General features: G+C 70.7%; 33 protein-coding genes and 3 pseudogenes. 12 read left to right on the top strand and 24 right to left on the bottom strand.

From position 1 onward, the window contains the following. Nucleotides 1-224: hypothetical protein (locus ACFY3J_RS04485; RefSeq protein ID WP_390840206.1), on the top strand; the 224-nt coding region annotated here is incomplete at its 5' end. Nucleotides 225-383: 159 nt separating this feature from the next. On the opposite strand, the pseudogene ACFY3J_RS04480 reads toward ACFY3J_RS04485, so the two are convergent. After that, nucleotides 384-696, bottom strand: a pseudogene (locus ACFY3J_RS04480) (DNA-3-methyladenine glycosylase); the annotation flags it as partial. Nucleotides 697-704: 8 nt separating this feature from the next. On the opposite strand from ACFY3J_RS04480, the pseudogene ACFY3J_RS04475 reads away from it, so the two are divergent. Continuing rightward, nucleotides 705-875: pseudogene (locus ACFY3J_RS04475) on the top strand (recombinase family protein); the annotation flags it as partial. A gap of 95 nt (nt 876-970) precedes the next feature. Here ACFY3J_RS04475 and ACFY3J_RS04470 read toward each other — a convergent pair. Beyond that, nucleotides 971-1,261 (bottom strand): hypothetical protein, encoded by a 291-nt coding sequence (locus ACFY3J_RS04470; RefSeq protein ID WP_390840204.1) that lies wholly within the window; start codon nt 1,259-1,261, stop codon nt 971-973. Between the two features lie 122 nt (nt 1,262-1,383). Between ACFY3J_RS04470 and ACFY3J_RS04465 the strand changes: the two genes are divergently transcribed. Next, nucleotides 1,384-1,704, top strand: coding sequence for a hypothetical protein (locus ACFY3J_RS04465; protein ID WP_384183037.1), 321 nt, complete (start codon nt 1,384-1,386; stop codon nt 1,702-1,704). Nucleotides 1,705-2,106: 402 nt separating this feature from the next. Here ACFY3J_RS04465 and ACFY3J_RS04460 read toward each other — a convergent pair whose 3' ends face one another. Further along, complete coding sequence (locus ACFY3J_RS04460; RefSeq protein ID WP_384182632.1) at nt 2,107-2,718, bottom strand: DNA-3-methyladenine glycosylase; 612 nt, start codon at nt 2,716-2,718, stop codon at nt 2,107-2,109. A gap of 14 nt (nt 2,719-2,732) precedes the next feature. Further along, nucleotides 2,733-2,990: pseudogene (locus ACFY3J_RS04455) on the bottom strand (DNA-3-methyladenine glycosylase); the annotation flags it as partial. A 74-nt stretch (nt 2,991-3,064) separates the two neighbouring features. Here ACFY3J_RS04455 and ACFY3J_RS04450 point away from each other — a divergent pair. After that, nucleotides 3,065-3,604: a YbhB/YbcL family Raf kinase inhibitor-like protein gene (locus ACFY3J_RS04450; protein ID WP_384182635.1), complete on the top strand. Its 540-nt coding sequence runs from the start codon at nt 3,065-3,067 to the stop codon at nt 3,602-3,604. A 164-nt stretch (nt 3,605-3,768) separates the two neighbouring features. After that, a complete protein-coding gene (locus ACFY3J_RS04445; RefSeq protein WP_141362276.1) occupies nt 3,769-4,275 on the top strand; it encodes an HNH endonuclease in 507 nt (168 codons plus the stop codon). A 66-nt stretch (nt 4,276-4,341) separates the two neighbouring features. On the opposite strand, the gene ACFY3J_RS04440 is transcribed toward ACFY3J_RS04445, so the two are convergent. The 3 genes from ACFY3J_RS04440 to ACFY3J_RS04430 form a co-directional block, all read right to left on the bottom strand. Beyond that, complete coding sequence (locus ACFY3J_RS04440; protein WP_141362274.1) at nt 4,342-5,286, bottom strand: SPFH domain-containing protein; 945 nt, start codon at nt 5,284-5,286, stop codon at nt 4,342-4,344. Nucleotides 5,287-5,428: 142 nt separating this feature from the next. Beyond that, on the bottom strand, nt 5,429-5,860 hold the full coding sequence (locus tag ACFY3J_RS04435; protein ID WP_384182640.1) for an NfeD family protein: 432 nt from the start codon (nt 5,858-5,860) through the stop codon (nt 5,429-5,431). A gap of 51 nt (nt 5,861-5,911) precedes the next feature. Continuing rightward, nucleotides 5,912-6,709 (bottom strand): ABC transporter ATP-binding protein, encoded by a 798-nt coding sequence (locus ACFY3J_RS04430; RefSeq protein WP_141362270.1) that lies wholly within the window; start codon nt 6,707-6,709, stop codon nt 5,912-5,914. Nucleotides 6,710-6,861: 152 nt separating this feature from the next. Between ACFY3J_RS04430 and ACFY3J_RS04425 the strand changes: the two genes are divergently transcribed. Beyond that, the gene (locus tag ACFY3J_RS04425) at nt 6,862-7,650 is read left to right on the top strand and encodes a hypothetical protein (protein WP_390840201.1); all 789 of its coding nucleotides are present in this window, start codon (nt 6,862-6,864) and stop codon (nt 7,648-7,650) included. Nucleotides 7,651-7,747: 97 nt separating this feature from the next. On the opposite strand, the gene ACFY3J_RS04420 is transcribed toward ACFY3J_RS04425, so the two are convergent. The 3 genes from ACFY3J_RS04420 to ACFY3J_RS04410 all read right to left on the bottom strand — a co-directional run bounded on the left by ACFY3J_RS04420 (nt 7,748) and on the right by ACFY3J_RS04410 (nt 9,929). After that, nucleotides 7,748-7,993, bottom strand: coding sequence for a chaplin (locus tag ACFY3J_RS04420; RefSeq protein ID WP_384182646.1), 246 nt, complete (start codon nt 7,991-7,993; stop codon nt 7,748-7,750). 156 nt (nt 7,994-8,149) lie between these two features. Then, on the bottom strand, nt 8,150-8,791 hold the full coding sequence (locus ACFY3J_RS04415; RefSeq protein WP_365425345.1) for a response regulator transcription factor: 642 nt from the start codon (nt 8,789-8,791) through the stop codon (nt 8,150-8,152). Then, the gene (locus ACFY3J_RS04410) at nt 8,784-9,929 is read right to left on the bottom strand and encodes a GAF domain-containing sensor histidine kinase (protein ID WP_384182649.1); all 1,146 of its coding nucleotides are present in this window, start codon (nt 9,927-9,929) and stop codon (nt 8,784-8,786) included. Before ACFY3J_RS04410 ends, ACFY3J_RS04415 begins: the two co-directional genes overlap by 8 nt. A gap of 473 nt (nt 9,930-10,402) precedes the next feature. Between ACFY3J_RS04410 and ACFY3J_RS04405 the strand changes: the two genes are divergently transcribed. Then, nucleotides 10,403-11,122 (top strand): transglycosylase SLT domain-containing protein, encoded by a 720-nt coding sequence (locus ACFY3J_RS04405; RefSeq protein ID WP_390840199.1) that lies wholly within the window; start codon nt 10,403-10,405, stop codon nt 11,120-11,122. 82 nt (nt 11,123-11,204) lie between these two features. On the opposite strand, the gene ACFY3J_RS04400 is transcribed toward ACFY3J_RS04405, so the two are convergent. Next, nucleotides 11,205-13,727, bottom strand: coding sequence for an FHA domain-containing protein (locus tag ACFY3J_RS04400; RefSeq protein WP_390840213.1), 2,523 nt, complete (start codon nt 13,725-13,727; stop codon nt 11,205-11,207). Between the two features lie 242 nt (nt 13,728-13,969). Between ACFY3J_RS04400 and ACFY3J_RS04395 the strand changes: the two genes are divergently transcribed. Continuing rightward, the gene (locus ACFY3J_RS04395) at nt 13,970-16,120 is read left to right on the top strand and encodes a streptophobe family protein (RefSeq protein WP_390840197.1); all 2,151 of its coding nucleotides are present in this window, start codon (nt 13,970-13,972) and stop codon (nt 16,118-16,120) included. 108 nt (nt 16,121-16,228) lie between these two features. Then, complete coding sequence (gene serB, locus ACFY3J_RS04390; protein ID WP_390840195.1) at nt 16,229-17,437, top strand: phosphoserine phosphatase SerB; 1,209 nt, start codon at nt 16,229-16,231, stop codon at nt 17,435-17,437. A 37-nt stretch (nt 17,438-17,474) separates the two neighbouring features. On the opposite strand, the gene ACFY3J_RS04385 is transcribed toward serB, so the two are convergent. The 4 genes from ACFY3J_RS04385 to ACFY3J_RS04370 form a co-directional block, all read right to left on the bottom strand. Further along, nucleotides 17,475-17,993: a SixA phosphatase family protein gene (locus tag ACFY3J_RS04385; RefSeq protein ID WP_390840193.1), complete on the bottom strand. Its 519-nt coding sequence runs from the start codon at nt 17,991-17,993 to the stop codon at nt 17,475-17,477. A gap of 123 nt (nt 17,994-18,116) precedes the next feature. Next, nucleotides 18,117-18,326 (bottom strand): hypothetical protein, encoded by a 210-nt coding sequence (locus ACFY3J_RS04380; RefSeq protein ID WP_141362254.1) that lies wholly within the window; start codon nt 18,324-18,326, stop codon nt 18,117-18,119. 252 nt (nt 18,327-18,578) lie between these two features. Then, nucleotides 18,579-18,698 carry an SGM_5486 family transporter-associated protein gene (locus ACFY3J_RS04375; RefSeq protein ID WP_263637344.1) on the bottom strand — a complete coding sequence of 40 codons (120 nt, stop codon included), beginning with the start codon at nt 18,696-18,698 and terminating at the stop codon, nt 18,579-18,581. Between the two features lie 49 nt (nt 18,699-18,747). Continuing rightward, complete coding sequence (locus ACFY3J_RS04370; protein WP_384182667.1) at nt 18,748-20,103, bottom strand: CynX/NimT family MFS transporter; 1,356 nt, start codon at nt 20,101-20,103, stop codon at nt 18,748-18,750. A gap of 82 nt (nt 20,104-20,185) precedes the next feature. Here ACFY3J_RS04370 and ACFY3J_RS04365 point away from each other — a divergent pair, with 82 nt between their 5' ends. Continuing rightward, nucleotides 20,186-20,878 (top strand): FadR/GntR family transcriptional regulator, encoded by a 693-nt coding sequence (locus ACFY3J_RS04365; RefSeq protein ID WP_384182670.1) that lies wholly within the window; start codon nt 20,186-20,188, stop codon nt 20,876-20,878. Nucleotides 20,879-21,333: 455 nt separating this feature from the next. Here the strand turns inward: ACFY3J_RS04365 and fabI are convergent, their stop codons facing one another. The 6 genes from fabI to ACFY3J_RS04335 all read right to left on the bottom strand — a co-directional run bounded on the left by fabI (nt 21,334) and on the right by ACFY3J_RS04335 (nt 28,631). Next, the gene (fabI, locus tag ACFY3J_RS04360; protein ID WP_390840190.1) at nt 21,334-22,101 is read right to left on the bottom strand and encodes an enoyl-ACP reductase FabI; all 768 of its coding nucleotides are present in this window, start codon (nt 22,099-22,101) and stop codon (nt 21,334-21,336) included. Between the two features lie 5 nt (nt 22,102-22,106). Continuing rightward, the gene (gene fabG / locus ACFY3J_RS04355) at nt 22,107-22,826 is read right to left on the bottom strand and encodes a 3-oxoacyl-[acyl-carrier-protein] reductase (RefSeq protein WP_390840188.1); all 720 of its coding nucleotides are present in this window, start codon (nt 22,824-22,826) and stop codon (nt 22,107-22,109) included. A 370-nt stretch (nt 22,827-23,196) separates the two neighbouring features. Continuing rightward, nucleotides 23,197-24,456 (bottom strand): McrC family protein, encoded by a 1,260-nt coding sequence (locus ACFY3J_RS04350; RefSeq protein WP_390840186.1) that lies wholly within the window; start codon nt 24,454-24,456, stop codon nt 23,197-23,199. After that, nucleotides 24,453-26,663, bottom strand: a complete 2,211-nt coding sequence (locus ACFY3J_RS04345; protein WP_390840185.1) for an McrB family protein — start codon at nt 26,661-26,663, stop codon at nt 24,453-24,455. The genes ACFY3J_RS04350 and ACFY3J_RS04345 overlap by 4 nt, the downstream gene beginning before the upstream one ends. A gap of 50 nt (nt 26,664-26,713) precedes the next feature. Next, nucleotides 26,714-27,628: a helix-turn-helix transcriptional regulator gene (locus ACFY3J_RS04340; RefSeq protein WP_384182685.1), complete on the bottom strand. Its 915-nt coding sequence runs from the start codon at nt 27,626-27,628 to the stop codon at nt 26,714-26,716. Between the two features lie 529 nt (nt 27,629-28,157). Beyond that, a complete protein-coding gene (locus ACFY3J_RS04335) occupies nt 28,158-28,631 on the bottom strand; it encodes an ATP-binding protein (RefSeq protein WP_390840184.1) in 474 nt (157 codons plus the stop codon). A gap of 167 nt (nt 28,632-28,798) precedes the next feature. Between ACFY3J_RS04335 and ACFY3J_RS04330 the strand changes: the two genes are divergently transcribed. Next, nucleotides 28,799-29,659 carry a helix-turn-helix domain-containing protein gene (locus tag ACFY3J_RS04330; protein ID WP_384182690.1) on the top strand — a complete coding sequence of 287 codons (861 nt, stop codon included), beginning with the start codon at nt 28,799-28,801 and terminating at the stop codon, nt 29,657-29,659. Next, nucleotides 29,656-29,856 (top strand): DUF397 domain-containing protein, encoded by a 201-nt coding sequence (locus tag ACFY3J_RS04325; protein WP_384182693.1) that lies wholly within the window; start codon nt 29,656-29,658, stop codon nt 29,854-29,856. Before ACFY3J_RS04330 ends, ACFY3J_RS04325 begins: the two co-directional genes overlap by 4 nt. A 78-nt stretch (nt 29,857-29,934) precedes the next feature. On the opposite strand, the gene ACFY3J_RS04320 is transcribed toward ACFY3J_RS04325, so the two are convergent. The 3 genes from ACFY3J_RS04320 to ACFY3J_RS04310 are packed head-to-tail and all read right to left on the bottom strand — an operon-like array spanning nt 29,935 to nt 42,610. Further along, entirely contained in the window at nt 29,935-34,356 is a 4,422-nt protein-coding gene (locus ACFY3J_RS04320) for an Eco57I restriction-modification methylase domain-containing protein (protein WP_384182696.1), read from the bottom strand. Next, a complete protein-coding gene (locus ACFY3J_RS04315) occupies nt 34,353-37,367 on the bottom strand; it encodes a helicase-related protein (RefSeq protein WP_390840183.1) in 3,015 nt (1,004 codons plus the stop codon). Before ACFY3J_RS04315 ends, ACFY3J_RS04320 begins: the two co-directional genes overlap by 4 nt. Continuing rightward, nucleotides 37,364-42,610: a DEAD/DEAH box helicase gene (locus ACFY3J_RS04310; protein WP_390840182.1), complete on the bottom strand. Its 5,247-nt coding sequence runs from the start codon at nt 42,608-42,610 to the stop codon at nt 37,364-37,366. The genes ACFY3J_RS04315 and ACFY3J_RS04310 overlap by 4 nt, the downstream gene beginning before the upstream one ends. Nucleotides 42,611-42,645: the final 35 nt, after the last annotated feature.

Here is a 42,645-nt window from a genome sequence, read left to right as displayed (position 1 = left end):
TGGCGTTGATTTTTGGCACGCTGTTGAGTTCTCAAGGAACGGTCGCTTCCTTTGTACTCACCCTCTCGGGCTTTCCTCCGGGCTTCCCTTCGGTGTTTCCGACTCTATCAGATCTTTTTCTCGACCTGACCCCCAGTCAGCGGGGTCTGTCCTGGGCTTTAGGGCTTTCGCCTGTCGGCCTTTCGACATTCACTACGTTAGCTGATTTCCCCGGCGACTCATAATCGAGTCCTTGCGAGTTCGAATTCGGGTACGCGAGCGCACCGAAGACGACCCCGCTGAAGGGGTGATCGTTAAGGTAGTGGGTTGGCCGCTCCGGCTGCAGGCGATCGCCGTACCCGGTTCAGCGGCTTGGGCTACGTTACGCACCTTCCGCGGGCGAGTCAACTTCCCAGTCGACTTCGGCGGCGTCTCTGCATGCGGGCCCGGTACGGGCTCACCGTCGGGTCGCCGGCAACCCAGAAGCGCTACGGGTGGACGTCACCGTTGCCGCCCGCGCCGGCCACTCCCGTGCGCGGACCGTTGCGTACCTGGTCGGCGCGGACGGGTGTACCGGTGAGCATCCGTATAGGGGTGTCGCCGGCGGCGCAGGCGTCGGTGCCGTCGAGGGTCCGGCACGGCCAGGGCCAGGGCCAGACGGGCCGGACCTTTGGCCAGTTCCTTGTCGTTGCGGGCCGAGAGGCGGCGGGAACGGCTGGACGGTTGTGGAGGTCATCACGGAGAAGGACTCTTCGGCGTCGAAGTTCCGCGTCGTTGAGGGCCGCAAGGTGTCGGCTCGCGGTGAGGGCTGGAGGCGCGTGGTCGAGCTCGTTCGGACGGGTACGGCTGATGTCGTCGTAGCCAGGCACTACGACCGCCTCTACCGGACGACACGGGACCTGGTCGAGCTGGTGGACCTGGCCGAGGAGACCGGCGTTCATCTGGCCGCCGCACAGGCTCAGGGGATGCGAGTAGAGCGTCAGGTGCTCGGTCATGAGCGCCGCAGGGTGTCGGGCAGGCCCTTCTGGAGCACTCGCCCCTTCGGCTTTGAGCGCGACGGCACGCATCGCGACGAGGAGGCGGAAGCCCTGCGGCAGGCATACCGGGATGTCCTGGCCGCTGTCTCCCTGTGGTCCATCGCGAAGGACTGGAACGCCCCCGCGCCGTTCGGGTCGTACACACCCTGGAGGGGGCCGGACAGGAGTTCCAGTTGGATGCCGTCCGCTTGGAGGGTGGCAGACAGGGTCATCAACTCGGCAGCGTTACGGGCAAGACGCTTCACCTCCACCACGGTCAGGACGAGCGGTTGGCCGGGTGCCGCCGCCTTGAAGGCCGTCCACCACGCCCCGGTATTTCCGGCAGGACCGGCACAACCTGACAGCCCAACGACGAGTCACACCCTGCATGACCAGCATCGATCGACCAGGGCGAGCGGGCGACTACACGACAGCCATCGTCTTGTTCGTGTGTGAGCTCTTCGTCCTGCCCGTGCTCTTCGTTCTCTACGGATCAGGCATGTGGGACGTCGGTATTCACACCGGCATGCAGCATCCCGATCCAGCTACGCGTGTCGCCGCCAAGTGGGACTTCATCCGCCTTCTCGCCATCGGCACCGCCGTGATCGCTGGTCCGCTCTTGGTCTTTCGCCGATGGGTGTCGGGTGTCTCACAACTGGTGATTCTCGGAGGCTCCGCCATCGCCATGTGCTTCGTCCAGACGTACTGACTCCCGTCGCTCGACGGCGTAGGGGTGGGGGGTGAACCTGGATGATCTCAAGGCGCCCCTCTGTGAGCGAGCCGCCTTCCGAGTGCGTCAGCACTTCCCCGGCTGGGTTGCTGTCGAAGCGGTCGAGCAGCTTGTGCGCCTCATCCACGTCGAGAGAGCAGCTCCAGCTTTCCCCCGCCTGATCCGGGGGTTTGCTCCGGCATCGGGATGGTGCCCCGCATGGACGAACGGCCACCGGCTGATCTTCGAAGCCGACTCGAGCCGAACGGGTGGGGATGGCCCCTTCACGTCGGCAGTCACTCGATCGGCCAGGTAGGCGTCACGCGCCACGCTCGCCAGCGCCGATCACGCATCTTCGGGCCCAACTCTCACCGGCGAGCCGCGAGCGAGGCGCACAGCGGCTCAGGCTCCGGCGGACGGCTTGGCTCTCGGGCTCAGTCGGTACACCGAGACCGTTGGATCACCGGCGAGGTAGAAGCGGTGCTGCCAGTCGTGGGCTTTGCTCACGCCTACCCGAGGACCAGCCCGGACGAGTGCGGCGGGTACTGGCTCGCCCTCGGACAGTGCCACCGAGGCGCCTGTCAGCAGGTCTGTGCCGTTGTGCTCTGCCGTGATGCCGAGCGCTTGGCAGAAGTTGCCCGGACCCCGCGCGAGACGTGGACTCTCGACCTTGTCCCCTCGCCGCTTGCGTGCCAGGTCTTCCCCTTCGATGACCCTGCCGGCCCGGATGAGGACAGCTGTAGCGATACCGTCTGCCCCGGTGACGATGTTGGCGCACCAGTGGAGACCGTGAGATCGGTAGACGTACAGGTGTCCTGCGGGTCCGAACATGACGGCGTTTCGGGGTGTCCTGCCTCGGTAGGCGTGGGAGGCGGGGTCGGCCGCACCGGAGTACGCCTCGGTCTCCGTGATGGTGATGCTCACGGTTCCCTCGGGTGTCTCGTGGGTGAGGATGGCACCGAGCAGCCTGGGGGCGACTTCTTCAGCGGGGTGAGCGAGATTTTCAACGTTCATGCTGACCGACTTGACATGCCGTAGGTGAAGTGGACGTATACGTGTCCCGGGGGACCGGGCATCACGCCGTTGCGGGCCGTGCGGCCGCGACAGGCGTGGGAGCCGGGGTCGTCCGGGCCGTCGTAGGCCTCGACCTCCGTCAGGCGCAGGGCGATCGGGCCGTCGGGAGTCGTACGCACCAGGACGCGGCCCAGCAGGTCGGGGGCGACCTCCACGACGCGGCGGTCGAAGAACTCTCTGGGCAGCGGCGTACGGTCCGAGGGCGCGATCACGGCTCACGAGCGTAGTCCAGCCGGATGGGATCATGGATCGGGAATCATCCAGGAACTGATCAGGAGGTACCGAGGTGACCGAGCTCAAGCGGCGGCCGCTCCCCCACGACTTCCATCCGCCCGTGCCGTCCTTCACGGTCACGAGCGACGACGTCCGGGAGGGCGCGACACTCAAGGACGCTCAGGTCCACGCGGGCGGGAACACCTCCCCGCAGCTGCGCTGGGCGGGTTTTCCGCCGGAGACCAAGAGTTTCGCCGTGACCTGCTACGACCCGGACGCCCCGACGGGCAGCGGGTTCTGGCACTGGGTGGTGTTCGACATCCCGGCCTCGGTGACGGAGCTTCCCGCGGGTGCGGGCGGCGGCGCGTTCGAGGGGCTTCCCGAGGGTGCCGTGCACGCGCGCAACGACTACGGCACGAAGGACTTCGGCGGTGCCGCGCCGCCGCCCGGGGACGGACCTCACCGGTATGTGTTCACGGTGTACGCCGTGGACCAGGACAAGCTCGGTCCGGACTCGGACGCCTCGCCCGCGGTGGTGGGCTTCAACCTGCGCTTCCACACGCTGGCGCGCGCCCAGCTGATCGGTGGGTACGAGAATCCCGCCGAGGGCTGAGCCGCGCGGCGCGCAGGCCGCCGTTCACTGAACGTTTGCCCGCTTCTGGTCTTGGACGTGGCCGGGGGCGGGCATTTTTATTGCGTTGTCCATCCCGGCGAGCCCGGCCAGAGTTGATCCAGCCCGCCAGGGGGTGGGCCGGCGCTCTTGGGAGGTGGGCTGGGATGCGGGACACGCTGGTGCTGAACGCGAGCTTCGAGCCGCTGTCGACGGTGACGCTGAAGCGAGCGGTCGTGTTGGTGCTCCAGTCGAAGGCCGTGGTCGAGCAGGCCCATCCGGAGCTGCGGCTGCGTGGTGCGGAGGTCGACATCCCCGCGCCCCGGGTCATACGGCTGTGCCGGTATGTGAGGGTGCCGTTCCGAAGACAGGCTCCGTGGTCGAGGCGGGGTGTGCTGGTACGGGACCGGCACCGGTGCGCGTACTGCGGGCGGCGCGCGACGACCGTGGACCACGTGGTGCCGCGGTCGCGGGGCGGGCAGGACACCTGGCTGAACACGGTGGCCTCGTGCGCGGAGGACAACCACCGCAAGGCGGACCGGACTCCGGAGCAGGCCGGGATGCCGCTGCTGCGGGAGCCGTTCGAGCCGACGCCCGCGGACGCGATGCTTCTGGCGCTGGGGCAGGAGGAGTTGGAGGCGCTTCCCGCCTGGCTGGCCCGGTCGGCCGCATAGGCGTACGTCAGTGGGGCCCGCCTTCGTAGCGAAGGCGGGCCCCACTGACATGACGGACCGGGCGGGTCAGTCGATGGACGGCTTCTCGCGTCGTTCGGTGGCCGCGGGGGCGTTGCCGCCGCTCGGAGCGCCGCCCAGGGAACCGAAGTTGCCGATGGCTCCGGACAGGCCCTTGAGGGCGTCGCCGATCTCGCTGGGCACGATCCAGAGCTTGTTGGCGTCGCCCTCGGCGATCTTCGGGAGCATCTGGAGGTACTGGTAGGAGAGCAGCTTCTGGTCGGGGTCTCCGGCGTGGATGGACTCGAAGACGGTGCGGATGGCCTGGGCCTCGCCCTCGGCACGCAGGGCGGCGGCCTTGGCCTCACCCTCGGCGCGCAGGATCTGGGACTGCTTCTCGCCCTCGGCGGTGAGGATGGCGGCCTGGCGCGTACCTTCGGCGGTGAGGATCGCGGCGCGCTTGTCGCGGTCGGCGCGCATCTGCTTCTCCATCGAGTCCTGGATGGAGGTCGGCGGTTCGATGGCCTTCAGCTCGACGCGGTTGACGCGGATGCCCCATTTGCCGGTGGCCTCGTCGAGGACGCCGCGCAGGGCCGCGTTGATCTCCTCGCGGGAGGTCAGGGTGCGCTCCAGGTCCATGCCGCCGATGATGTTGCGCAGGGTGGTGACCGTGAGCTGCTCGATGGCCTGGATGTAGCTGGCGACCTCGTAGGTGGCGGCGCGGGCGTCGGTCACCTGGTAGTAGATGACGGTGTCGATGTTCACGACCAGGTTGTCCTGGGTGATCACCGGCTGCGGTGGGAACGGCACGACCTGTTCACGCAGGTCGATGCGGTTGCGGATGGTGTCGATGAACGGGACGACGATGTTGAGGCCCGCGTTCAGTGTCCGTGTGTAGCGGCCGAAGCGCTCGACGATGGCGGCGCTCGCCTGTGGGATGACCTGGATCGTCTTGATCAGGGCGATGAAGACCAACACCACCAGGATGATCAGAACGATGATGACCGGTGCCATCGTTGCTGCCCGTACCCTTCTCCGCCTCGGCTCTTTCGGAAGATCTTACGGTTGTCGAAGATCTTGCTGGTCGAGTCTGACAGACCGTTGTCCAACTCGCGGCCTGTTCGGTCCACTTGCAGTGGTCGCCTTTGGTGCGAGGTCACATGACGACGGCGGTGGCGCCCTCGATGTCCACGACGTCGACCTGTTCGCCGGCTTCGTAGACGTGGTCCGTGTCGAGCGCGCGTGCCGACCAGATCTCCCCGGCGAGCTTGATACGGCCGCCGGAGCCGTCGACGCGTTCCAGGACGAGGGCCTGCTTGCCCTTCAACGCGTCCACCCCCGTGGCCAGTTCGGGGCGCTGTTTGCCGTGCCGGGCCGCGATGGGCCGGACGACGGCGATGAGGGCGACCGAGACGACGACGAAGGTGAGCACCTGGATGACGACGCCGAAGCCGAAGCCCGCGACGGCCGCGGCGGCGACCGCCCCCACCGCGAACATGCCGAACTCCGGCATCGCGGTCACCACGAGCGGGATTCCGAGCGCCGCCGCGCCGACCAGCCACCACACCCATGCGTCGATGTTGTTCACATGGTCATGTTAGGCCGCGGGCGGTGACGGCGGACAGGGTGCGGAGTGGGTTCAGGACAGCGGCAGTCCCTGGGCGGTCCAGCGGTCACCGACCTGTTCGACGACGAGCGGGAGACCGAAGCACAGGGAGAGGTTGCGGGAGGTGAGTTCGAGCTCCAGCGGGCCGGCGGCGAGGACCTTGCCCTGGCGGATCATCAGGACGTGGGTGAAGCCGGGGGCGATCTCCTCGACATGGTGGGTGACCATGATCATCGAGGGGGCGATCGGGTCCCGGGCGAGCCGGCCGAGGCGGCGGACCAGGTCCTCGCGGCCGCCGAGGTCGAGACCGGCGGCGGGCTCGTCGAGCAGGAGCAGTTCGGGGTCGGTCATCAGGGCACGGGCGATCAGGGTGCGCTTGCGCTCGCCCTCGGAGAGGGTGCCGAACCTGCGGTCCAGGTAGTCGCTCATGCCGAGGCGGTCGAGGAAGGCGCGGGCGCGCTGCTCGTCGACGTCCTCGTACTCCTCCTGCCAGCCGGCGGTCATGCCGTAGGCGGCGGTCAGCACGGTCTGGAGCACGGTCTGACGCTTGGGGAGCTTCTCGGCCAGGGCGATGCCGGCCATGCCGACGCGGGGACGCAGCTCGAAGACGTCGGTGCCGGGCCTGCCGAGCGTCTCGCCGAGGACGGTGGCGGTGCCGCTGCTGGGGAAGAGGTAGGTGGAGGCGACGTTCAGCAGGGTGGTCTTGCCGGCGCCGTTGGGGCCGAGGATGACCCAGCGCTCACCCTCCTTGACCGACCAGGAGACCTGGTCCACGAGAGCCCGGCCCTCACGGACCACGGATACGTCCTGAAGCTCCAGAACATCGCTCATGAGCGCGTTGTCTCCCCTTGCAGTGTGCCGCCGGTCTCGGCTGTCGCGTACGCCTGTGGCTGGGTCCGCCGCGCCGGTGGGCGCAGCCCTCACCGAATCTACGCCACGAGCCGGGCGGGCCGTTCCATCGGTCCGGTCCTTAGGGTGGAGGCATGCTCTCGGAACCGCGCTCTGGACGCCTCGCCGCTTGGGGAAACTCCCTCTTGTCCGGATATGTCTCGCCGGACGACGCCGTGCTCGCCATCGTCGGGGACGACGCTGTCCATCGGCTGGAAGGGCTGCCCGGGGAGTCGGGGCCGGTCGGGCTCACGTTGGCGCTGGGGCGGCTGCGGCGGCTCGGGGTGGGCGCGCTGCGGGTGGCGCTGCCCGCGCCGGGGCATCCGCTGGGGCTGAGCGGGCCGCCGGAGTTCAACGCGCGGGCGCTGGAGGCCGGGGAGGCGGTGCTCTGCCACGGGGCCGCCTTCGGGCTGGTGCCCCAGGTGCACGAGGCGGGGCCCGAGGGCGATGTGCACGCGGAGGTGCTGTGGCACGTGCTGCCCGTGCGGGAGGCGCCGCCGGCCGACGTGCCGTCGCTGGGCGAGGCCGAGCGGGAACTGGCGGAGGCGCTGCGGGAGGCGACTTCGGTGCTGTCGCGGCTGGACGTGGCCGGATCGGGGCCGGTGGCGGAGGCGGCGATCGACGCGTACCGGGCGCGGGCCGAGCGGGGGCAGGAGGTTCTGGCGCCGGGGTACCCGCCTCGGGCGGTGCGGGTGCTGGAGCTGGCGCGGCGGGTGGCGCTGCTGGTCTCGCTGGCGTACGAGAACGGGCACGGGGGCGCGGTGAGCGCGTCCGAGATGGCGGCGCGGGGGGCCGCGCTGCGGCCGGTGGAGCGGACGGCTCGGCGGGCGCAGGTGGCGGCGTACAACTCGGTGGTGGAGGAGCGGGAAAAGGGGGCGCGCTGACGAGCGGCCCGACCGGCGTCGAGACTGCCCGCGGACGGCGAAAGGGAACGCGAAACGGCCTCCCGGGGGGAGCCGGGAGGCCGTCGGTCGAGGTGGCTCAGTGGTTGAGGCCGAGGTTGCCGAAGGCGGGGTTCAGGACGCCGACGACGTCGACGCTGTTCCCGACGGCGTTGACCGGGATGTGGATCGGGGCCTGGACCACGTTGCCCGAGACGATGCCCGGGGAGCCCTTGGCTGCGCCGCCGGCGCAGGCACCGTCGGTGGCGGAGGCCATCGAGGCGCCGGCGGCCACGAGCCCGCCGGCCACCATCGCCACGGCCGCTGCCTTCTTCAGGTTCTTCACTACCGACCCCCCCTGGTGATCGCCGCGGCAGTCGCCGCGGTACGCACTGGAGAACGGCCGGGCCGCACGGAGGTTGCGCCATCCGGGGGGCATTCCCACGACGGTATGAATCTCAGTCCGGAGCGGGACCCTCCGAATTGCCGTCCGCGGGTGGAGTCAGCCGCTCACGCCGTGACGTACGGCCCACAGCGCGGCCTGGGTGCGGTCCGCCAGGTCGAGCTTCATCAGGATGTTCGACACATGTGTCTTGACGGTCTTCTCGGAGAGCACCAGGGCCCGGGCGATCTCGCGGTTCGAGCGGCCGTCGGCTATCAGGCCGAGCACCTCCCGCTCCCGCTCCGTCAGTGACGTTCCGCGGCTCTGGCCGGAGTTGCTCTCCTCCTGGGACAACAGGGCGCCCGCGACCTCCGGTTGGAGGAGGATGTGCCCGGCGTGCACCGAGCGGATGGCGCCGGCGAGCGCGTCGGGGTCCACGTCCTTGTAGACGTACCCGGCGGCGCCCGCGCGCAGCGCCGGGACCACCGTGCGCTGCTCGGTGAAGCTGGTGACGATCAGCACGCGCGCGGGGTTGTCGAGTTCGCGGAGCCGGCGCAGCGCCTCAACCCCGTCCATGACGGGCATCTTGACGTCCATGAGGACGACGTCGGGCCTCAGTTCCTCGGCGCGGGCGACCCCCTCGGCGCCGTCCGCCGCCTCGCCCACGACCTCGATGTCGTCCTGCACCTCCAGAAAGGTGCGCAGGCCCCGGCGGACCACCTGGTGGTCGTCGACGAGCAGCACCTTGATTGCGTCAGCCACCGGGGACCTCCATCTCGATCGCGGTGCCCTTGCCGGGCTCCGATTCCACCGTCAGTCGTCCGCCGACCCCGCTCGCCCGGTCCCGCATGGAGACCAGGCCGAGATGGCGGCCCGCGCGGCGCACCGCCGTCGGGTCGAAGCCGGTGCCGTCGTCGGTGATCCGCAGGACGGCACCGCAGCCGCGCCGGTCCAGGGTGACGTCGACGTGGTCCGCCCACGCGTGCCGCAGCGCGTTGTGCAGCGCTTCCTGGGCGACGCGGAGCATGGCCTCCTCCTGCGCGGCCGGCAGGGCGCGGATGCCGCGGGTCGTGAAGGTGACGCGCGCGCTGTGGGCGCGGTCGAGGACCTGGATCTGGGTGCGGAGGGTGGCCACCAGACCGTCCTCGTCGAGGGCGGCGGGGCGCAGCTCCACGACAGCGGCGCGCAGTTCGTCGACGGCCTCGGCGGCGAGCGCGGCCACCTGCTGCAATTCGCCCTTGGCGCGCGCCGGGTCCCGGTCGACGAGAGCGGTGGCGGCCTGGGCGGTCAGGCGCAGGGAGAACAGCTTCTGGCTGACCGCGTCGTGCAGTTCGTGGGCGAGGCGGGAGCGCTCCTCGGCGATGGTCAGCTCGCGGCTGCGTTCGTAGAGGCGGGCGTTGGTGAGGGCGATCGCGGCGTGCTGGGCGAGGATGGCGAGCAGTTCCTCGTCCTCCTCGGTGAAGCCGCAGCCGCCCCGGGGCGTCTCGCGGTTCTTGTTCGCCAGGAACAGGGCGCCGATGACCTCGTCGCCGTCACGGATCGGCAGGCCCAGGAAGTCGGACATCTCCGGGTGCGCGGCGGGCCAGCCCTCGAAGCGCGGGTCCTCGCGCAGGTCCGCGAGGCGCTCGGCGCGGGCCTCGTGCAGCATCGCGGCGAGGATGCCGTGCTGGCGCGGGAGCGGGCCGATGGCCCGCCACTGCTCGTCGCTGACCCCGTCGACCACGAACTGGGCGAAGCCGCCGTGGTCGTCCGGTACGCCGAGGGCGGCGTACCGCGCGTCGAGCAGTTCGCGGGCCGAGGCGACGATCGTCTTCAGGACGTCGCGCACCTCCAGATGCCTGCTCATGGCCAGCAGCGCGGCGCTCACCGCGGCGAGGCCGGACCTGGGGCCTTGACTCATGTCCTCACGGTACCGGCGGGGGGTGACGGCGCGGATCGGCCCTGTGACGGCCGCGCCCCGGCCGCTGGACCTAGGTCCGGCGGCCCAGTACCGGACAGGCCGGGGGCGGCGGCGCGTACCGCGTCCTACGCGGAAAACCCGCTCACCCAGCGCGTTGCGGCGGCAACCAACGGTGAGAAAACCTCCCACCCGATGTGAGCGCACCCATAGGACGCAGATCACGTACGAACGGACATAGGAGACAGAGGGCCCCATCGCGAACGGGACAGACGACCCCGTCCGTCCCGTTTTATCCGTTCCGCTCCACTACCCGGCTTCGTACGTCACACCTTTGCCAGCGCATTTTGCGGCCGCTAAGAATTGCTCTCGTCGCTCAACGCCGCGGGTTTCCGCTCGCGGCGATTGTGTGGGACGGACCCCCTCCCGCAGTCCGGAGAGCGACCTCCGAGCTACTCGAAGAGGTCTATTTCGCCATGCTCGCAAACTTCCGTCGTCACAGTCGTGCCCTGGCCAAGCCCCGCAAGATCGCCGTCGCCGGCGTCGCCGTCCTCGGTGCGGCCGCAGTGGCCTTCTCGGCCGCACCCAGCCAGGCCGAACCGGCGAACAGCGTCGCCGCCGCCCCGGTGCAGCTCGGCTCCCAGCCGATCCAGGGCGTCAAGGCCAGCGTCACCGACCAGCTCGCGGGCGAGAGCGTGAAGATCCAGGCCATCGCGGCCAAGAAGCAGGCCGCCGTGAAGCAGCAGGCCCAGGCCGCCGCCCTGCACAAGACCAAGGCCGCGCACAAGGCCAAGGCCGCGCACGAGGCCAAGCAGACCGCGAGCCGGTCCGCCGAGCGCCCGCAGATGCAGACGGTCGCCGCCCACACCAGCTACGGCAACAACCTGGACGGCTGGATCCGGCAGGCGCTCGCCGTCATGAAGCAGCACAACATCCCCGGCTCCTACAACGGCCTGCACCGCAACATCATGCGCGAGTCCTCGGGCAACCCGAACGCCATCAACAACTGGGACATCAACGCGCGCAACGGCATCCCGTCCAAGGGTCTGCTCCAGGTCATCGGCCCGACCTTCAACGCGTACCACGTGCCCGGCACGTCCAAGAACATCTACGACCCCGTCGCCAACATCACCGCCGCCGCCAACTACGCGGCGCACCGGTACGGCTCCATCGACCACGTCAACAGCGCGTACTGAGGCCGGCGCGGACCTCTGGCAGCACGCCGAAGGGCGGCACCCCGCTGCGGGGTGCCGCCCTTCGTGCCGTGACGCGGCGCGGTTACCGGCGCATGACCTCCGGCTCGTGACGGCGCAGGAAGCGCGCCACCAGGAAGCCGCACACGACACCGAGCGCGATCAGCGCGACCATGTCGACGCCCCAGGCGGAGGCCGTGTGGTCCCACAGCGGGTCGGTGCTGGTCGGGTCGTCGGTGTTCGGGGCGATGTTGTTGAAGTCCAGCGTGGTACCGGCGGCGGCCACCGCCCAGCGCGACGGCATCAGGTACGAGAACTCGTTGACGCCGATGGTGCCGTTCAGCGTGAACAGGCAGCCGGTGAACACGACCTGGACGATGGCGAACATCACCAGCAGCGGCATGGTCTTCTCGGCGGTCTTCACCAGCGAGGAGATGACCAGGCCGAACATCATCGAGGTGAAGCCGAGCGCCATGATCGGCAGGCACAGCTCGAACAGTGTGGCGTTGCCCAGGATCAGGCCCTTCTCGGGGATCTCGCGGCTGGAGAAGCCGATCACGCCGACCATCAGGCCCTGGATCACGGTGACCGCGCCGAGCACGATCACCTTGGACATCAGGTACGCCGAGCGGGACAGGCCGGTGGCGCGTTCCCGCTCGTAGATGACCCGTTCCTTGATCAGCTCGCGGACGGAGTTCGCGGCGCCCGCGAAACAGGCGCCGACGGCGAGGATCAGCAGCACCGTGGTCGCCGTGCCGTTCGGGACGTGCAGCCCCGTCGTCCGGTTGATCTGCTCGTTGACCAGCAGACCGCGGTTGTGGTCGATGAGCAGGCTGACCGCGCCGAGCACCGCCGGCAGGATCAGCGACAGCGCCAGGAAGCCCTTGTCGGAGGCGATCACCGACACGTACCGGCGGATCAGGGTCATCAGCTGCGAGCCCCAGCCCTGCGGCTTGGGCGGCCTGATGGCCTGCGGCGGAGGCATGTGTACGGACTGCGGCTCGACGGCGTCGATGTCCGCGGCGTACATCTGGTAGTGGTGCGAGCCCTTCCAGCGGCCCGCCCAGTCGTAGTCGCGGTAGTTCTCGAAGGCGGAGAACACATCGGCCCAGGTGTCGTAGCCGAAGAAGTTCAGCGCCTCCTCCGGCGGGCCGAAGTAGGCCACGGCGCCGCCCGGCGCCATCACCAGCAGCTTGTCGCACAGGGCCAGCTCGGCCACCGAGTGGGTGACGACGAGGACCGTGCGGCCGTCGTCCGCGAGTCCGCGCAGCAGCTGCATGACATCGCGGTCCATGCCCGGGTCGAGACCGGACGTCGGCTCGTCCAGGAAGATCAGGGACGGCTTGGTGAGCAGCTCCAGAGCCACCGAGACGCGCTTGCGCTGGCCGCCCGAGAGGGAGGTGACCTTCTTGTCCTTGTGGACGTCCAGCTTCAGCTCGCGCAGCACCTCGTCTATGCGGGCCTCGCGCTCGGCGGCCGTCGTGTCGGCCGGGAAGCGCAGCTTGGCCGCGTATTTCAGGGCCTTCTTCACGGCCAGTTCCTTGTGCAGGATGTCGTCCTGCGGGACCAGGCCGATGCGCTGGCGCAGCTCGGCGAACTGCTTGTAGAGGTTGCGGTGGTCGTAGAGGACCTCGCCCTGGTCGGCGGGTCGGTAGCCGGTGAGTGCCTTCAGCAGGGTCGACTTGCCGGAACCGGACGGGCCGATGACTCCGACCAGCGACTTCTCCGGGAGGCCGAAGGAGACGTCCCTGAGGATCTGCTTGCCGCCGTCGACCGTCACAGTCAGGTGGCGGGCGGAGAAGGACACCTCGCCGGTGTCGACGAACTCCTCCAGCCGGTCGCCGACGATCCGGAACGTCGAGTGGCCGACGCCGACGATGTCGGTCGGACCGAGCTGCACCGAGCCGCCCTTGGGGACCGGGTGGCCGTTGACGTACGTGCCGTTGTGCGAGCCCAGGTCGCGGATCTCGAAGCGGCCGTCGGGCGTGGCGTGGAACTCCGCGTGGTTGCGGGAGACCTGGAGGTCGGAGACGACCAGGTCGTTCTCCAGGGCACGGCCGATGCGCATCACGCGGCCGAGCGAGAACTGGTGGAAGGTCGTCGGGCTGCGGTCGCCGTAGACCGGCGGCGCCCCCGCGCCGCTGCCGGGGCCCTGCTGCTGCGGGATCGACGGCGCCTGCTGCCCCTGCTGCGGTTCCTGCCAACCGGCCTGCGGGGACTGCTGCTGCGGCACCTGCTGCGCCCAGCCGGGGTTCGCCCCCTGGGCCGCGTACGGCTGCTGCTGCGGCTGGGCCTGCGGCGTCGCCGCCGGGGCCGCGGCGCCGGAAAGGCTCAGCAGCGGCCCGTCGGTCGCGTTGCCGAGATGGACGGCCGCGCCCGGCCCGAGTTCCAGCTGGTGGATCCGACGGCCCTGCGAGAAGGTGCCGTTGGTGCTGCCGTGGTCATCGATGACCCAACTGCGGCCGTTGAAGCTGACCGTGGCGTGACGCCAGGAGACCCTGGCGTCGTCGAACACGATGTCCCCCTGCGGATCGCGTCCCAGGGCGTAGGACCGGGACGGGTCGAGCGTCCAGGTCCGTCCATTGGTTTCCAGTACGAGTTCCGGCACTCCAAGCCCCACTGAGTTGTCCCCCGAGTTGCCCCCGTCGCGGGGAGTCTAGGGATGTCGAACATCGTGGGGAACTATTTCAGGCTCAGCCCACTGACCGAAAGCCGGGCCTTGTGAAGAGTGTGTACGTCCGCTTCGGCTGCTTTTTCGCCTACGGGGTTGAAACCCGGCCGGAGAGTGGTATTTGACGCGAGGGGGACATGCGCGGCGGCCGGGCCGCGCCGCGGATCGGGGGGTCTGCCATGAGCGCTGCCACGGACGTCGGAACCGCGAGGCACGATGCGCGCCTGCCGTGGCTCGACGTGCTGCTGTCCGCGATCGCCTCCGTGAGCTGGGCGTTGATCGGCATGGCGGGCACGGCCGCGCTCGGTCTGCATCTGCTGCGGGCCGACGCGTCGGGTTCGCTCGGGCCGATGACCGCCGCGGTGGTGGCACTTGGGGCGGGTGGTTCGGTCACGCCGTCCGGTGATGTGTCCGCGTTCGGCCTGAAAGGCGCCGAGGCGCACACCGCCCTCCAGATCACGCCACTCGGGGTGAGCCTGGTCGGTGCGCTGCTGCTGTCGTGGTTCTTCCTACGGTCCTTGCGCGCGGCGGGAGTTGTGATCGCCCCAGCCGAACTCCTGGCTCGGGCGGGCGCGGTGGTGGCGCTGTTCGTGGCGGTGCTGGGCGGGCTGGCCTGGGCCGGCCACGACGTCGTCACGATCGACGGGGGCGCGCTCGGGCTCGGCAGGCTGCCGGGCGGCGCGGGATCCGGCGGCGTGAGCATTCCGGGGCTCGGCGACCTGGGGAACATCGGCGGGCTCCTGCCCGACCGCATCGGCAGGCTCATCGACGCCAAGGCCTCGGTCGGCTTCACCGTCGACACGGGGCCGACCCTGCTGGGCGGGCTCGCCTGGTCGGCCGGGGTCCTGCTGATCGCGCTGCTCGCCTCGCGCCGCACGCCGCTGCCGCGCGGCTGGGAGGCCGTGCACCGGGTGGTGCGGCCCGCCGTGTCGGCGCTCGTCACGGTGCTGATGGTCGCCGTGGCGGCGGGTCTCGCGGCGGCCGCGTACGCGGCGGCCGGCGACGACCACCCCCGGCGCATCGCGGGCGCGGCGCTGCTCGGCACCCCCGACGGGGTGTGGCTCGGCATCACGATCGGCCTCTTCGTCCCCTGGGAGGGCAGGGCGACCGGCGAACTGACCGGGCTCCTGCCGGACCCGCTGGGCAGGCTGCTGACGGCGCACTCCGACCAGCCGGTCACGCTGTCCCGTCTGGCCGACCTGGACGGCCGGGTGTGGCTGCTGGGCGTCGCGGCGGCGCTGGCGATGCTGCTGGCGGGGGTGCTGACGGCGGTACGGACGCCGGTGGGGCCGGCGCCGGGCCGCGGCGCCCTCGGCTTCGCGGGGCGGTGCGCGCTGCGGCTGGGCGTCGCCACCGCCCTGGCGCTGCCGCTGCTCACGTGGCTGGCGGAGGTGTCGGTGGACGCGTCCTTGTCCGTCCTCGGCTTCGACGCGTTCGGCGCCGGGGTGGAACTGCGCGGGCATCCGGGCACGGCGCTGCTGCTCGGCGCCGTCTGGGGGGCCGGAGCGGGCGCCGTGGGCGCCCTGCTGGCGAGCGCGACCGGAGCCGCCGGCCGCCGCGCGGCGCCCTTGGCACGGGGTGACAAGGCCGTCGCGGAAGGGGACGCCTCGGCGGCCTGGGCCGCGGAGGAAGCCGGTCACCGGATACGGACCGCCACGAACGAGGCCGGACAGCCCGGCCGTACGGGCGGACCCGGCCCCTACGCATCGGGGACCCCCTACACACCCGGGACGCTGTACCGCCCACCGAACCCGTCCACCAACCCGTACCTGCGCCTGCCGGACGAAATGCGGGCCCCACAGGACGCCCGTCCTGAGGAGACCCGCCCACGGGACGCAGGCCTGCCGGACGGCCGAGCGCGGTACGGCGGGGCGGAGCCCACCGAGGCGGGTGAACGCGGCGGACGCGGCGGCGGGTGGGCTCGGCCGGGTCCGCAGGACGACCGAGGCCAGTCCGGCCGGGCAGAGTCCACCGAGCCGGAAGGGCCGGGCCGAGCAGGCCGGCCAGGCGGCAAGCGAGACCGGCCGGCGGCCTCGGGTGGACCGCGAGACCGGCAGGACGCCGATCCGGCGGGCCACCGTCCGCCCGACAGCCACAGGCAGTCCGGTTGGGCGAAGCCCGCCGAGCCGGGCGGGGCGGGCGGATCCGGCGGTGGGCAGGAACGGCCGGCGGGTTCGGGGGACGACGTGTACGGGGCGCCGACGGTGGTCGGGCCTGTGCGGCCCCTCCCGCCTCCGCGGCCGCCGAAGCGGCCCCCGGGCGCGCAGGACGACGAGGGGCCGCCGCCTCCGCCGCCTCCGCCCAGGCCGCCACGGTCTCCGAGGAAGTGAGCACCGGACGGTGGGGAGACCGTCGTCCGGTGGACACCTGTTGTTCGCTGTCCGTCAGGCGGACCTGAGGGGCAGCGGGCACTGGGTGCCGGATACGGTGGAAGCACCATGAGCGCTTCGCAGACCTCTGCCGATCCCACCCTTCTCGTCAAGATCTTCGGGAAGGACAGGCCGGGCATCACGGCCGGCCTCTTCGACACCCTCGCCGCCTACTCCGTCGACGTGGTCGACATCGAGCAGGTCGTCACCCGTGGCCGGATCGTGCTGTGCGCGCTCGTCACCCAGCCGCCCGCCGCGCTGGAGGGCGACCTGCGGGCCACCGTGCACAGCTGGGCCGAGTCGATGAAGATGCAGGCGGAGATCATCTCCGGCCACGGCGACAACCGGCCACGCGGCCTCGGGCGCTCCCTGGTCACCGTTCTCGGCCACCCGCTCACCGCGGAGGCGACCGCTCGGATCGCCGCGCGGATCACCCGGGCCGGCGGCAACATCGACCGTATCTTCCGGCTGGCCAAGTACCCGGTGACGGCGGTGGAGTTCGCGGTGTCCGGCGTGGAGACGGAGCCGCTGCGCACCGCTCTCGCGACGGAGGCCGCGGCACTCGGTGTCGATGTCGCGGTCGTCGGGGCGGGCCTGCACCGGCGAGCCCAGCGCCTGGTCGTCATGGACGTGGACTCCACGCTCATCCAGGACGAGGTGATCGAACTGTTCGCCGGGCACGCCGGCTGCGAGGACAAGGTCGCCGAGGTGACGGCGGCGGCGATGCGCGGCGAGCTGGACTTCGAGCAGTCGCTGCACGCCCGTGTGGCACTGCTGGAGGGGCTGGACGCCTCCGTGGTGGACAAGGTGCGCAGCGAGGTGCGCCTGACGCCGGGCGCGCGCACCCTGATCCGTACGCTCAAGCGGCTCGGTTACCAGGTCGGTGTCGTATCGGGCGGCTTCACTCAGGTCACGGACGACCTGAAGGAACGGCTCGGGCTGGACTTCGCGCAGGCCAACACCCTGGAGATCGTCGACGGGAAGCTGACCGGCCGGGTCACCGGCGAGATCGTCGACCGGGCGGGCAAGGCGCGGCTGCTGCGCCGGTTCGCCGCCGAGGCGGGCGTTCCGCTGTCGCAGACGGTCGCGATCGGTGACGGCGCGAACGACCTGGACATGCTCAACGCGGCCGGTCTCGGGGTCGCCTTCAACGCGAAGCCGGTGGTGCGGGAGGCGGCGCACACGGCGGTGAACGTGCCGTTCCTCGACACCGTCCTCTACCTGCTCGGGGTCACCCGCGAAGAGGTCGAGGCGGCGGACGCGCACGAGGAGAGCTGAGCGGTCCGCGCCGGCCGCCTCCCGCACCGCCGTCGGACTACTCCGACGGCGCCCAGTAGTCGAGCAGTGTGGCCACACCCGGCTCCAGGGCCTTCCAGGAGCCGTCGAAGGACACCACGGCGAACGCGGCGGCCGGGAATCCACGGCGGCTCATCCGTTCGCGGGCGTCGCCCTCGGCCGAACCGGACAGCACCTCGGTAAGGCCCCGGATGCCCGGGTTGTGGCCGATGAGGATCACGCTCCGCACATCGTCCGGCGTCTCGTTGAGCACGGTGATCAGCTCGCCGGGCGAGGCGTCGTAGACCCGCTCCTCGTAGACCGTCTTCGGCCGATGCGGCAACTCGTGGACGGCGAGCTTCCAGGTCTCGCGGGTTCGGGTCGCGGTCGAGCACAGGGCCAGGTCGAAGGGGACACCGGCGTCGGCCAGTTTACGGCCGGCGACTGCGGCGTCCTTGCGGCCCCGCTCGGCGAGTGGTCGTTCGTGGTCGGTCACCTGCGGCCAGTCGGCTTTCGCATGCCGGAAAAGGACAATCCTGCGGGGTTCTGCGACGCTCATGCGTCCCAGCTTCGCATGAAACAGGCCATGGGGCGCAGGGAGTTGACATGCGCCTTCTCGGGCGGAGCGGGCGGCCCGGGGGCCGTGAGCCGGGGACGGCGTCCGGGCCGCCTCCGTGGGGCGTCAACGGGCGAGCAGTTCCCGGGCGTGCCGGAACATCTGGGTGATCGCGGGGTCGCCGGAGGCCGCCTGTGCGTCCGCCGGGTTGCGTATCAGGAGGAGCAGCGCGACGAACGCCAGCACCGGCAGGGCCAGGGCCCACCACGGCAGCCGGGAGTCGACGCCGGCGCCCGTGGTCGCCGGGTGGGGCCGGGTGTGCGTACGCGCCGACATGATCGCCTCCGCTGGTCTCCGAGGTCCGTGGACCGCCTCTCGCGGTCACATCTCGAAGCTACGGAATCCGCGCTCCCCGGCCCATCCGGTGATCCACCCACTTGCCCCTGACCCTCACCCCCTAGGGGATGGGGGGTTAACCCCACCATCGACCCCGAGGACGAGCCTCACCGACGGGCGGACGTCACAGGACGCACATACTGCGCGGGAAAGGCGACCGCCGCCGCGGCGCGGGCCGCGGCGGCGGGTCGGTCACGGCGCCGCGAGGGTGGCGACGATGGCGATGATCACGAAGATGGCGAAGAACGTGCCGAGGACGAACAGCATCTTCCTCTGGCCGTCCTTCGGGTTCGGGTCGAGCACAGGCTGCATGCGCCCCAGTCTCGCACCCTTCGCCCGGAACGCGGCCCGCGGGGCCGCCTCAGCGCGCCGCCTCGTCCTCCACCGTGCGGTCGCGGCCCGCCACGTAGCCGACCACCATCTGCGGCACCATCAGTCCGGCCATGAGCGCGATGGGCAGCCCCCAGCCGCCGCTGCTCTGGTACAGCACGCCGACCAGCAGCGGACCCGGGATGGAGATCAGGTAGCCGGTGCTCTGCGCGAACGCGGACAGCTGGGCCACGCCCGGACCGGTCCTGGCCCGCATGCCGACCATGGTGAGCGCGAGCGGGAAGGCGCAGTTGGCGATGCCGAGGAGCAGGGCCCAGGCCCAGGAGCCGGTGGCGGGCGCGAGATAGAGACCGGCGTAGCCGACCAGGCCGCAGACGCCGAGCACCAGCACGATCGGGCCCTGGTGGGGCAGCCGGGTGGCCAGGCGCGGGATGACGAAGGCCAGCGGCACGCCCATCGCCATGGTGACGGCGAGGAGCAGTCCGGCCTTGCCGGCGGGGACGCCAGCGTCCCGGAAGATCTGTGCCATCCAGCCCATGGTGATGTAGGCGGCGGTGGCCTGGAGTCCGAAGAAGACGGCCAGGGCCCAGGCGGTACGGCTCCGGGCGATGCGCAGCGCCGGGGCCTGCGCCTCCCGCGCCCGGGCCGTTTCCCCGGACGCGGGTCCGGTGTGGGCCGGCGCCTGCGTGGTGGTACGGGACCGGTCCCGTACCACCGGCAGCCACGGCAGCACCGCCACCGCGGCGAGCAGGGCCCACACGGAGAGTCCGGACCGCCAGTTGCCGCCGAGCGCCCCGGTCAGCGGCACGGTCACCGCGGCGGCGGCCGAGGTGCCGAGGGCGAGGGCCATCGAGTACAGGCCGGTCATGGTGCCGACCCGGTCGGGGAACCAGCGCTTGACGATGACCGGCATCAGGACGTTGCTGACGGCGATGCCCATGAGGGCCAGCGCGCTGGCGGCGACGAATGCGGCCGTGCTGCCCACGTAGGGCCGTATCGCCAGTCCGGCGGCGATGGCGACCATGCCCGAGCACACCACGGCGGCTGGTCCGAAGCGGCGGGCCAGCCGGGGTGCCATGACGCCGAAGACGGCGAAGCAGAGCGGGGGCACGGAGGTGAGCACTCCGGCCACGCTGCCGCTCATGCCGAGCCCGTGGCGCACCTCCTCCAGGAGCGCGCCGAGGCTGGTGATGGCGGGGCGGAGGTTCAGCGCGGACAGGACGAGGCCGACGACGACCAGGCGCGTGGTCCACGCGCGCGTGGCGCCGCCACCGGACGCTCGCCGTCCGTGCGGTTCCGGCTCCGGGACGTCCCGGGAACCGGTGGTCGCGGCCGGGATGCGCTCGGTTGTCGGTGTCGTCGTGCGGGTCGTTTCCTCGCGTGGCATGGGAGCCATCATAGAATGATGGGATGATTGGTTGTCGACGTCTCGGGGCCCTGCCCCCGGGTCCCGCGTGCGAAGGTGTGCCATGCCACTGACCCATCCACGCCGGTCGGCGCTGTCCGAACAGGTCATCGCCGCCCTGCGCAGCCAGATCACCACGGGCGAGTGGCCGGTCGGCTCCCGCATCCCGACGGAGCCGGAGCTGGTGGAGCAGCTCGGTGTGGCCCGCAACACGGTCCGCGAGGCGGTCCGGGCGCTGGCCCACAACGGCCTGCTGGACATCCGCCAGGGTTCGGGCACGTACGTCGTGGCGACCAGCGAGCTGGCGGGCGTGATGCACCGCAGGTTCGCCGAGGCCGATCCGCGGCACATCGCCGAACTGCGTTCCGCGTTGGAGTCGGCCGCGGCCGGGCTGGCCGCAGAGCGGCGCACCGAGAAGGACCTCAAGCAGCTCCACGCGCAGTTCCTGCGCCGCGAGCAGGCCTGGGAGTCCGGTGACACGGAGGCGTTCGTGACCGCGGACGCCACGTTCCACCTGGCGGTGGTGGCCGCGTCCCACAACGACGTGATGACGGCGACGTACGCGGATCTGGGCGAGGTGCTGCGGGACTGGCTGCGCGCGGACGTCGGCGCGGAGCTGACGCCGGACACGTACATGGACCACACCCGGCTGCTCGACGCGATCCGCGAGGGCGACGCCGAGACGGCCGCCGCCGAGGCCGCGAGCTATCCGCTGCTGTGCCGTACGGGCCGGTTCACTTCTCCTGCCGGCGGGTGACCCGGCCCGAGCGCACACCTCCTTCCGGCAGCGGCCGGTCGTCCGGACGGCCCGCGCGGGCCCCGCGGCCACCGGTGAGGCCTCGCTGTCGAGGTTCCACCACCGGTCGCACTCGATGTGCGGGCCGAGGCGGTCGGTCCCGGGACACGGGGTGTGTCAGTAGGCGGTCACCTGGGAGCCGGAGACGGTGACGCGGCGGCCGGCGCCGGACGACTCCGGTGCCACGGGCGGACCGGCACGCACGCGCACACGTGCGCGGCGTCACCGCGACGACCACGGCCGTGGCGATCGGGACCAGCGGCACGCGCACGCGGCGACGGCCCGTACTGCGGCGGCGGCAGCGCGAGAGCGACGGCCACGGTCAGTGGGGCTGCACCGCGGACGCAGAATCGGCGGAGGGCCCGCACCCCCGGGGTGTGGGCCCTCGAACGTCGCTGAAGTTCAGCGGCGCGGCGTCACGCGCCGATGGCGTGCAGACCGCCGTCGACGTGGATGATCTCGCCGGTGGTCTTCGGGAACCAGTCGCTCAGCAGGGCCACGATGCCCCGGCCGGCCGGCTCGGGGTCCTTCAGGTCCCACTCCAGCGGGGCGCGGGTGTCCCACACCGAGGCCAGCTCGCTGAAGCCCGGGATGGACTTGGCGGCCATGGAACCGAGCGGGCCCGCGGAGATGAGGTTGCAGCGGATGTTCTGCTTGCCCAGGTCGCGCGCCATGTAGCGGCTGGTCGCCTCCAGGGCGGCCTTGGCCGGGCCCATCCAGTCGTACTGCGGCCAGGCGTACTGGGCGTCGAAGGTGAGGCCGACGACCGAGCCGCCGTTCTGCATCAGTGGCAGGCAGGCCATGGTCAGCGACTTCAGGGAGAACGCCGAGACGTGCATGGCGGTGGAGACCGACTCGAACGGCGTGTTGAGGAAGTTGCCGCCGAGCGCGTCCTGCGGCGCGAAGCCGATGGAGTGGACGACGCCGTCGAGGCCGCCGAGCTCCTCGCCGACGACGTCGGCCAGACGGCCCAGGTGCTCGTCGTTGGTGACGTCGAGCTCGATGACCTTGGCGGGCTTCGGCAGCTTCTTGGCGATGCGCTCGGTCAGCGTGGGCCGCGGGAAGGCGGTGAGGATGACCTCGGCGCCCTGCTCCTGGGCCAGCTTGGCGGCGTGGAAGGCGATGGAGGCCTCCGTCAGCACACCGGTGATCAGGATGCGCTTGCCCTCGAGAATTCCGCTCATGGTGATCAGTGACCCATTCCCAGTCCGCCGTCAACGGGAATGACGGCTCCAGTGATGTACGAGGCGTCGTCGGAGGCGAGGAACCGCACCGCCGCGGCGATCTCCTCGGGCTGCGCGTACCGGCCGAGCGGCACCTGCCCCATGATGTTCTCGCGCTGCTCGTCGGAGAGCGCCCGGGTCATGTCGGTGTCGACGAAACCGGGGGCGACGACGTTGAAGGTGATGTTGCGCGAACCCAGCTCACGGGCGAGGGACCGCGCGAAGCCGACCAGGCCGGCCTTGGAGGCGGCGTAGTTGGCCTGGCCCGCCGAGCCGAGCAGACCGACCACCGAGGAGATCAGCACGACACGGCCCTTCTTGGCGCGCAGCATGCCGCGGTTGGCCCGCTTGACGACCCGGAAGGTGCCGGTGAGGTTGGTCTCGAGGACCGAGGTGAAGTCCTCCTCGGACATGCGCATCAGGAGCTGGTCCTTGGTGACGCCGGCGTTGGCGACGAGGACCTCGACGGGGCCGTGCACGGCCTCGATCTCCTTGTAGGCCTGCTCCACCTGCTCGGAGTCGGTGATGTCGCACCTGACGGCGAGGCAGCCCATTTCCTTGAGGGCGGCCGGCGGCTCCCCCGAACGGTAGGTGATGGCGACCTTGTCGCCGGCGTCGGCGAACGCACGGGCGATGGCGAGGCCGATCCCCCGGTTGCCTCCGGTGACGAGAACCGAGCGGCTCAACGGATCACCCTTTCGATAGCGGTCTGAAGCATTCCGACAACCCGCCCGAACACCTCGATGACAGGCGGCTTCACCGAAAACCTATCGGTCCGGCCACGCCACCGGGCAATCGGGCACCGACAGTGGCTCTCCCCGGCTCCTGTCGGGTTCCTACAGTCGGTGCGGCCCTGGTCCGCCAGTCCGGGGGCGTGAGCGGACAGCCCCTCGGCACGAGCCAACTCGAGCATCCTGCGGTCGACACTCCGTCGGCGTTCAGCCGGAGCGCCGGGTCGTCACCCTCCGCGGACCGTGACGGCCGAAAGCCCGAGGGATCAGCAGCGCCGAAGACCGCGCCGGCTTCCGGCTTCCGGCTTCGGGGACACCGTCGCTTTCACACTGCCCCACTGCTGCGCGCGGCGTCGACCGATTCGGCGAGCTTGTCGATGTCCGAGGCCAGGTCCCGCCAGGGACGCGCGAGGTCGACGACGTGCCGCCAGATCCGCAGCCGTCCCTCCCCCACCGGCACCTCCACGACTCCGGGCCTGCCGGAGGCGTAGACGAGATGCCCCTCGGCGAGACCGAGGCGTACGCAGTACGCAGTCATCTGGTACAGGTCGCCCCGCTGCGGTCTGGTCTTGAACTTGGCGTCCAGGACGACGGCCTGGCGCATCGCCCCGTCGCGCGGCGACGGCAGGTAGTGCACGAGGTCGGGCTTGAGGACGTGCCGGCCCGCGACGTCCAGGGAGAAGTTCCGGTCCTGCGGCTCGGGCCTGCCCGCGATGCGCAGGCGCAGGGCTTCGCCGACCGCGCGGGCCAGGTAGGCCTCGAAGAGGCGCCACATGGTCACGAGCATCCCGTCGACGGCGATCTCGCGGCCGTCGCCGAGTTCGTAGGAGGCGCCGCGCAGGACGAGTTCGGCGAGGACGAGGGCGTGGGCGTAGCGGACGTTGCGCCGGTCGGGGGCCCACCGGGGTACCGGGGCCCCGGCGGGCAGGAGCCGGACTCCGTCGAGCCGGGCGGTGAGGCGCTGGAGGGCGGAGCGCGGGGCCGGGTCGAGGCCGGGCACGCGTAGGAGACGGCGGGCCGCGGCGAGGAGGAGGCGGTTCTCCGGTATGTCGGGCGTGTGGTCGTCGTAGGCGACTTCCAGGGGTACGGGGACACCCGGTCTGCGGCGGAGCTGGTCGGCGTGGCGGATGCGGCCCCGGACGACGGGCAGCGTGTCGTGCGTCTCCCGGTAGTCGTGGAGGACGCCGTGCAGCAGGGCGCGTTCGGCGGCGGAGACGAAGGCGTGCGCGAGGGCCGGGAGGAGGTCCGGGCGGGCGTCGGCGGTGACCGGGCGCGGATCGAAGTCGACGCGTTCGGGGGCGTAGGAGACGAGGTGGAGGAGACGGTCGACCGGGACCTTGGGGGTGATCGTCAGCTGGAGGGCGCCGTCGCCCCTGCCGAGGCGTACAGAGCCGACACGGTCCTTGGCCTTCACACGCCAGCGCGTGGCGGTCTCGGGGTGCAGGTGGACAAGGCCCTCGTGGGCGGCGAGCGTCGCGACCTGGGCGGGGGTGAGGTCCCAGGTCGTCCAGCCACCGCCCTCCGCGAGCCGGATGCGCGCGGCGGTGTCACGGCAGTCCCGTGGCTGGGTGTGGCGGGGGCTCACGAGTCCTCGGAGTCGGCGGTCTCACCTGAAGGCGGCAGGATGCCGAGCTGTACCCGCAGCTTGTCCAGCCCGTAGGTGAACTCCACGTCCGTGCCGTCGCCCCAGTGGTGCTCGGTGAGGAGCGGGATGATCTGCGTCTTCCACAAACGCTCGAGGGCGCCGTCACCCGTGTGGGCGAGGTCCTGCATGAAGTACGAGGGCCCGACGCGGAAGGAGCGGTCCCCGGGGCTGCCGTCGGCGAGGAGGCGGTTGATCTCGTCGAGGAGGCGGGCGTGGGAGTCGTCGTACGCGGCCGGGTCCTCGCCCCGTTCCTCCGCCCGCCTGCGCAGCCAGGAGTCCAGCAGTCCGGCGACCGGCGGGGTGTCGGGGTGCAGTTCCATGAAGGAGAAGCGGCGGCGCATGGCCGCGTCCATGTAGGCCACCGAGCGGTCGACGGTGTTCATGGTGCCGAGGATGTACAGGTTGGGCGGGAGGCGGAAGCCGCGGCCGTCGTCGGAGCCGTACAGCAGGTGGACGCGCTCGTTGCGGTACTCCAGGAGGAAGTACAGCTCGCCGAATATCTTGGCCAGGTGTCCGCGGTTGATCTCGTCGATGACCAGGACGAACACCTCGGCCGGGCGCCGCTCCGCCTCGTCGGCGAGCTTGCGCAGCGGGCCCCGGACGAGGTCGTAGGCGAGCCCGCCGCTCGTGTCGCCGTCCTGGCCGCCGCCCAGGCGCGGGCGGATGCCTTCGAAGAAGTCCTCGTAGGCGTAGGCGGGGTGGAACTGGACGAGGCGTACGTTCGTGGCGCTGGAGGCGCCGGCCAGATGGCGGGCGAGGGCGAGCGCCGTGTACGTCTTCCCGGTGCCGGGCGGCCCGTGAAAGATCAGCTGCGGGGTGGCGCGGAGGAGTTCGACACAGTCCTGGAGCCAGGTCATGTCAGGCATGTGCAGCGCTTCGGCCAGTTCGGCGGTGGCGTCGGGCAGGACGGCCGGGCCCGTGGGCAGCGGGGCGGTGCGCGGCATGTCGCCGATCAGGGCGAGAACGGTCTCTGCGTACTCGGTGGCCTCCAGGACCTGGGAGTCCGCGTCCTGGACCACACTGGAGAGTCCGGAGGGCAGGTCCTTGAGGAAGTCCAGGGGCTTGTTCAGGTTGCGCCAGTCGACGGGACGCTCCAGCCGCTCCGCACTGTGGGCGGCGGGACCGTCGACCACTCCGACGTACGTCTCGAAGCCGTCGGTGGACAGCACGATGTCGCCCTTGCGGATGCGGTTGAGGAAGGCGTCGAGTTCCCGGGCGACGGCCTCCCTGCGCGCGGGTCCGGTGGCGGGGAGGGCGGCTTCCACGGCCCTGCGGACACTGTCCAGGTCCCGGGCCGCCGCGGTCGGGGGCGGGAAGCCCGTGTCGAGGGTGACCTTCGAGTCGTCGCGCCACGGTCCCCGGACGAGGGGCACGCCGGTGGTGGCGTCCACGCCCCGAACGATCCAGAGCTGGCGGGGAGCATCCTCGTCGGCCGCCGTCTCTTCGAGTGGTTGCTTGGCGGCCAAGATCGCCTCCCAGACTGGCATCCGCCGGTCGGGCAGGGCCCGGACGGTGTCCAGGCTGCTGCGGCCCTGGTCGAGCAGTCCTTCCTCGTCGAGCAAGGTGCGCCACTGGTCGCGCTCGAAGGGCCACATGGGCAGTCCGGCGCCCGCCTGCCCGTCCTCCCCCAGCGCCAGGTACCAGCCGGGTGTCCGCGCGCCACGCAGCACCGGTCCCAGAACGTCGGGGTCGACGGTGAATTCCGCGGCCAGCTCTTCCAGCGCTACCCAGTGTCCCCCGTCCGGAAGCTGCTCCAGCGCGGTCATCGCGACTGAGACGAACTGCTGCTGCCGCTCCCACTGCCGGTAGCGCCGACAGGCATCGAGGTAGAAGTCGACGGGGTCGGGCCAGCGGTCGAGGGCGTCGACTCCGATACCGGTCAGCTGCCAGCGGCGCGCGCCCCGGTACAGCCATCCGGCCTTGACCAGGTTGGTCGCGTTCCGGTTCACGTAGTCCTTGAAGGGAGTGTTGTTCTCCTGTCCGGACTCGCCGACCGCCTGTAACCAGTCCGACTCCAGCCCCGGCTTCCTGGCGAGAACCCGCTCCCACAGGTCCCGGAAGATCATGCCGTCCTGGGGAGCGTCTCGCCGCAGGATGGTCGCGGCGGTGTGCAGGGCCTTGGCGACGACGGTCGTGATGCTGGGCACGGCGTCCAATCTTCGCGGGGTGCGGGGGGGTGTGACGGCCGCGTCCGGACTCAGTCCAGGCCGACCGGGGTGATCGGCGTGACCGGGATGTCGTCGGGGCCGTTCGTCTGGACGAGCAGGAGGTCGCCGACCGTGGCGTCGCGGCCGAGACCGAGGCTGGAAACCGGGACCGCGCCCGGAGCCTTCGCCGTGCCGACGGGCTGAAGATGCAGCTCGCTCTCCGCGCCCTGGTAGGCGAGAACCGCCAGAACCTCGTCGTGGCCGATGCGGGACACCACGCTGCTGAGCCGGTCGGTGAGGACCGCGCACACGACGGTGAGCCGTTGCCGCTCCGTCCTGGGCACGGGGAACGCGGCGATCCGCTCCAGCACGCCGGGCAGCGCCAGCGTGCCCTCCAGCAGTCGCTGGACGGTCTCGCGTTCCCCCTCCCGGCCGTCCCCGGTCTCGGCGGCCACGAAGTGGACCAGGGGGAGGCCGTCGTCCAGGGTGCGCTGCCACTTGGGCAGCAGGAAGTCGATGGTCAGGGCCTCTTCGCGGGTGGGCGGGTGCACCTCGTCACCCTCGCCGAACTGCGCGAGCCAGGCGTTGACGTCTCCCCAGCGCCACACCGGCGAGCGTCCGGTGATCCCCTCGGGGTCCGGGAAGGGCAGCTTGTCCTGCCGCCGCTCGCCGCTCACCCACTGCTGGACGTTCTGCCGGGAACGCTCGACACGCTCCGCGATCTCCGAGACGCCGACGAGGTCGGGGTCGGTGCGCAGCAGCCTCAGGGCGGGCAGTGACTTGCGCAGGCGTACGACGATGCGGTGGGCCGCATCGATCGCATTGACCCCGCTCTCGGAGACGTCCAGGAAGTGGCGGCCACGATGGCGGGTCAGTACCCCGTCGAAGGTGTCGTGGACGATAGCGACGGCCTCGTCGTCGTCCACCTCGATCCCGTCCACGACGAAGTGAAACTCATACTCCATGACACCCCAGTCCCCCATGCGTATGCCTGTTCTCTCTTCCTGGTTCCGGTATCTGCGGCCTCTCGTTCCAGGGAACCCCCACAGACTCAAGTTTCACCGAGCCCGATGGTGTTGTCAATTGACAACACCGCCGCGGAGGGCCGCACGCGGGTCGTCCGGAGGCAGGGGGCACCACTTCGCCCTGCGGGCTATTCGACGGGCCTCCTGGCCGGGATTCTTCGGCGTGCCACCCACACGGATCACCGTGCAGTGATGGTCCGGGCACGGGCAGTACAGCGTGCCCCAGTGGGCCTCCGACGCAAGCGTCCACCCGTCGGCGACGAGCCGCTTGAGGACCGCCCTGACCTCCTTGCTCGGATGGTCCGCCGCAGCAATCTCGCGTCCGACCACGTACGCCTCCACAAGCTTTCGCCCGTCGCAGAGCTGACCGTCAACTCGGGCAGGCCGACAAGCCTACCCGGCACTGCTGACACTGGCCGAAATCACAACTCAGCACACGTAGCGGGCGGTTGCGGAAGATGATCGTCAACTACGGCTGAACGGGACACGGGCCGTCCGGAGCGTGGACCGCGCACTCGGCCCACACGGTCTTGCCCGGCCCCGTCCGCCCGTCCACGCCCCAGCGGTCGGCTACGGCCTCCACGAGGAACAGGCCTCTGCCGCCGTCGGCGTCCACGGAGGCCTGGGCCGCCGACTCGGGGAGCTCCGGATGCCCCGGGTGGGTGTCGGACACCTCGACGCGGACGAGGCCCGCGGTCCGGTCGTACGTGAGCCGCAGCTCGAAGTCGCTTCCCGGGACGCGGCCGTGAAGGACCGCGTTGGCGGCGAGTTCGGCCACGACGAGGGTGACGGTGTCGGAGGCGGGGCTGCCGTAGGGCACCTGCCACAGATCGAGCCGGTGGGTGCCGAGTCTGCGGGCGAGGCGTGCGCCCCGGCGCGTGGCGGAGAACCGCTGGGCGAACACACTTACGGTTACGGCCTCTTGGGCCCGTGGTGTTGGCATGCGGCCAACGTTCCGGGCCGCTCCCGTCCCTCAACAGGGACGACATCCATACAGGCACGGCTGTATCGGTGCACACTCTGGACTGGGTGGGTAACTCCCCGTGACCCGGGGCGGGTCGGGCGGGGTTGAGCGAGGCGTGAGGACGCGGACACGGGAGGCAGGCGACGATGAGGGCGGACCACGGCGGAGGCGGAAACGGCGGCACGAACGGCACGGAGGCGGAACTCTCCGACAGTCTGAAGACCTTCGGCGCGGTCCTCAAGGCCCTGCGCGAGGAATCCGGCCTGACACAGGAGGAGTTCGCGGTGCGGGTGCGGTACTCGGCCGCGTACGTCGCCAAGATCGAGCAGGGGAAGCGGTTCCCGCCGGCGGACCTGCCCGCGCGGGCAGAGGAGGTTTTGGGGCCGGTCGCGGTCAAGGTCCTGACTGCGGCGGCGAAGAGTCTGACGAGGAGGGCGGGGCTGGCGTCGTGGTTCCGGCAGTGGGCGGGGATCGAGGAGGAGGCGATCTCCCTGTATGCGTATGAGTGCCGGGCGGTTCCTGGGCTGTTGCAGCCGGAGGGTTACATCCGGGCGGTGTTCGATCGGCGCTTGCCGCCTGTCTCCGAGGAGCAGATCGAACGCGAGGTCGCAGCTCGGCTCGACCGCCAGCAGCTCATCTCCACCAGGCAGAACACCGCGTTCAGCTTCGTCATTGAGCAGAGCATCCTGGTGCGGCGCATGGGAGGGTGCGATGTCACCAGGCAGGTCATCGACCACCTTCTTGAGATGGGCACCCGGCGCAATGTCGAGATTCAGGTCATGCCCAGCCTCCAGGAGGACCACTGCGGCATCGACGGTCAGATGTACCTCGCCGAGACACCAACTCACCAGTGGGTCGGGTACACCGAAGGACAGCGGTCAAGCACGTTGATCTCTGCGCCCAAGGACGTAAGCGTCTTGCTCCAGCGCTATGGCAAGCTGCGTTCACAGGCCCTGGACTGCCGGGCTACCGTGAAGCTGCTGGAACAGATGCGAGGAGCGCTATGAGCACTATCGATGAGCCGCACTGGTTCAAGAGCAGTTACAGCGGCAGCGAGGGCGACAACTGCGTCGAGGTCGCCGTGCGCCCCGAGGCCGTCCACATCCGCGACTCCAAGGACAAGCGCATCCGTCCTCTCGTCGTCACGCCGACTGCCTGGGCGGCGTTCGCGGCACTCGCAGCCGGAGCGTCTCTGGACGGCTGAGTTCGCGTCGTACGTGACATCAGCGGGCGGGTACGGGAGTTGTTTCCGTACCCGCCCGCTGATTTGTGCCCGCGTGTCCTAACCCTGCTCGTCCTCGCCGAACAGGTTGAGCATGTCGAGCTGTATGTCGCTGCCCTCGACCGCGTCCAGGCCGAACAGACCTCCACCCAGCTGGTCGGGGACGGACTTACCCCGACGCTTCCTCTTGGCCGCCGGTGCGATCGGGTGCTTCGGCGGGCCTCCGGCCGGAATGACACGGGTCAGCGGGCTGGTGCCCGGTGGTTGGCGCGAGCCTTGAGCGGGGGGCGGGGTGAGGGAGGGGTGGGTGAAGGGCCGCCCCTCGGCCATCGCCTCGTAGACGCGAACGATCTCATCCTTCGTGTCCTGAAAGACGGTGGGCTGCTTGTTCTTGAACGCCCGGAAGCTGTCCAGCACCAGGTCTACGTCCGCGCGCTCAATTCCGTACAGGTGGAAGTACGCGGCGTCCAGTTCCGCCCGCATCAGGAAACGGCGCCTCTCGTCCCATACGAAGGGTGGACCGTCGTCACCTAGGTACTTCGCCCAGGGGGCCATTTCGTACGAGGTATAGGTGAGTTCGAGGACTCGGGGGCGGATCCAGTCGGCGAGGGGAGCGTCTTGAGTCCAGGGGGCGGAAAAGTCATAGGCAGTGGGGGGCAGTATCGGCAGCTGCTCAAACAGGAAGTACGCCAGCGATGCCCCCGCGTACTTCTGACGGGCAGCGAAGTCCAGGATGAAGGCACTGAGGTTGGCTAGAAGGAACTCCGCCCCTTCACGCAACAAGATCATGGGGAACTTATGTCCTACCGCCGTCCGAGGCATCACAGAAGCGATGACCGTGCGCTCGTCAACTGCTCGGCAAACATCTCGCCAGCCCATCAGCCAACCATAAGTCCAAGCTTCCCGCAGCCTACTTCTGTCCTCGGCTAGACGGACCTCGACTTCTCTCTCAGCAACCCAGTGGCGTGGGAGTGGCAGAGCCGAAGGGTCACGGTGCCGCTGCACATCAAGTCTGGGAAGCGTGTTCATGCGCAACTGGGCTTCGGTGGCGCCTTCGAACGTGCTGAACCGGCTGTCGTAGTGATGTAGGAACTTTCCCTCATACAAGGGCAGGTAACGCTCTCCGCCACCCTCGAAGACCGTGCCGCGCCTCGTCCCTCCCGACTCCAGCAGCGTCTCCTCACTGGAGAAGAGACCTGAAGCGCTGGCCATGTGGAACATGGTCATGAACGGCGTTTTCCCGAGCTTCCACGGGTCTGCCGGTCCCCCGCTGATGTGTCGTCGTAGCACCGGCACACGCTCCTGTACTCCCTCCAACACTCGTAGATGCTCGGGACTTTCACAGACTGGCGCCGTCCCCGTGTTCGGATTGATCCGCGCAAACCCGTCCGCATCCAGGCTGAAAATACGTGCGTCCACCTGGTCTGGTCGCCTTGCACGGAATGCAAGGCGAACTTCGCTCGTCTCCGCCGCACGATCACGCCCTGCTACGGTGAACAGGCAGTACCGATAAGAATGGTGGACCGCCGGAAACAGCTTCTCCTCGTTCTCAAAGTCCAGCACGGCCACCATCTGCCGCTTCTCCACCAGATCCGAGAAAAACGGCGCCGTCGTCTTGTCCGTGGCGATCCCCGTAGGCAGAACCAGCCCCGCCATCCCCTCCGGACCGATCAACTGCCGGGCCTTCTCCGCGAAGACGGCGTACGTGTTCACATCACCGAAGCCGGTCTTCGGGAACAGGCCCGACTTCCGGTACATGGTGACCTGGCCCTTGGACTCCCTCTGGTCGAACTGGTACTCCACATACAACTGGCGGTCGCCCTCGTTCGGGCGGCCCTCGTCGTCCACGCTGGTCGCCAGCGCCTCGATCATGCGGTCGCGGATGCTGGCCGTGAGCGCCGCGGCGATCTTCTCGTCCCGCGCCGCGAACCACTCCTTCTTCTGGATCTTGACCCGCTCCCATGGCGGGTTGCCCAGCACCGCGTCGAAGCCGCCCTGCCAGCCCGTCTCCGGGTTGACGTCGTCGGCCTCGGACTCCTCGACCCGGAAGACGCGCGGGAACTCCAGGTGCCAGTGGAAGAACTGGTTGCGGCGGACGATGTCCCTCAGCATCGCCTCCGCGCCCTCGTCCTCCAGCGGCCCGTCCTCCTCGTCCTTCTCCACGGCCCGCAGCACGTTCGTCGTGATGGGCGCGGGGGCGCCCTTGTGCTTGGGCCACAGGAAGGACGCGCACCACACGTCCGCGACCCGCTTGAGGTGCCGCAGTTCGGGCCGCTTCTCGAACTCCTTGTGGGCGCGGGCGTGTTGACGTACCTCGGCGAGGCTGTGGTCGCCGATCTTCGCGACCTTCTCGGCCTCCACCCGCACCGTCGCCGTGCTCGTCCGCACGATCCGCTCGGCGAACGGAAGGTGCTCCGCGCCCTTGCGCTCCCGGTCGTTCTGCTGGCGCAGCTCGGTGAGGACCTTCTGTTCGTCGCCCTCCAGCTTCTCGAAGGCGCCGTCCGGGATGCCCTTCTCCAGGACGGCCGGGGTCGCTCCCAGCAGGGCGTTCCCCGTCTTGATCCGGTCGTCCAGGTAGGCGAGGGGCTCACCGGGGGTCAGTGACTCCAGCCACAGCGACACCTTGGCCAGTTCGGCGGCGAGCGGGTTGATGTCGACGCCGTGGACGCAGTGCCGCACGACCTTGGCCATCGCCTCGCGGACCTGCTCCGGGGCCGGCTGGCTCTCCCCCTGGTCCATCACCGCGTACCGCAGGGCGATGCGCCGGGCCGCCGCGACGAGGAAGTGGCCGGACCCACAGGACGGGTCGACGAAGTTGATCTTCAGCAGGTGGTCCGGGACGCCGGAGGCGGCGTACCGCTCTATGACCGGGTCGAGGGCCGTGTCGAGCAGCTTCTCGATCAGGGACGACGGGGTGTAGTAGGAGCCCGTCAGCTTGCGCTTGTTGCCCGCGACGAGGTCCTTGAGCTCGAACAGCTCGTTCTCCGGCTCACGGGCGGGGACGAGTTCCAGCAGCGACTCGTAGACGCTGCCCAGTTCCTCGGCGCCCAGGTGGCGGTAGTCGACGCGGGTGGTGCGGCCCTTGTCCTTGACGCGGGAGAGCAGGCGTACGGCTTCCAGCAGGCGCTCGTTGGGGAGCTTCGCGGCCCTCAGCGGTTCCGGGCTGCCCGGGAGGCGGGTGGTCTGGGCCTCCTGGTCGATCTCGTCGGGCTCGGGGAGGTAGTAGAGGCCACCGAGTTCGGGCAGCGCCAGCGCGGGCTCCCCGCCGATGGTGCCGAGTGCGTTCAGGACGCGGACGAGGCCCTGCCACAGGTCGGTGTGGTGGTCACCCTTCCTGCGGGAGGCGATCCGGCGCAGGCGGGCGGTGGAGAAGTACAGGTTGTAGCGCTCGCGTGCCGCCTGGTTCGCCTTGATCTCCGCCTTGGTGGCCCTCGGGCCGGGGTGTTCGAGCAGTGCGTCGCGGTCCTCGGCGACGAAGAGGAAGATCAGCTGGTAGGCGAGGCGCAGCAGTTCGTGGTGGAAGTCGTCGAGGGCGCGGCGGCCTCCGGCCGTGATCGCCTCGGCCAGGTCCGGGTTGTTCTGGAGGAAGCCCGTACCGAGGACGTTCAGCGCCTTGGCGACCTGGTCGCGCAGGAGGTTGCGGGAGCGGATGCCGGTCTCGACGGCGAAGTCGCGCCACCACTCCAGGCGGCAGTCCGCGGGGGTCAGCGGAAGCTCGTCGGGGGTGGCGAGGCCGTCGGCCTCCTCCTCGTCGGTGTCCTCCTCGTCCTCCGTCACGGCCGCCGCCGCGCCCCGGCGCTTCTTCTCGGGCTTGGGCACCAGTTCCAGGCGGGAGGCGTGCAGCAGCGCGTACATCAGCAGGAAGTCGGAGAAGTCCCCGCCGCCGAAGATCGCTTCGAGGTCGAACTCGACGTACGCGGAACCGACGAGGGCCGTGGAGTCGCGCAGCAGGCGCAGCACCCTGCCGTTGGAGAGGATGCCCCACAGGTGGTCCGGGGAGGCGTTGAGCAGCTCCTGCATCATCGACTGGGGGACGCGAGGGCTGCCCGCCGACCAGCGGTCGAGGGGGGTGGTCCAGCCGAGGAGGTGGACGGGGAGGTGGTCCATCCACTGGTGGCTGACCTGGTACGGGTCGCGGCCGGGCAGCCGGATGCCGCCGCGCCGGGGGGCGAGGCGGCCGTAGCCCAGCTCCTCAAGGAGGGTGAGGAGCCAGACGCGGGTCGCCTTGGTGGGGTCGGCCTTGCCGTCGAGTTCTTTCAGCTCCTCCTGGAGGGAGGTGTACGCGGCGCGTAGCGCGTTCCACTTGCGGCTCGCGGCGTCCTCGATGCGCACCCCGCGTCCGAGCCCGTAGTCGGCGGGGGCGATGCCGGGCAGTTCGGGGTCGCCGGCGCGGATCTTGCCGAGGAGGTCCGCGGAGAGCAGGCCGCCCTCGACGCGTACGGCGGCGGAGGCGGGGAGGCGGTCGGGGGCGAGGGTGGTCACCGGTCTCCTCCGGAGGCGGGCCGCTGTGCGGCCGGGGCGCTGAGGTACACGTACACGCCGAGCAGGTCCGGCTTCCCGGACGGCTGGACGTCGATGCGGCGTACGGCGGCGGCGCCGCGTTCGCGGCCGCGTTGGCCGGCGGCCTCGCGGACCCGCTGGTGGGCTTCGCGGAGCCGGTCCGCGAGGAGCAGGCCGCGGGCCTTCAGATGTTCCTTGATCTCTTCTTCACGAAGTTCCGCGGCGGCGCGGGTGGCCTGCTGGTCGCGGAGGGCGGGCAGGGTGTTCAGGTCGGGGGTGGCGGTGAGCAGGGCGGCGGTCTCCTCGTCGGACAACCAGGTGCGGCCGCCGTCGTCACCGGTGCGCCAGGCGAGGACCTGGGCGTCGTCGGCGACCAGGACGCGCGGTTCGTCGCTCACCGTGCGGCCGGGCAGTTTGAGGCGGAACCGGTAGCGGGCGAGCAGGAGGACCGTGCGGCGGTCGACGGCACGGGTGCGGATCACGCCGAGGCGGCGGGCCGGGCGCTCCTCCGGGGGCAGACCGGTGTCGACGGCCGCGTCGAGGAGGTACCGGGCGAGGGCGCGCACCGCGGGGTCGGTGCGGGACAGGGCGTGCTCACCGCGTGCCACGGGGAAGTCCTCACGGAAGACGAGGTCGCGGGCGGCGGTCTTGGCGCGGCCCTTCGCCTTCGCCCTGGCCGCTCCACCCGGCGCGGCGGTCTGGTCGGCGTCCTCGTAGAAGCCGAGGGCGTGCTTGAGGCCGGTGGGCAGCGGGTCCACGGGGGCCTTGAAGCCCCGGTCGCGGGCGTCGCCGATCGGCTGGGCGCCCAGCTGGGCCAGGGACTCGCGGGTGAACGTGGCGATGTCCCCGGGGTCCCCCAACGCCTGGCGCAGTGCGTCCAGTTCGGCCTCCACCTCCTCGGGGCGCAGACCGGAGTGGGCGAACTTGGTGAGAACCTTCGACTCGCGCTCGGCGGCCGACTCCCACTCCTTGTGGAGGGCCTCGCGGGCCCGGCCGAAGTCGGGGTCGTCCTCGAAGTCGAGGGTGAGCTGGCCCTCGGGCTGCTCGCCCCGCAGCAGCAGCGCGCTGGCGAGGGCCTCCAGGACGCCCCTGCCCTGGTCGGGGACGAGGACGGCCACACCGGTCTGGTCGGCGATGTCCTTGTGCTTCTGGATGAGGACCTTCAGGACGAGTCCGTCGATGCCGGTGTCGGTGTCGTAGACGGTGATCTCGCGGACGCGGCGGCGGGGCTGGCCGAACCGGTCGACGCGGCCCGCGCGCTGGAGGTGGCGGGTGGGGTTCCAGGACAGGTCGTAGTGGATGACGGCGCCGAAGTGCTCCTGGAGGTTGACGCCCTCGGAGAGGCAGTCGGTGGCGACCAGGACGTGCCGGCCGCGCCGGGCGGTCAGCTCGTCGACGCGGGCCTGCCGGGCGTCGGGGTGGAGGGTGCCGGTGACGGCCTCCACGCTGGCGCTGCGGCCCAGTTCCTCCTTGAGGTGCCGGGCCACGTACTCGGCGGTGGGGATGTAGTGGCAGAAGACGATCGGGTCGTAGCCGTCGACCAGCTGCCGCTTGACCCGGTCGACCAGGATGCGCAGCTTGGCGTCCGTCGCGGGGCCTGCGAGAGCGTCCGCCCGGTCGGCGAAGTCGGCCAGGGCCTCGGCCTCGCTCGTACGTCCCTTGCGAGGCTCCCCGGGGGTGGCGGCATCCTCGTCGGGGAGGGAGCCGGGCACCACGTCCATGCCCTCGGCGGTCTCGTCGTCGGTGAGTTCGAAGGCGGCGGCCCGGCCCAGCTTGTCGGCCTCGGCCGGGGTGCGGGTGGCGGCGATCAGAGAGCGGGCGCGCAGGGTCGCGGCGGCCGCGGCGGGCGAGGACAGGACGCAGCGCAGCAGAGTCAGCGCCGTCCACCAGGACATGCGCTGGTGGTGGCCGCCGCCGGGGCCGCGCACCTGGTGGCGGGTGTGGGCGAGGATGTCGGCGACGAAGCGCGCGTAGTCGGGGTCGAGCCGGTAGAGGGCGTCCTGGGTGTCCCGGTCCTCGGGGAAGGGCGTGTCCTGGCCGACGTACCGCTTGATGTCGTGGCGGCGGCGTTGCACGAAGTGGCGGGCCAGCTTGTCGCGGTCGGCGGAGCGTGTGGTGTCCAGGGTGCGCAGGGACGGGTCGAGGAGACCGGTGAGCTTTGAGAACGCCTGCGGGTCGCCGCTGTGCGGGGTGGCGGTGACGAGGATGAGGTGGCGGTCGCGCTCGGTGCGGTCGGCGAGCGCGGACAGCAGTTCGTACCGTTTCTGCTGCTCGTTGCCGCCGGTGCCCACGCAGGTGTGCGCCTCGTCGACGATCAGCACGTCCGGGCAGTGGCGGCGGAACGCGTCGCGGCGCTCGTCCTGCTTGATGAAGTCGGTGGAGACGACCGTGACCGGGTAGTGGTCGAAGATCGACCGGTGGGGGTCGTCGATCGCCTTCTGCAGCCGCGCCGCCGTGGACGGCAGCACCAGCTCGGGGTCCATGCCGAACTTGTCGCGCAGCTCGCGCTGCCACTGCTCGGCGAGCGACGGCGAGCAGAGCACGGTCATGTTGCGGGCGGAGCCCTGCTCCATGAGTTCCTTCGCGATCAGCGCGGACTCGACGGTCTTGCCGATGCCGACGTCGTCGCCGATCAGGAGACGCACGGGGTCCATGCGCAGCGCCATCATCAGCGGGACCAGCTGGTACCGGCGGGGTTCGACGGCGACCGCGTTCAGGGAGCGGAAGGGACCGGCGCCCGCCGTGGAGGCGATGCGCAGGGCGGTGCGCAGGAGGGAGGCCGACGCGAAGTCGCCGGCCTCACCGGGCAGGGCCCGAGGAAGGCCGAAGCCCGGCTTGCGGACCTCGTCGGGGAAGAGGGCCGCCACGAACTCGCGGTCCCCGTCCAGAGGCTGGGCGAGGACCAGGTCCTCGGTGCTGCCCGGGAGGACGACCCAGTCGCGGTCACGGGCGCGTACGAGGGTGCCGGGCGCCCGGTCGGTCGTGGCGCTCATCGGTCGCCTCCCCTGTGGTCGCGGCCGACGCCGAAGACGTCCGGGTATGCGCGCACGGTGTCCTTCCAGTCGGGTTCGGCTCCGGCCCTGATCACCAGCCAGCCGTTGTCCATCATGCGGTACTCGTCCTGCTCGCCGAGCCGGCGTGCTCCGTCGTACTCCAGGAACACGGCGACCTCGGCGCCGGGGAGGTGGAAGACCACGTCCGCGACGTCGGTGGCCGTCTCGTCGGGCAGCCGGTGACCGCCGTCCGCGAGGAGGCACACGAACGCCTCGACGGGGGTGTCCGGTGCCGGTTCCCGGCGCGGAGCGGGTGCCGTCGAAGGCTGCGGGCGCCCCGGGCGCGACTCGTCCTTCGTGCGGGAGTGAGCCAGTGCCACCAGCCACGGCGCGGCGCGGTGCCGGTCGATGCGCCGGTGGAAGCCCTGGTTGGAGTACGACAGCAGGCAGTCGTAGCAGCCGAGTTCACAGCGCTCGGCCGCGCCTTCGGCCCGGTCGAGGTCCTTGCCGTCCTCGTCGTAGTGGATGATCCGCAGGGCTTCCCTCGCCACCAGGGCGAGGGCGTCCTCGTCGTCGTACAGGCGGCGCAGCACGCCCGCTCCGCCCTCGGCGCTCTCGACGAAGAGGGTCCGGCCGTGCCGTTCGGCGTCGGGGAGGTCCTCGCTCTCCAGCTCGGAGTCCTCCAGCTGGAAGTGCGCCTCGATCCCGCGCTCCAGCGCGTAGCGCAGGGAGACGGCGGTGAGGTCGTCGACCGGCTCGGCCAGTCTCACCACGGCGATGTTCTTGGTGTCCTGCGCGTAGGGGATGACCTGGAGGGTGCGCTGCGCGCGGTCGAAGGACGCCAGCGACTCCTCCTCCGCGGACTCCTCCTGGGCAAGGCGAGCCGCCTTGCCCTCCGAGAGCCATCTGCCGCTGACCGGGTCCAGCCAGAAGCCCTGTCCCGAGCGGTCCTGGGCGTCGCGCTTGCGGTAGCCGAGGTTGAGGACGCGGACGCTCGCCGAGTCCCCGTAGGTGACCTCCGCGAGGGGCGCCCCGTCTGCGCCGCGCACCTGTGCCTGGTGGGCGCCGCCGGGCGCGTACCGGTACACGGTCCGCAGGTCGAAACCTCGCTTGAGGCGCTCCTCCTCGTCGGAGGAGATCCGGCGGCGGGGCTCGGCGTGCACCTGCGTGAGCTGCATCAGTTTCGGCAGGGTGCGGTGGAGCGGGACGGCGCAGTTCTCGCAGCGGTCGGCGCCGTCGACGCGGTCGTGCCAGTAGCCGCAGGACTCGCAGAGCCTGATGTCGCTGGTCGCCACCTGCCCGGGGCGGTCGCCCATGGGGACCGTCACGCGGTCGATGGTGTAGCGGTTGCCCTCGTGGTAGATCAGCGCGCCGGGGCCGAACTCGCCGATCGCGATGAAGCGGGGACGCTGGATGTAGGCGCCGTTGCGCTGCCCGTACATCCCGGCCGACCGCTCCCCGGGCACGTAGGCGGCCAGGGGCAGGCGGGGGAAGGAGTAGCCGGGCAGGAAGCCTTCGGAGGCGAAGTAGCGGTAGGTGTAGAAGTCCGTGTACGACCCGCTGTCGGCCTCGTTGCGCAGCAGCTTCAACTGGTTCTCGGCCTCGGCCCGCCGCCCCGCGGCCAGGTCTCGGTCCCTGCGGCTGAGGGAGAGGTCGTTGGCGCGGCGGTGCTGCTGTTCCACCTCGCTCCGCGCGGTGCGGTAGAGGCGGCGCCAGCGCTCGCACGCCTCGTCGAGACTGCCGAGCGCCTGGCGGACGGTGCGTTCGACCCAGCCCTCGTACCACCAGGAGGAGCCCGAGAGCTCGTCGCGGAGGGGGGCGAGGACCTCGGTGGCCCGGCTGGTGGCGCGCAGCCGGGCGGTCTCGCTGTCCAGGTCGTCGCGCACCCGCGGCAGCAGGTCCAGCGGCCACCGTCCTTCCTCGTCCGCGGTCTCCGCGTCGAGGACGTCGGTGAGGCGGCTGCCCAGGTGGACGCCCGTCTCGGCCAGCCAGACCGAGTGGACGTGGGAACGGATCAGCTCCTCGTTGGCCAGGTCGAGCCGGGGCGGGGTGACGCTGCCGGACACCATGAGTCCCGGGCGGCGGAAGTAGTACTGGTCGTGAGGGGAACCGGTCGAGCAGTAGGTGGTGACGAGGGCGGGCTGGCCACTGCGGCCGGCGCGTCCGGAACGCTGCGCGTAGTTGGCCGGAGTCGGGGGGACGTTGCGCATGCCGACCGCGTTCAGCTCGGCGATGTCCACGCCCAGCTCCATCGTCGGCGAGCAGTAGAGGATCTCCAGGTCCCCTTCACGGAACGCGTCCTCTCGGACACGGCGGGTCGTGGCGTCCACCTGCGCGGTGTGCTCGTGCGCCCTTACACCGGTGAGTCCGGCGGCCCCGGCGCGGTAGAGGTCGCGGAAGTACGGGTTGACGCGGACATCGGCCTCCGCGTCGGTCACCTTGCGCACCGGGTCCGGTTCGGGTCTCGCGCCGTCGCCGGGGAGCCAGCGCAGGGCGGAGGCGCGCAGCTGGTGGCCGTAGGAGCCGTCACGCTCCTCCTGGACGACGGCGAGCAGCCCGCATTCGCGCAGCACCCGCATCAGGTCGCGGATGACCGCGTCGGCGTCGGCTACCGGGATACGCCTGCCCGCCTGGCCGGGGACGGCGGCGAACTGGCCGATGCGGCGCACGTAGCGGCCGTATCCGCCGAGTCCGCTGAGGTGCACGGTGTCGGCCGCCGCACCGGTCCGGCCGGGGCCCGCGTAGGCCAGGCGGGCACGGACGCGCGGCTCTCGCGCGGAGAGGGCCCAGGGGGCCACGAGGTGGGCCTGGCTGATGCTGCCGAGCCGGTCGAAGCCCTCCTGGGTGAGGCAGCCCACCTCCACCGCGAGGGAGCGCCTGAGTTCGTCGAGGAGGTCGCGGGCCAGCTGCTCGCGGTGGGCGGGTGTGTCACCGGTGAGAAGGGGATGGCAGCCCTCCCAGCACTCGGGGTCGCTCGCGATCTCGGTGAGGGACGTGTAGTCGAAGCGCAGCAGGCCGGTCTGGGAGAGGTTCGGCATGGTGACGCGCCAACCGCGCTCCAGGTCGGCGTAGACGCGGTAGGCGAGGATCTCGCGCAGGGCCGAGTGGGCGAGGTCGCGCTGGTGGAACTTGGCGGTCGGCGCCTTGGCATACGTCTCCAGCGGGAGGGCGAGGGTGTCGAACACCGCTTGGGGCAGCCGGTCGTAGGTCAGACCCTGCTCCCCCGCCGTTTCCAGGGCCCGGTAGAGGGCACCGCGTACTTGGCTGACCAGGGCGAAGTCGTTGAAGTGGCCGGCTTGGAGGCTGGCGTCCTGCCGGTTGTCGACGAAGGTGAGCAGTTTGCGTGCCCTCTTCGTCAGGTCCGGCTGGTCACGCAGGGAGCGCACGACGCGGGAACTGATCAGGGAGACGGCGGAGCTGCGGCCTTCTGCGGAGAAGGTGCCCAGCTTGGCGAGGTCCTTGAGCCGCAACTGCTCGTACGAGGTGCGGCAGTGCAGGCAGAAGCGGAACGGGGCGGCGATCCACCAGGCGCGCAAGCCCGTGCCGGGCTCGGTGGCCCGGCCGTCCGGGCCGACCCACACCTCCTCGGGAAGATCCCCGGAGCGGGCCTTCAGGACCGTCGACCGGCCGTCGTCGTCCGTCTCGACCCAGCTCGCCGGGAGGCGCCGGAACACGGCGTCCTCGTCGTGTGCGTCGGGCCAGGGCCGGTCGTCGCTGACGTAGAGGAAACCGTCGCCGTCGGCGGCCGGGGCGTCCGGGTCCTCCCGGGCCTCGAACACCGCACCCTCGTGCTCGGCGGGGCGGGTGACCACCAGGTACTCCTTGCCGCAGTCGCGGCAGAAGTGCAGGGGGACGAGCGGCTTGTCGCGGTGGTCGGGGACCCGGGTCTGGTACTGGCTGGTGAGGTGGCGGCGGCCGGGCGGCTCGAAGCTGACGTAGACGGTGTCGCCCTTGGACAGGAACTGGTGCAGCCGGAAGGCGAACAGCGGCCTGTCGAGCTCCCGGTGCCTGGCCTTCGCGCCGACGCGCAGCACGGTCTCGATGGCGCGGTGGCACACCTCGGCGGGTTCCCCGCTCGCGTCGGCCAGCAGCGCGGACGCCTGCGGGATCGTCAGGGGTGGGCGGCGGACGAGCCGCCCGCTGGGCTCCTCGACGGCCAGCCCCACGGTGTCCTCGACCCAGACCGCGAGGGGGTCGCGGCTCAGGGCATCGTAGTCGGACGGGAGCTCGTGGGGTGTGACGGCGGCTCGGCGGACTGCGTCGGCGAGGGGTTCGCGGGGGTGTACTCCGGGTACGGCGTCGGACCCCGGGTCGGTCGAACGCTCCAGGGTCTCGCCGATGACGCGCTTCGGGTCGATCTCCGTACCGAAGAGGCGTGTGGCGACCTTGGCGATCTCCTCCCGGGTCTCGGCGAAGGTGACGCCGGTCGCCATCGTGGCCGACGTTCCGATGCACTGCAGGCCGGGTGCTTCGCAGGCGTCCCGCAGTCGGCGGACGAGAAGGGCGACGTCGGCCCCCTGGCGGCCCCGGTAGGTGTGCAGCTCGTCGAGGGCGAGGAAGCGCAGACCGCGAGCGGCGCCGATCAGCTCCCGCCGCTCGTCGGGGCGGGTGAGGAGGTACTCCAGCATCACGTAGTTGGTGAGCAGGATGTCCGGCTTGTTCCGCAGCACCTGGAGCTTCTGCTCCGAGTCCTCCTGGCCGGTGTACCGCGCGAAGGTCACCTTGCGGCGGTCCTCGGGCACGCCCCACGTAAGGTACTTCTCCAGCTCGTGGAGCTGACTGTTGGCCAGCGCGTTCATGGGATAGACGACGATCGCCGAGATCCCGTGAGGATTCGGATGCCGCAGCACCTTGTCGACGATCGGCACGATGTAGGTCAGGCTCTTGCCCGAGCCGGTGCCCGTGGTCAGCACGTAGGAGTCTCCGCGATCGGCCACGGTGATGGCCTCTCGCTGGTGCTGGTGGAGGGAGAGGGTGCGGCTGCCGGGGTCGTTCGGATGCTTCTTGTGGCGGAAGTACTCCCGGCACATCGGGTGCAGCAGACCGTCGTCGCACAGCGAGGCGACCGTTCCGCCGCTGCGGAAGGTGGGATTAAGCGCGAGCTTGGGGTCGGGCCAGCGGGTTTTGCGCTCCCGCTCGCCGGCGAGGTGACTCTCGATGTCCGGATCCCGTACGGCGACGAGGGAGCTGGTGAACGCCTCGTACTCGGCGATGAGGTCGTGATGGACACCGAAAACGTCCATGGGTAGGTCGGCCCCCTTGATCACTTGCGTCCGCT

The sequence above is a fragment of the Streptomyces sp. NPDC001231 genome (assembly GCF_042896885.1).
Lineage (GTDB): Bacteria > Actinomycetota > Actinomycetes > Streptomycetales > Streptomycetaceae > Streptomyces.
Note: the sequence above shows the minus strand (reverse complement) of the source record. Positions and strands in the feature narration are given on the sequence as shown.

Excerpts from the sequence above, each read along its gene's own strand:
- ACFY3J_RS04465 (WP_384183037.1), top strand. The coding sequence starts at position 1,384 with ATGACCAGCATCGATCGACCAGGGCGAGCGGGCGACTACACGACAGCC.
- ACFY3J_RS04460 (WP_384182632.1), bottom strand. The coding sequence starts at position 2,718 with ATGAACGTTGAAAATCTCGCTCACCCCGCTGAAGAAGTCGCCCCCAGG.
- ACFY3J_RS04445 (WP_141362276.1), top strand. The coding sequence starts at position 3,769 with ATGCGGGACACGCTGGTGCTGAACGCGAGCTTCGAGCCGCTGTCGACG.
- ACFY3J_RS04440 (WP_141362274.1), bottom strand. The coding sequence starts at position 5,286 with ATGGCACCGGTCATCATCGTTCTGATCATCCTGGTGGTGTTGGTCTTC.
- ACFY3J_RS04430 (WP_141362270.1), bottom strand. The coding sequence starts at position 6,709 with ATGAGCGATGTTCTGGAGCTTCAGGACGTATCCGTGGTCCGTGAGGGC.
- ACFY3J_RS04425 (WP_390840201.1), top strand. The coding sequence starts at position 6,862 with ATGCTCTCGGAACCGCGCTCTGGACGCCTCGCCGCTTGGGGAAACTCC.
- ACFY3J_RS04410 (WP_384182649.1), bottom strand. The coding sequence starts at position 9,929 with ATGAGTCAAGGCCCCAGGTCCGGCCTCGCCGCGGTGAGCGCCGCGCTG.
- ACFY3J_RS04405 (WP_390840199.1), top strand. The coding sequence starts at position 10,403 with ATGCTCGCAAACTTCCGTCGTCACAGTCGTGCCCTGGCCAAGCCCCGC.
- ACFY3J_RS04395 (WP_390840197.1), top strand. The coding sequence starts at position 13,970 with ATGAGCGCTGCCACGGACGTCGGAACCGCGAGGCACGATGCGCGCCTG.
- serB (WP_390840195.1), top strand. The coding sequence starts at position 16,229 with ATGAGCGCTTCGCAGACCTCTGCCGATCCCACCCTTCTCGTCAAGATC.
- ACFY3J_RS04385 (WP_390840193.1), bottom strand. The coding sequence starts at position 17,993 with ATGAGCGTCGCAGAACCCCGCAGGATTGTCCTTTTCCGGCATGCGAAA.
- ACFY3J_RS04380 (WP_141362254.1), bottom strand. The coding sequence starts at position 18,326 with ATGTCGGCGCGTACGCACACCCGGCCCCACCCGGCGACCACGGGCGCC.
- ACFY3J_RS04375 (WP_263637344.1), bottom strand. The coding sequence starts at position 18,698 with ATGCAGCCTGTGCTCGACCCGAACCCGAAGGACGGCCAGAGGAAGATG.
- ACFY3J_RS04370 (WP_384182667.1), bottom strand. The coding sequence starts at position 20,103 with ATGCCACGCGAGGAAACGACCCGCACGACGACACCGACAACCGAGCGC.
- ACFY3J_RS04365 (WP_384182670.1), top strand. The coding sequence starts at position 20,186 with ATGCCACTGACCCATCCACGCCGGTCGGCGCTGTCCGAACAGGTCATC.
- fabI (WP_390840190.1), bottom strand. The coding sequence starts at position 22,101 with ATGAGCGGAATTCTCGAGGGCAAGCGCATCCTGATCACCGGTGTGCTG.
- ACFY3J_RS04340 (WP_384182685.1), bottom strand. The coding sequence starts at position 27,628 with ATGGAGTATGAGTTTCACTTCGTCGTGGACGGGATCGAGGTGGACGAC.
- ACFY3J_RS04335 (WP_390840184.1), bottom strand. The coding sequence starts at position 28,631 with ATGCCAACACCACGGGCCCAAGAGGCCGTAACCGTAAGTGTGTTCGCC.
- ACFY3J_RS04330 (WP_384182690.1), top strand. The coding sequence starts at position 28,799 with ATGAGGGCGGACCACGGCGGAGGCGGAAACGGCGGCACGAACGGCACG.
- ACFY3J_RS04325 (WP_384182693.1), top strand. The coding sequence starts at position 29,656 with ATGAGCACTATCGATGAGCCGCACTGGTTCAAGAGCAGTTACAGCGGC.
- ACFY3J_RS04315 (WP_390840183.1), bottom strand. The coding sequence starts at position 37,367 with ATGAGCGCCACGACCGACCGGGCGCCCGGCACCCTCGTACGCGCCCGT.
- ACFY3J_RS04310 (WP_390840182.1), bottom strand. The coding sequence starts at position 42,610 with ATGGACGTTTTCGGTGTCCATCACGACCTCATCGCCGAGTACGAGGCG.